This is a genomic window from Arthrobacter sp. NPDC055138, from assembly GCF_053607305.1.
In genome coordinates this window covers 383,680-439,479 of record NZ_JBSGTH010000001.1, presented here as the reverse complement: position 1 = coordinate 439,479, position 55,800 = coordinate 383,680, and the positions used below count along the sequence as shown (strand labels likewise).

Here is a 55,800-nt window from a genome sequence, read left to right as displayed (position 1 = left end):
CGGCGAAGTCTTCAACGGTCCACGGGGTCGCGGGACCCTCTGAGGTGCCGTGACCGCGCAGGTCGTAGCTGATGATGGGGCGGTCGCGCGGCAGCAGGGGAATCACTTGGTTCCAGTTGTCGGCGGTCGTGCTGACGCCGTGGATCAGGACGATCGGGCGGCCGGGCGCGAAAATGTTGCGGACGTGGGTGTTCAGGGTGCTGGTACTGCGGGGGGTGATCATTACTTCTCCTAGTTGGCAAATGCGGGCATCACGTCGCGGGCGAATCGGCGCAGCGATTCGAGCTGCTCCTCGCGCGAAATACGCGGTGGTACCAGGTAGAGGTACACGTCGGTGCCGATCTGTTCGAATTCCTTCAGACGGCCGATCATGTTCTCTGCCGAGTCGTACATCTGGTTCTTGCGGATCAGGTTGGTGTCAGACCAGGCGGCTTCGCCGTACTGGCGGGGGTCCCGGAACTGCACCCAACCGTCGTTCACGTCACCATCAGTGTCGAATAGGTTGTCGAAGTGACCGCGGTGCTCGATGTAAGTCTCGGCCGCCATCAAGATTTCTTCTTCGGTCTCACCCACGTGAGTGCTGCGCAGCGTCATCATGCGCGGCACGAACCCGTCGCCAAACTCTTCTGCCGCCGCCATGCGGCGCTCATTCAATGAGTACAGCTCTTCGATGCCGAGGCCCAGCTGATTTACCATGACGTCGACCTTGTTTTCGACGGCGATGCGGAACGAGTCGGGGTTACGCGCGGCGATCCAGATTGGCAGGTGCCCACCGTTCAGCGGGCGCGGGCACGACGTCGAGTTGCCGAAGCGCCAGTTCTTGCCCTGGTGCTCGTAGTTGCCATCCCACAGTCCGTGCAGTGCGGGCACCATTTCTGCGAGTGCCTCGCGCGCAGCGTCGGGCTCGATGCCGTCGGCCATGCGGCTGAACTCGTAGGGGAAGGCGCCGCGGCCGATGCCGAGTTCGAGGCGGCCGTTCGACATGTGATCAAACAGAGCTGCTTCGCCGGCGAGCTTGATGGGGTGCCAGTAGGGCGCGCACACGACTGCGGGACCGAGGCGAATGGTGCTGGTGCGGTCTGCCAGGTAGGTGAGCAGCGAGAACGGGTTCGGGCCGATCGTGTACTCGTGGCCGTGGTGCTCGCCGACGAACGCCATTTCGAATCCGAGCTCTTCACTGAGCTTGACGATCTCGACGACGTGCGCCAGATTGTCTTCGATCGTCTCGTCTGATGTGAGTCTCGCGAGGTCGGTTGCGATCGCAAATTTCATGGGTGTTCCACCTTCAATTCGATGTGTGCGGGGTCAGAAAGGTTTGGGTTAGAGGCTCTCGACCGACATCAGTCGACCTTCGTCGTGTGAGCCTGAGTAAATGCCGAAGCGCGCTTCGACGCGTTCGCGGCGGTACCGGTTCAGCATTGAGCGCTCGACTTTTTCAGCCATGGGCAGATTCTGCAGGACGTCGAGATCGGCAAGAATGATCGCGTCGGCGAGGCCATCAACCGAGCCCTTGAGCACGCCGCGGTAGACGAGCACGACGTCGCCGTCGAGATCTTCGTAGAGCGAGAACAAGAAGTCGATGGAAGCGCTCGCTCCGATGATGCCGCCAGCCATGCCCGATAGATACTCGTCGCTGAGGCGTGCCGCGCCAGCGCTCGACTTAGGCAGCTCGAGTTCGCCAGTCTGGTTCTTGACGAGGGCGACACGGCCGTCGTCGCCAGAGAGGATCCATGCGACGGTAACGGGGCTGCCTGGGCGCTTGTTGTACTGTGCGAAGTCGCTGTCGAGGTCGAACGACTGAAATTGGCTCTGAAAGAAGCCGAGCGGGCGCGCGTCTTGCGCATCGCACTCGTACACTTCGCCGATGATGATGTAGTGGTCGCCCGCGTCGACGACCTGATGCTTGCGGCAGGCAAGCCACGAGTTCGCGTCGGTGAGCAGGGGAGACCCGGTCTCTGTCTCTTGCACCGACACGTTCGCAAACTTCTCTTCGGGGGTGCCTCGAACAAACTGACGGGCGAGGGACTGCTGGTCAGAGCTCAAAATGTGAACGTTAAAGCCCTCCGACTGCTCGAATGCGTCGCAGTTCGACGACTGCTTGCCGATGCAGAAGAGCACGAGTGGCGGGTCGAGCGAGACCGATGCGAACGAGTTCGCAGTGATGCCGCGGTACTCGCCGTCAGGCCCGACCGTCGTGATCACGGTCACGCCGGTGAGAAACGAGCCGAGCACCTGCCGAAAGGTTTGGGCGTCGATTGTGCTAGTCACCTAAAAGATCTCCTTTGAACTTCGGCCCCGTCTGTGGAGTTCTGGTGCCGATCCGCGACATGCTGACTGCTGTATGACAACATATGACCTATCTCATACGAATACAATGGGTATAGGTGAAGAATTCGTCTCGGGGCTACCCTGAAAGATAAAGATCAAGAGGTTTGTACATGTCGAAATCGACGGCCGAATGGCCCCAGACATTGCCAGGTCGGCCTATTCGACGGGCCCCCGCGCTAGCGCGAGAACAGGTGGCGAGCTACCTGCGCGACGGCATCACCGATCTCGCCCTACCCGCCGGCACCCCGCTGGTCGAGCGTGAAATCGGTGAAGCCACAACGGCGAGCCGCACCACCGTACGCGAAGCACTTCGCCAGCTCGAAGCGGAGGGCCTTGTGCAGGTCGACCCCGGCCGCGGCGCGTTCGTGAAGCAGCTGACCCGCCGAGAGGTGCTCGAAATCTACGCCGTTCGCGCGCAGCTTGAGGGGCTCTTGTGCACCCTGTTTGCCGAGAACGCGTCGGACGAGCAGCTCGTCAGGCTGCGCGAGGCGTTCGAAGCCATGAAGTCTCGACTCGCCGACCCTCGCAACATCATCAATGCGAAAGAGCAGTTCTACGCGGTGCTCTACGAGGGGGCCGACAACATGGAGGCGCAGCGGCTCTTGCAGGGTCTCGGCCGACGCATCAGACTGTGCCAAGCCACGTCGCTCAGCACCGCCGGTCGCCCCCAAAAAATGCTCGAAGAACTTGGGCTCATCGTCGACGCGCTCGAGCGCCGAGACGCCGAAGCCGCGCGAGCGCGCTGCATCGAGCACATTGAATCCGCTGCAACGACGCTCATGGAGTCTCCCGACGCCCGCTTCGTCTAACGCTCGAACCACAATCCGCTGCGCACCCACGCCTCCACAGAACGGAGCGAGGGCGCGCATTCATCACCGAGTATCGACTTCTGGCGAATCTTGCATCCCTTAGGTAGCCCCTATTGACGGGCGGGTTGTAGGCCTACGGTGCAGCGGTAACTTCCCATGAACTACCTGGACACTTGGCTCTCCGACCGGCGTCGATCCAGTGACCTTTCGAGTAAGAGTACGGCTCTTTCAGGGGTTTCTGCGGGTACCAGCAGCTTCGATCGTCGCAGGTCAGACCTGTTTTCCTCTCTCATCCGCTTTCGTCGGCTGTTACCGAATCTGCGGGATAGATGCGGGGTTCGGTGACAGTCGCAGACGCGCACCGCGTCAAAAGTATCGCGTGTCTTGTCCGCGTCCATCTGAAGGCCGTCAGCCATTCATCGCCGGGCCGGTTATTGAGTCCCAGTGCTTGCGGACCAGCCGCACAGAAAATTTGGACACGCTGGGAGCTTCCGCTCTCGCTCTGGCATCCACAATCATGAAAAATGACTTTATGAAGCAAAAGACAGCGCAGACGTTAATCGTTGCGGGTCAGTCCAGAAGTGTTCAAGATTCACTCGGCATCTTGGAGCGATATCCGAGGAAAACTCCGGCGGCTTTTGACCTTATCGGGCCCGGGCAGGTTGGTGAGCTAACCGGTGAAGAAGTCGTTCGCACTCGCAAGATCAGCTCACGCATCTCCAACCGAGAAGTCGCTTTCTTTATCAAGACCGCAGCGACGGCGCCGTGGATCGACGCAGCAGACCTGGCGGATGCGAGCCCTGGCACCGGCCTGACAGATGGGCAACTCTTCACTTCCATGTCAGACCTGTACTGGCACTTCGCCGAGGGAGCACCTAAAGGAGTAAGCTTCGCAAAGATTTCCAAGGTCTTACATCTGAAGATGCCAAGCCTCTTTCCCATCCTCGATCGACATATAGCCCGCTCATACACCCCAGCAGCAAAAGCACTCAAGGTTGACTATCCGCAGTTGGGTTGGCGGCGCCGGACTTGGCTCGCGATCCGCAACGACCTGCTTGATGCCCGAGCCTCCGGCGGCCTGGATGAACTGCGCGCTGCGATCCGCTCATATGAATCAACCGACGCCAGGCAGCAGGATCATGTTCGACGCTTTGATGGGCTCACCGACTTGCGCCTGCTGGATATTTTGGTCTGGTAATCATTGGCAATCGGCATGGCTCCATGTCCCTTGCTCAGACGTCCACCAGGCCCCTTCACCGCGACACTTTCTTGCCCCCAGCGAGGATCCCAAACACATGCTGGCCCCTCGGGACCGGTTAAAGGATTTGAACGCTCGGCTCCAATCCGAACTTGATACTCGGCACCGGCCTGTGTAGTCTTCAGATATCAACACCGGTCCCCTCTAGTACCCAAAGACCTCGCGTCACCGGATACTATGGGCCGGTTTTCATTTAAGCTGTTGCAGTGCCTAAGTATTCGAAGCCTCATAAGACCTACTCGGAACAGCTAGCCATTCTGGCATCCAGAGGCCTTACGAACAGCAATTCGCATGCGGCTGTGAAAGACCTCAGGCGGATCGGTTATTATCGCCTGTCTGCCTACACGTATATTTTTCGAGAGTTTGACCTCCAGAACCTAGACAGCCGCGGGAGGCCGCGCAGGTTGGACACGTATTTCCAAGGTTCGCGGTTTGAGGATGCGGTAGCCTTGTACGATTTCGATACCAACCTGCGATCTGTCTTGGCTGACGGGCTGCAACAGATTGAAATTGGCATGCGTGTCCACATTGGCTACACGTTAGGCAAGCGGAATCCGTTTGGTCATGAACTCTGCCAGGGATTGGACACAACAGCCTGCGCGATGCCCTCGAAGCCATTTGGGCCAACGGTTTATGAAAAGTGGATCAAACGCTACGACGAACTGGCTGAACAAGCTCGTCAAGAAGACTATGTGGCGCACTTCATCCTGAATTACAACGCCGAATATCCGATTTGGGTCGCAACTGAGTTTATGGATTTTGGAGCGCTCACTCGCCTGTACAGCCTCCTACTTCCCGATGACCGAAGGTCCATCAGCAGGAACTTAGGGATCAAAGACAACACGGTGACGCACGCTTGGTTGAAAGCATTGAACGTTCTTCGCAACGACTGTGCACACCTCAACCGCGTGTGGAATCGCGTCACAGCTACAGCGCCTGTTAAACCTCATCAGTCCAAGGTCGACGGAACAGATCTACTGCACCTTCGCGAGGCGAATAACACCCGACTGTACTTCTTGGCGGCCTTATGTCCGGCTCGGTAAGTCCGGGGCCCGGATCGTCTACCGGGTGTCAGACCTCGACCAGTATCTCGCCGAGCGCCTGATCGGTGTTGAGCGATGAGCGCCGGCGGCGAGAACGCCGGCCGGCGACCTCGCGCTGGCCGACAACGCTCAGCCACGACCCGCCTTGAGGTGGGTCACCACTCCATCGACCGAGCGACGCCGCGTGAGCGCGAGGGTGTGTGGATGCTCGACTGGTCCATCCGGCTCCACGATGGGCGCTTGCTTAACAAGCGTTCTCAAGGTGCCACCAAAGGCCTGGTCCGGCAGCGCGCCAAGATTACTGCCAAAGAGCTGCTCGCCACCGGCGGGGGCATCTGGAAGACAACTTCTCCTCTGAGTCAATACATCGAGCAAGTATCCCGGTCGGCCATCGAAAAGGCTCAACTGAGCCCCAACAGTCGTGCGAGGTACTTTCTCGCACTAAGCCAGCTCGTTGGCGACTGCAGCACACACTCTCACTCCGACTCTCTACGCAGGCACTCGATCGCCTCCGGCACACGCTTTCGGGCCCTTGAGGCATGCCTCCAGGAAATCGCCGAGTTGCTCGGCTCGGAGAGCGCCCGGCAGGCCCGATCCGTCCTTTCCAAGTACGTGCTGCAGCAGCTGAACCGCGACGAGGTCATCACGGGCAACCCGTTGTCGGGGATGTCGATAGATCTGAAGAGTTCAAAGCGGGTCAGCAGCAAGAGAGGCGGTCAGTCGCTGACTAAGGATCAGTACCACGCAGTGCTTGACTACCTCCTGGCCCTCGATCCAGCCGAGGGCCAGCGCAAGCCTAAACGAGGACGCTGGTCGTTGGCGGACCGTATCGCAAAACGTCGAAATGCCATTGAGCTCACCCTGCTGCAAGCGACCACGGGCCTACGCGTATCGGAAGCCAATGCGCTTACCTGGAACCACGTCGAGACCGACGACAACGGCACGACCCACGTGGTCGTCACAAAGTCCAAGACCCATCGACCTAGACGTGTGCCCATCTTGGACACTCGAGTGGCTGATCGGCTACTGGCACGTCAGAACGCTGCAGCAAACAATTCGGCGCACGTCATTGGTGCGCCGACGGACCAGATGATTGCCTGGGACCGCGACAACTGCCAGAAGACAACCACGCCGCTCTACATTGAGCTGGGCGAGTCGCTCAATATCGAGCTTCTGGAGACGGCCAGGACTCACGTCTGGCGCGCGACGCTGAACTCGCTGCTGCTCGATCAGGTGCCAGAGGTGGTCCGGGCGGCCTTCTTTGGACACGACACGGCGGTGAACCGGTCCGCGTACACCGACCTCGCCGACACATCCGGCATGGTCAACGCCGCCCGGAGGCTCCGGGCAGTTTAAGTGCCCAGTCCAAGGAAACTCATGGCACTGGTATGGAGCAACTTACACCTGCCCGCAGGTTTTCTACCAGCCGCGACGTTGGTCCTGCTTCTCCCTCGCCCGTGCGGCCTTGAGTTGTCTGCCTAATTCTTCAGCTGCCAGTGCACAGACTTCCTCAAGCTCGGGTTGTCCCTCGCGCAGCTTAGCGAAGAACTCGAGATCGCTAAGAATCGCATTCGACTCGTCCCCGGTCCCACTGCTCCTTTCAAAGGCTTTAGCGACGATGCGTTGTGGCGTAACCTGTGCAGCCAAGAGAGCGGGTGCGAGAGCCACGACGGTGTGATCGCGATAGCCTGACATCGATCTGAGAAGAACCTCTCCATCTACAACGTCAGCGGCCAGCAAATCGCTGGCAAGATTCGCGTCTGTACCGAGCACGTCTCCTGCGTAACCAGTGCGGATCAGCGTCTCAGCGTCAAGGGTCGTGACGATCCGCCGCTTTTGATCCTGCGGGAGGTTCCTCAACACATCGGGGAATGACTTCACTAGTCGGCGCGAACGCGAGGAGAACCCAGATGTCTCCGCGTTAGCGATGAACCAGTCGGCGCAGAGCTCGGGATCGGTGGTGACGGCGTGTTTGAGTATCTCGCCGAGGCGCCATCTTGAGTGCCGTGGCAGCTGGTCGGGTGCTGCCTCGACCAGTGCTGCCCGCCATTCGGGCCTGAGTTCCTCGGGCAACGCCGGTCCATGACCTCGTGCTCCCTCTGCGAAGGTGACGGCAGCGAGGGCTCGTACTGACGTGCGCGCGTGTATGAGCAGTTCACGCAGGATTGGAGTGACTGACTCAAGCATCCACAGGTCGCCGATGAGTAGTACGTCATCGTCGGTAAGACCGTCGATGACAGTGCGCGCCAGATCATCCAGTTCGCCATCTTCGTGCGTGATTGCGCGTAGAACCTCGGGTCGCAGCTCAGGGACCTCGATTGCCGACATAACCAAATCATCGATACCAGCACCATCTGCGCGCGCCTTGGTCATCAACGGCGCAACGAGGGGACGGGCAATTGCCCTAATAGCGGCTTCCAGCCATGCGCCAGAGTGGGTCACATGCTCTGCGAGCGTGCCCGCGAACGAACCACCCTCATGGTTACCATCGAGAACCGCTGCCTCGGCCACAAGCCTTCTGTACTCAGCGACGCCTTCCGCAGCAGTTAGCTTGTCCAAGTCACGGGCCAGGGACGCCCACTGCTCCCGACGCTCGTCCATCCAAACGTCGATGTCGTCGTCGGGTTCTCGCACTCCCACAAAACGAGCCAAGCGATCGTCACCGACCGGGAGCTCCGCCAGCGTTGTAGGCCCACCATTCCACATCGAGACAAGGGCGAGCCGTTTGTTGACCCGAATAGGCACCGCAGTGAAGCGTTCTGCCAGCACCGTCAGGGTCCTTAGCACCAGCTCGGCTCCCTTCGCGCCGACAATACGGTGCGCCGTCGAGGCCTCGCCCCCATGGTTGGTGATGCCTACGGCAATCGCGGACCATGAATCAAAGATTTCGCAGAGTTGTGCAACCGCCCGATGGGTGATGCTCAAAGCTGCCTCCCCCCGAACTCTGGAATCAATCATGTTCCAGAGTCCGAGCAGTGATCCCATTGCCTCGGCCGTCATTACGCCCTGAGACATGGTGATGCTGAGGTGGCTGCTTGGATCACTCCAGTTGCCCTCAACACGGGGGTCGAAGACGTATTGCGTGACCTCTGCGAGCATCTGCCACCGGGCCGCGTTGGGATCTTCGTCGAACCACTCCAGCGTGTATTTCAAGATGAGGTCGCGCAAGGTATCAACGGGCCCTAGATCAGGGTCGAGGTAGTGCGCCATGTCCTGGATAACCCGCATCGGGTGGTCGGGGTGCTGGTGTCGAGGCCGGTCGTCGCTGATTGCGAGGTCGAGCAGTCCGCGAGTGGCTTCGCGAGAGCATGAACGGCGGAAAGCGGTCTGGAGTATCTTCTCTGCAGCCGTGCCGTAGGGGTCGTAGGTGAGATCGCCGTATAGGGTCTGAGGCTCACGAGGCGAGTCAAGGACAGTACGGGCGAGGACGGCGGCGCGGTCAGCCGAAGTCACATCGATGCCACTGTAGACCTCGACCAAGGCAAGTGAGATCTCGTCGATCTCCCTTGTCGATATGTCATCGAACCACGATTCCGCCAGCGCCCGAACGCCCGTGTCAGGAACATCGTTTGCGAGATTGAGGACTGTGTGGTCCAGCCGTTCGTCATGCGGGAACTTCGCAGCAAACGAGGCCCAACTCCTTTGCTTTCTTACCCCGAAGAAGGTCGATGCGCAGATCAGTGAGCGGAGCGGAGCGAGCACAGACCACCTGTCATTTGTCCGCTCCACGAGACCTCCCTGAGCTGTGACCTCGAGCCAGGCGATCAAGTCGGCGTACGGGACACCAGCATGGCTTGCGATAATCTCGATGTCCTCGAGGGACGCTGCGCCAAGTGCGGCGATGCAGGCCAGCGCGTCATTGAGTACGGCGTTGCCTGCAATAGCGGCAGCGAGGCCGGCGACTTGGTCAAGAAGCGATTGACCGGTTGCGAGGTCGTCACCGGCACCGTTGACGACCAAACGAGAAAGGATGGAGGCCCAGCCCGGTCGGCCGTCGGACTGTTCGAGTACCAGTGACCGCGCGCGAACACCGTGGACTCCGAGCGCTTGGATCATTTGATCGAGTGCGGCTCGAGCTAGGCGGTCCACCTCCACCCGCGTCGGCTTGTTCAGCAGAGCCTCTACCGGGCCCTCGGTTCCTGGCCACGTCGCGGCCAATATGGTGAAGCTGAACCGTTCCTTGCTACGAATTCTTACCAGTTGCTCAAGGAGCTCCCGATGAAGGTGGGCATCGTCTAGCACGACGGTCGTTGGATCCATGGCGAACAGGTCGTCGGCAAGATGGTCGCGGGCAAGACGGTCGATGAAGTGCACGCCGCCTTCGAGCTCCGCTAGTAGACGGCTCTTGCCGACACCGGGAACGCCCACTATTGAGACATCGTTCGTCAGCTGTACCGCGGCGCGCAGGTGATCGAGTTCCTCGTCCCGCCCGAACAGGTCAGTGAACGATGACGGCGGCTCAGGTGCTTTCGTCGTCAACGCTTCAAGACGACCCTGGACTCCTGTCAGCTCAACGCGGAGATCCGGGTCGCGGCGTAGGGAATCAACTAGCCACTGCCTTGCATATATGCGCGGCACCGGGAGGTCATTGGTTCTACAGTAGGTCTCGATATTGCGGCGCTTGGTGTCCGAAAGGCTCCTAGACGTAATCATCACAAGCTGGTCTACTCGGAACGTCTCACCCGCATCCCAGAATTTTTTCCAGGTTCTATGGCTGCTCTTGAGATTGCTGAGGGACTCGCCCGTCGTCACTAGAATCCTCCCGCGAGAGTCGGGATCATCAGCAATGGGAGCGATGATGTCTCCGTCACGACCTCCGTCGCTTCCGCCTTCAATACCAACCACATTCTCGTAGTGGTTAGCCATCAGGGCCACGGCGCACCGCTCAAACACGTCAGCGTCAATACCTGCGTCGAGCTTTCCCGTGATGCGTTCGTTCAGATTCATGTACTAAGACTGCCAGTAACGCTTAGTCGGTGGACGCACGCTGAGAGATCCCCCAGAGGACGGCTACACCGCCCTTGAAGCGGCGACCTTGAGCAAGGTGCCCTTTCGCGAGTCCTTGAGGCGGTGCTCGGTGGTGGAAACGCGTGCGTATCCGATGGGCACTGGGGGTCGGCCTCGGGCTTGGAACCACTGTCCTACGGAAGGTCGAGGTAGCCCCGCCTCCGGTCTAGACTCCGTTCTAGCTGCGGGATATTCCGGTGTAACTCCGGGCCACTAAACGCTCTGCTGCGCCGATAACTCGGCCCTGACCGGGGAAAACGTCCTTCGTTACCGGCGTGTTAAGATTGAACAGATCCGAACCCGGAGGTCGTAGGTTCAAATCCTACCCCCGCAACTCCACTGAAGAATCCCGGCCCGGGTCACCGGGTCGGGATTCTTTTTTGTGCGCGCTGCCTGCAGCGGACCGCCGATTGGCCTCGACCGACGGCGACGAGACGACGCCACGCCGCTCGCCCACAGGGCAAAGCCCGCGGGCCTTGAGCAGCACCGAGAGCGCTGATTAAGCAGCGCCGGGTCCCCTCGCTCCGGCATGTCTGGAGCGCCGGCCAAGGTCCGAGTACCGTGCCTCTTACGGGGCGGTGCGTCCGGCCCCGTGATAGAAGGAGATCGTAATGGCCGAGGCCGAAGACGCATCCACACCGGAAAACGAGACCCCAAAGCCGCTGATTGAACGCAGCCGCTTCGGCGCCGTGGAACGACGCAAACCCGTGGACGCCGAGGTTGAGGCCAGGCGTCCGCCGATTTCCAGCACCGAGTTGAGTAAGGGACCCACCGAACTAGCCGAGCATCGCGGCCCGCGGGTCAACTGGCGCGTGTTCATCATTGCCTCTGCGATCGTGCTGGCTTTCTCCGTTTGGGCGATGGCTGCCCCGGACAACGCCGCAGGCATCATGCATACGGCGGTCACCTGGATCGCCACCAACCTTGGCTGGTTCTACGTTGTGACCGTCACGCTGGTCATCCTCTTCGTCCTCTGGGTGGCCTTCTCCAAGGAGGGCAGCGTCCGGCTGGGTCCGGATCATTCACGCCCCCAGTACAACCTGTTCACCTGGGTCGCCATGCTCTTTGCTGCAGGCGTGGGCATCGACATGCTCTTCTACTCCGTGACCGGCCCGATCACGCAATTCATCTCGCCGCCCACCGCTACCCCGGAATCCGCGGAAGCCGCCCAGGACGCGGTGGTCTGGACCATGTTCCACTACGGCGTGGCTGGCTGGTCCGTGTATGCGCTGCTGGGCATGGCGATGGGCTACTTCGCCTACCGGTGGGGAATGCCGCTGTCCATCCGGGCGGCCCTCTACCCGCTGCTGGGCAAGCGGGTGCGCGGGGCAACCGGCGACGTGATCGACATTTTCGCCTTGGTGGGCACGGTCTTCGGCGTGGCCACCTCGATGGGCATCGGCGTCGTCCTGCTCAACGTCGGCTTCAGTTGGCTGTTCGGCCTGCCGGAGGGACTGGCGCTGCAGATCGCCCTGGTGCTGGTCGCCGTCGTGATGACGGTCGCCGCTTGTACCTCCGGCGTGGATAAGGGGATCCGCTGGATTTCCGAACTCAACCTGTGGGCGGCCGGAGCGATGATGCTTTACATCCTCGTCACGGGCAAGACGTCCTTCCTGCTCAATGCAATGGTCGAGAACATCGGCCGCTTCATCTTCACGCTGCCGGAGCGCACGCTGCAGACGCTGGCCTACGAAGAGGACGGATCGTCGTGGATGGCCGGCTGGACGCTCTTCTTCTGGGCCTTCTGGTTGGCGTGGGGCCCGTTCGTCGGACTCTTCCTGGCACGGATCTCGCGCGGCAGGACGCTGCGCGAGTTCGTCATCGCCGCCATCACCGCCCCGGTGCTCTGCGACTTCTTCATCGTCTCGATTTTCGGCAACAGCGCCATGAGCGAGGTGCTCGGCGGGAATACGGACTTCGCACAGCTCGCCGTCGACAGCCCCGAGCATGGGTGGTACGCGTTGCTGGAGATGTTCCCGGGCGCGCCGTTCCTGATTGGATTGGCCACGCTGTCGGGCCTGCTGTTCTATCTCACCAGCGCCAACTCCGGCGCGATGGTGATGTCCAACTTCTCCTCCTCGATCCCCGATCCAGCGATGGACGGGGCCAAGTGGCTGCGCATCTTCTGGGCCTTGGTCACCGCGGTCCTCACGGTGGCCATGCTGGTGGCCGGCGGCGTGACCACGATGGAATATGCCACCTTGATCTTCGCCCTGCCGGTCACGATCATCGCCTACTTGGTGATGGCCTCGTTCTCGAAAGTGCTCCGGATGGAGCGCGCGGAGCGGGAAGGGCAGGTGCGGCGCAGGCGTTCGACTGCCGCACACGGTGGACAGGTCCCGGAGAAGACCTGGCGGCAACGCCTCGCCCGCGTGCGCTCCTACCCGTCTAAGAAGACTGTGGCGCAATTCGCCGAACGAACCGTGCAGCCTGCCCTGCAGGACGTGGCCAAGGAGTTCACCAGCCTCGGCTATGAGGCAGAGTTGACGACCACCCCGAACCCGGAAGTCGGCATCGACGAGCACACGCTCGTGGTGAACATGGATGGCCACCGCGACTTCCACTACCAGGTGGCCGCGGTTGAGGCGCCGGTGCCAACATTTGGCGGCCGCAGCATGCCACGGGAGATTGACACCTACTACCGGTTGGAGGTGTTCACCCAAACCGGGACCGAGGGCTACGACCTGATGGGACTGACCCAGCAACAGGTCATCAATGATGTGCTTGACCGATACGAAGCGCATCTGGGCTTCCTCAACTACTCCAGTGAACACGACTATGCATCGGTGCTCACGCCCCGGGTGCCGCCGACAACCGAATCGATCCCGCTGGTCCCCCAGAAGGCCGACGACGTCGAGCAGATCGACGAGTAGCCCCGCGGCGGCCCGCGGCGGATGCGTTCGATCCCGGGCATGGGCTGCGGGCGGGAACGTCGGCTAGTGTCGTTTCCATGGAGAACGGCGACATCACGTTCCACACCCGCAAGTGGGTGCGGCCCGAAGACCTCAATGCCAACGGCACCTTGTTCGGCGGCAGCCTGCTGCGCTGGATCGATGAAGAGGCGGCCATCTACGCCATCGTCCAGTTGGGTAACGGGATGGCGGTGACCAAGTACATGTCCGAGATCAACTTCGTCAGCTCCGCGCAGCAGGGCGACCTGATCGAAATGGGGCTGACGGCGACGCACTTCGGCCGGACTTCGCTGACGATGCGGGCCGAGGTGCGGAACATGTTCACCCGCCAGTCCATCCTGACGATCGAGAAGATCGTCTTCGTGAACCTGGGCGAGGACGGCAAGCCGGCGCCGCACGGCTACACCGAGATCACCTACTCCCGGGACCGTGTGCCGAGCCAGCATCTGGACGCTGTCCGCCGCGCTGCCGAGTGACCGTGTTCCGTTTCCGTTTCCGGTAGCCGGTAGCCGGTAGCCGGTAGCCGGTAGCCGGTAGCCGGTAGCCGGTAGCCGATGGCAGAATGGCGGCCATGACCGGCCGTTAGCCCGCGGTCGCGGGGAACGCACACCGGGTCGGCTACTCGACCTTCGAGTTTGATCCTCGCCGCGTATTCGTTGAAGGGACACGCATGTTCGAAGAGTTTAATGCCCTCAGTTTCGACTGCTATGGCACCTTGATTGATTGGGAAGCAGGGATCGCCGCGGTCCTTGGACCGTGGGGACGGGCCGCGCGGCCCGAACTGACGGACGAAGAGTTGCTGCTCGCCTACGCGGACGAAGAAGCCCGCGTTGAGAGGGAGAATCCGACCACCCTGTATCCGCAGGTACTCGAAGAGGCCTTTCGTGCCACCGGTGCGAAGCTCGGACTTCCCGTTTCCGAAGCCGACGCCAAGCGTCTCGGCGCCTCCGTGCCCGACTGGCCCGCCTTCCCCGACTCCGCCGCGGCCCTTCAGCGGCTGAGCACGCGATTCAAGCTGATCATTCTGTCCAACGTCGACAAGAAGAGCTTTGCCGGCAGCAACGCACGCCTGGGCATTGAGTTCGATCGCATCATCACTGCCGAGGAGGTCGGCAGCTACAAGCCGGCAGCCCAGAACTTCGACGCCCTCAAAAAGTACGCTGACGGCGCGGACCTGAAGGTCCTCCACGTGGCACAAAGCCTGTTCCATGACCACGTCCCCGCGGCCCAATCCGGGCTAAAGGGAGTCTGGATCAACCGTCGCCATCATCGCGCCGGATGGGGAGCAACGCCGGATCCCGGCGTCGACGTCAAACCCGACTGGACGTTCAACTCCATGGCCGAATTCGCTGAGACGGCAGTCCCGCAGGGATCCGACTGAAGCTCAGGAGTGGCCGCAGGGGCTCGTTTGGCCAGGCCACGGCGGGCTGGTCTCCACGCGCTCGCTGGCGCTCGCTTGGTCGACCACCGGGGATGGGCGGGAGCGGGTGCTGGTCTCCACGCGCTCGCTGGCGCTCGCTTGGTCGACCACCGGGGTTGGCAGGTAGGCGGGGGCTATTCTGCTGCGGCAAGCTGGCCGCAGGCGCCGTCGATCTCCTTGCCGCGGGTGTCGCGCAGCGTGGTGGGGATGCCGGCGTCGTTCAACCGGTTGACGAACTCGCGGGTGACGCCCGGATCGGACGAGGTCCAGATCGAGCCGGGCGTCGGGTTCAGCGGGATCGGGTTGACGTGCACCCAGCCGCGGCCGCGCTGGTTCAGCTTCTTGGCCAGCAGATCGGCCCGCCAAGCGTGGTCGTTCATGTCCTTAATCAGCGCGTATTCGATGGACACGCGGCGCCCGGTCGCCCGGAAGTAGCCGTACGCGGCGTCGAGGGCCTCGTCCACCTTCCAGCGGGAGTTCACCGGGATCAGCTCGTCGCGCAGTTCGTCGTCGGGGGCATGCAGGCTGAGCGCGAAGGTGAAGGGCAGGTTCTCGCCGGCCAGCTTGTTGATCGCCGGCACCAGGCCGACGGTGGAGACGGTGATGCCGCGGGCGCTCATGCCCAGGCCCTCGGGTGCCTCGTCCACCATGCGGTGCACGGCGTTCATCACGCGCTTGTAGTTGGCCAGCGGCTCGCCCATGCCCATGAAGACAATGTTGGTGACGCGTTCGGCGTCGTGCCCGGCGTCCTTGCGCTTTCCACCCAGGCCGCCCTCGGCGATCACCCGGTTGGCCTGCACAATCTGGTCCAGGATCTCCGCGGTGGACATGTTGCGGGTCAGGCCGGCCTGACCCGTGGCGCAGAACGGGCAGTTCATGCCGCAGCCGCACTGGCTGGAAACGCAGAGCGTGATCCGGCCGGGGTAGCGCATCAGCACGGACTCGACCAGCGAGCCGTCGAAGAGCCGCCAGAGGAACTTGATCGTGTCGCCGTTGTCCGTCTTCAGCCGCTTGACCTCGGTCAACAGGGTGGGGAAGAACGTCTCCGCCAACTCCGCACGGCGCTCCTTGGGCAGGTCGCTCATCCGCTCGGGATCGGTGGTGTAGTGCTGGAAGTAGTGCGTGGAGAGCTGCTTGGCGCGGAACGCCGGCAGCCCCAGCTCCTTCATCTTGTCCTGCCGCTCGGCCAGCGTCATATCCGCCAGATGCACCGGCGGCTGCTTGACCCGCGGGGACTTGAACTGCAGCAGCGGCCGACCCTCGGTGGTGACGGCTTGATCCCAGCCCTCGGCGGCTGGGCGCACCTGGGGCCGGTCGGAAATATTCTGGGGGGAAGAAATCTGCGAAGACATTGCCATCCATTGTCGCACAGACAGGATATAGTTCTCCCTCCGCCATCAAAGTGGCACTGAGCTGCGAGAACGCGGCGGCCGTCCCGGAGGCCGGGGTGTGCCTATTCTGGATCAATGCGTATCTGGAGCCTGCACCCCCGGTTGCTCGACGGCAAAGGCCTGGTGGCGTGCTGGCGGGAGACCCTGCTGGCCCAGAAGGTGCTCGCCGGCGAGACCAAGGGCTACCGGAACCACCCGCAGCTGCAGCGCTTCCGTGCCACCGCGGATCCTATGGCCGCCATCGGCGCCTACCTCTGCGGCATGGAAGCGGAGGCACTCAGCCGCGGCTACGCGTTCAATGCCGGCCTGATCCGGGTGACGCCCGAGCTGGTGCCCGGATGTGCACCCGGCACGCTGGCCCCTCCCCTACCGGTCACCACCGGACAGCTCCGCTACGAGTTCGAGCACCTGATGGCCAAGGTGGCCATCAGGGACCCGGCACACGCGCTGGTCTTGACCGGCGGAACACCATTGCCGCGCATCACCTCGGATCCGGCGTACGTCCCGGAGGCCCACCCGTTATTCACCGTGATCGACGGGCCGGTGGAGGACTGGGAGCGGCCCGCCTGACCCTCCGGAGGTCAGTGCCCTCGGGGGCACCGCCTTCCGGAGGTCAGCCCTGCGGCGCACGGTTCGCCTGGAAGCGGATGATCCGTTCCACGGCTGCGGCCACTGCTTCGGCGCCGGCTGCGAAGGACAGCCGGACGGAGCGAGTGCCGTTGACGGCGTCGAAATCGGCGCCGGGCACCAGTGCCACGCCCTCTTCCTCCAGCAGCGCCCGGCAGTAGTCGGCCGAATCCGCGAAGCCGCTGAGCTGGTCCCCGAGCTCGGCGTACAGATAGAACGCGCCGTCGGCCGGTGCCGCCGTTCCCCACTGCAGCCGGTCCAGGTTCCGCAGCAGCACGGCCCTCACCTCGGCGAAGGCGGCCACCGCGGCGTCGGCCTGCTCGTAGGATTCCTCGCTGAACGCCGCCAGCGCCGCCAGTTGGGCCGGCGCCGGCGGGCACAGCGCCACGTTCCCGGCGAGCGCCTCGATGGCGGGGGCGAGGTCGGCGGGCATCAGCGCCCATCCCAGCCGCCATCCCGTCATCCCCCAGTACTTGGAAAAAGAGGAAATAACGACGCCGGTGCGGTCCAGTTCCCAGGCGCAGGTTCCGCGGGCGTCGGGTGCCGAGGGGTCGGCCGGGTAGGTGATGCCGTGGTAGATCTCGTCGCTGACCAGCCGGACGCCGTGCTCGGCGCACCAGGCGGTCAGGGCGGCCAGTTCACTGCGCGACACCATGGTGCCGGTGGGGTTGGCGGGCGAGGCCAGCACCAGCCCCGACAGCGGGCCGTGGGCGGCAGCCGCGGCGTCCAGCAGTTCCGGCGTGGGCTGGTAGCGGACCTCCGGCCCGCAGTCGATCTCCACCACCTCGCAGCCGAGCGCGCGCAGGATGTTCCGGTAGGCCGGGTATCCGGGCCGCGCCAACGCCACCCGGTCCCCCGCGTTGAACGCGGAAAGGAACGCCAGCAGGAACCCGCCCGATGACCCGGTGGTCACGGCCACTTCCTCCGGTGCCACGTCCAGCCCGTACCAGTGACGGTAGTGCCCGGCGATCGCCGTCCGCAGTTCGCGGATGCCCAACGCGCTGGTGTAGGTCAGCGCCTGTCCGGAGGCGTGGATCTGTGCGGCCTGCGCCGAGACGGCTTGCGGTGCGCCGCCCGAGGGCTCGCCGGCGCACAGCGAAATGACGTCCCGGCCCGCGGCGCGCATCTGCGCCACCCGGTCCAGGATGTTCATCACCTGGAACGGCGGAACCTGCGCCCGGCCGGATACCTGCAGCTCGCTCACGTCCCGGCGCCCGCTAGGCGGTCTTGGCGATGTACACGTCGCAGGCCGCCTTGTGCGTCACCGAGCTGGCCACGCTGCCGAGCACCCGACCCAGCCCCTGCATCCCGACGTTGCCCACCACAATCAAGCGGGCGTTGACCCGTTCGGCCTCGGCCACCAGCGCGTCCTGGGGCTTGCCGAGCACCGCGGTGAAACTGGTCCGCAGCCCTTCCGCGCCCAGCTCCGTCGCCACATCGCGGGCAACCTTCTCGGCCTTCTCGGACTCGTGGATGAACCACTTGTCGTTGCCGATCTCCACAACTTCCGTCGTATCGGATTCATGGGCGGTAACCACCCGGAGCTCGGCGCCCATGGACGCGGCAAGTTTCGCCGCCGTGCGCGCCGCCTTCATGGCGGTTTCGCTGCCGTCTACTCCTACGATGATGATTCCGGCCATTGGGCCACCCCTTCGAGCGCGTCGTCTAGCGGCCATGTGGGCCGTTTCACACCAACTTACCCGCACCGGCGCCGATCCGCCGTCAGCCGCGGACCGCCGTCGTCGTTATCAGTCCACGAACTCCGATTGGGTCTCAATGAACTCCCAGTCCTCTTCCGGCAGCGTGGCCTCCTTCAGGTCCGGCCCGCCGGCCTCGTAGACCGCTGCGGCCGCATCCGGATCCACCACGTCGGCGCGCAGGTTCTCCCGGAACCACTGCTTGTGCCCCGTCGGCAGTTTCAGCCACCACTGTTCAATTCGCAATTCCGCCATCTCACGCATCCTCTGCTCGCCGGTACTTCAACCGTAGGTCGGCCGGTCGCGGCGGACAAGGGACGTGTGGCCCGCGCCGCCGGCGGAACAGGACGTGGCGCCGGCGGTGCCGCGGCCAACTACCTCCGCCGATAGGCGTTGGCGGGAACGCACCGGAGTGCCAAGGTGGACTTCGTCCGCAATCACCCGCCCGCCAACGCCAACGGCGGCCGTCTTCTGAAAAGGACCACACATGGACCGCATGGTTTTCATCAACCTCCCCGTCAGCGACCTGAAGAAGTCCACCGACTTCTACAAGGGCCTGGGCTTCACGCAGAATCCGGACTTCTCCTCCCCGGATGCCTCTTACATGACCATTTCCGACACCATCGCGGTGATGCTGTTGACCGAGGAGTACTTCGGCAAGTTCCTGCGCAACGGCACCCCGCATCTGGGCTCGGATGCCAAGGAAGTACTGGTGGCCCTCAGCGCCGAATCGAACGAGGAAGTGGACCGCTTGCTGGCCAACGCGCAGTCCGGCGGCGGCACCGCCTACCGGCCGGCGGAAGAGGAGATGCCAGGGATGTACGGGGGCGCTATGGCGGATCCGGACGGCCACGTCTGGGAGATCATGTACATGTCGCCGGAGGCGCTGCAAGGTGCAGCGGGGGAAAACACCGCCGCCACGGACACCGGCGCCGGCATCTAGTTCCACCGGCGCAGGCCGGCGAGTTGGCGGGCGCCTCCGCTATCGCCGCGCCAGAGGCCAGTGGCCAGAGGCCAGTGGCTAGTGGCTAGTGGCTAGCGGCCGGTCAGTTCCTGCTGCAGGCCGCGCACCTTGGCGGCGATCTGGTCGCGGACCAGGCGCATCCGCTCCTCGCCGTGGATCCCGCGCAGGCTCGGTTCCTCGATCTCCCAGCGCTCGTACTTGGTGCCGGGGAGTTCCTCCAGCTGCGCATTGCTGCCCAAGATGACCACGACGTCGGCGCGTCGCTGCGCTTCCTCGGTCACCGCCGTCGGGACCTGGCCGGAGATGTCGATGCCCAGTTCCGCCAAGGCCGCGGCGGATTCCGGGTTGACGGACTCACCCGGCTTGGTGCCGCAGGAGTGCACATCAACCGTGCCGGCCGCGGCGGCTTCCATCAGCCCCGCGGCCATCGGCGATTTCCCGCTGTTGCTGGAGCAGACGAACAGGACGCTGGGCTTCTCGGCTTTGTACCTCATGCCTGCCATTATCTCCGGCGCACCCTATGGGTCTGCCCGAACTTCTGGCACAGTGAAGGAAAGCAGCCGGCGCCGGCAGCGGTGGCCGGGAGCCGATCGACGCGAGGGGCCGCCATGACTGCCGAACCAACGGGCGCCGTCCGCCCCACCGTCCTGTTCGTGGCCGTGCGCGACGCCGGACGCTCGCAAATGGCCGCCGCCTACCTGACCCAGCTGGCCGACGGCGCCCTCAACGCGCGCTCGGCCGGCATCCGGCCGGCTGCCAGGCTGGACTCCGCCGTGGTTGATGCCATGGCGGAAGACGGGATCGATCTGTCCTCGGCGCAGCCGGCAGAAGTGACCGTGGAGTCCATCAACAACGCCCAGATGGTGGTGACCTTGGGCTCCGGCGGCGACTGCCCGGTGATTCCGGGCCGGCGCTACGAAGACTGGGACGTGGACGATCCCGCCGGCCAGCAGCCGGATGGTGTCCGCGCGGTCCGGGACGACATCAAGCACCGCGTGCAGCAATTGATGTCCGAGCTGCAGCCGGCCCTGCATCCGGACGCCCAGTAAACCCTGTCCACGCTCTGGAGGAGCTCAGGATGAACAGCGAGAAGCTCATCATTGTCGGTTCCGGCCCGGCCGGTTACACCGCGGCCATCTACGCCGCCCGGGCCGGCCTGGCGCCGCGGGTCCTGGCCGGCTCGGTCACCGCCGGCGGCGCGCTGATGAACACCACGGAGGTGGAGAACTTCCCGGGCTTCCCGGACGGCGTGCAGGGGCCGGAGCTGATGGAGCTGCTCCAGAAGCAGGCGGAGAAGTTCGGCGCAGCTGTGGAGTACGACGACGTTGCCTCCGTTGAGCTCTCGGGCCACCTTAAGAGCGTGACCACTTTGGGCGGCGACGAATATCAGGCGCCGGCGGTCATCCTGGCCACCGGCTCGGCCTACAAGGAACTCGGGCTGCCGGACGAGAAACGGCTTTCCGGCCACGGGGTGTCATGGTGCGCCACCTGCGACGGCTTCTTCTTCCGCGACCAGGACATCATTGTGGCCGGCGGCGGCGATTCGGCGATGGAGGAAGCGCTTTTCCTGACCCGCTTCGGGAAGTCGGTCACCGTCGTCGTCCGCCGGGACACGCTGCGCGCCTCCAAGATCATGGCCCAGCGGGCCAAGGACAACCCCAAGATCAGGTTCGAGTGGAACAGCACCATCACCGCGATCCACGGCGACAGCAAGGTCACCGGCGTGACGCTGGCCGACACCGTATCCGGTGCCACCCGCGAGCTGCCGGCGGCCGGGCTGTTCGTGGCGATCGGGCATCTGCCGCGCACCGAACTGGTCAAGGGCCAGGTGGAACTGGACGACGCCGGCTACATCAAGGTGGATTCGCCCACCACCGTCACGAATATCCACGGCGTTTTTGCCTGCGGAGATGCGGTGGACCACCGCTACCGGCAGGCCATCACCGCCGCGGGAACCGGCTGCTCCGCCGCGCTGGACGCCGAACGCTACCTGGCTGCGCTGGAAGATTCGGACAGCATCGCCACGGCCATCGTGGAAGACGAGACGCACGGCTGAACCGGGGTCCCCGGCGCGGGCTCGGAAACCCGCAACCCGTACACCACCAACCCGACACAGCCGGCGGCCTCATGATCTATGCATTCTCCGGCATATCTGTCGTCGAACGCGCATACGACGCCGAGACGCGGCGGTAGACCGGGGTCAGGAAGGCCAGCAGTGCGGCCACGATCATGATGATCCCCGCCGCCAAGAACACCAGGGCGATGCCGCGCGATGTGCCCTCGCCCAGCAGCGGGGCCAGCTGGGCGGCGCCTTCCTCCGAGCGGGCGTACGGGATGATCCAGACCTGCGCGATCGGCGCGATCAGGAACGCGGTGATCGGCGCTGCCGCAGACTCAAAGGCCATGGCGAAACCGAACACCCGTCCCTGCCGCTGCAGCGGCACCACCTGCTGGATGATCGACTGCTCGGCGGCCTCCACGAACGGCACCAGGACCAGATACAGCCAGATCCCGGCGATGTAAAGCCAGGCCCACTCGCGCAGAGTGAACACCGCGCCGAGGACGCCCATCACGATGACTGCGATGAGCATGGTGCGCAGCGGGTTGCGCCCCAGCCCGAACTTGCTGATCAGCCACCCGCCCACAATGAACCCGGTGGCGCCGAGCGCGAAGAAGGTCCCCCACAGCTCCACGGGGAACAGTTCCAGGCCGTAGGGATCCATCAGCGCCATGTAAACACCGCCGATGAAATTGTTGAACGTGGAGAACAGGATCAGCGCGAACAGGCCGGTGATGGCCAGCACGGCGGCAATCGAGCCGCGCAGGTCGAATCCGCCGTGCGCGTCCGTGGCGGCCGCGCGCACCTCCTCGGGCATGCGCAGCGTGAGTATGTGTGCGAAGGCCAGCGCCGTGAGGACCAGCGCCACGACGATGGTCCCGCCCATGCCGAGCAGCCCCACCGAGAGGCCGGAGAGCACCGATGTGACAATGAACATCAGCCCCTGCACCATCCCCACCAAACCGTTGGCGTTGGCGCGCCGGTCCGGCTCGATCAGGATAGTGACCGTGGTGGACAAGGCGATGTTGCGCATGTTCTCCACCACCGCGCCGGTCAGGATGATCAGGGAGAAGATCCAGAACCACGGCTGGGTCAGGTCCACCAGCGAGGCCTCCGACGTCAACAGGAACATGACCCCGGACAAGAGGAACATCGCCAGGGTGAATCCGGCCGCGAAGCGCATCACCGCCAGCTTGCGGTAGCGGTCCACGAAGGTGCCGAAGCTGATGCTGGACAGCGCTATCAACAGCATGTACGCCCCGCCGATCACGCCGGTGGCGATCACGTTGCGCGTCTGCAGGTAGACCCAGAACGTCAGGGCGAACCACAGGTAGCTGGTGGTGATGTTGGCCAGGGCCGTGTTCACCAGGATCCCCATGAACGTGCGGTATCGCTGCGCAGGGCTGCGCAAGGTGGTATCGACTGCTTCCGGATCGGCCAGGCTCGAGCCCTGACCATCCCCTCCCGGTGCGGAAACGACAGCCGCGTCCGCGTGAAGACCCGCCCCGCCGCCGTCAACCGCAGCAGTTTCGGACCCGTCCGGTTCCTGCTCGGTCATGGGTTCCAGTCTACTGAGAACCCACCGGCGGGGACACTGTTGCCTGGCCGAAAGTAGCCAGCAGGCGGCGCCGGTTCTGCCGCAGCTGCCTATCCTGCCTGTCCTTGCCGGGGCCGCCGCCGCGTCAGCCCACGCCTGCCGCTTACAGGTCCGCGATCAGTGCGTGCAGTGCTTCCAGATGCGTACGCAGTGCCTCGCGTCCCGCATGGGTCAGGCTGAGCCAGGTGCGGGGCCGTTTTCCGACATAGCCTTTCCTGACGCTGAGGTACCCGGCCTGTTCGAGAATTGCGGCCTGTTTGCTCAGCACCGCGTCGCTGGATTCAATAGCCTCGCGCACTGCCGCGAACTCCGCATCATCCACGCGTGCGAGGGCTGCCACAATGCTCAGCCGGACCGGGAGGCTCAGGTATTCGTCCAGCCGGAGCCGCGGATGGGGTGGCGTGCCGCTGTCAGTTGGATGCGCCGCGTCGGGCGCCGGCTGGCCCCCGGCACTCCTGGTCACAGTGTTTTCCCCCCGCTCATAGCTCGGGGGCCCCAGTGCAGCCGATCCGAGACTCCCGCCAAAATCGGCAGCCCTGTCGCTCCGGCATAGGGGATCCACAGCCATGCGTCGCGGACGTCCGTCAGCTCCAGCAGCACCACCCCTAGGCCAAAGAGCAGGGCACTCAGCACGAAGCCGGTCGAGTACCGCTTACTCCAACCCAAGCCCGATGCCTTTCGAAGGCGGGAGTAGCTGACACAAGTGCCGACCATACCAACCGAGAAGGCCGCAGTGGCGGCGATGTCCAGCCAGAGAATGTTCTGCGGATATACGTAGACGACGACCAAGAGGTAGAGCCCTATCAAGGTGGCCATCACCGCGGCGTAGCGGCGCCCAGCCACGTCGGCCGAGCGTGCGAGCCGCGCGCCGCCGATTCCGCCTGTCTGCGCTGCCCGTAACTGCTCTTCCAAATCGGGGCGGGATTCCTGAGAGTGGTTCGTTGACATGCGGGTCTCCTTTGACTCGTGCGCGTCCGTCCGGATGGACTATCCATAACGTACAGCAACTACATTCCATTTGGAAAGCACTTATCGCAATGTCCTTTGGTCCCCACGATCGGACTTGACGGACACCCGGCCTTAGTGTGGTGGGGAGCAACAACTCGAACACCGCAAGCGGAGGAACCCGGATTGTCGATACCTCCCCGACCCAGGGAGAACCATGCACGAACCGCCTGAGCGGATCCTTCTCGTCGGTTGCGGGAAGCTCGGCACCCGGCTGGGTGAGCACCTCTTGACCACTGGAGCGGAGGTATTCGCGCTCCGCCGCAACACGGCTGCCCTCCCCGCCGCATTCTCCGCCGTGCCCGTCGACCTCGGGAAACCACTTCAGCTTGAATTGCCGAGAGTGGATGCAATGGTTGTCACCCTCACCCCCGACATCCAAGCGACCGCGGACCAGTCGGATGGGTACCTCACCGCACTCAGAAACCTCGCCGCGGCGCTGCCGAGCAGGCCGCGACGAACAGTGTTCGTCTCCTCCACCCGAGTCTTCGAAGGGAGAACAGACCACCGGGCGCTCACGGAAACGGATGCACCAGCCCCGACGACTGAACGGGGCAGGACACTCCGTGACGGAGAGCTTCTCGCGTCCGAGCTCTTCGACGCGCATATCCTTAGGCCCGCAGGGATCTACGGGCCTGGCCGGGAGATGCTCCTGCGGAAAGTCATCGAGGGAACCCCGGTCCAGTATGCGAAGCGCACGAACCGGATCCACGAGACCGATCTGGTCCGCACACTGCAGGCACTGCTGTCAGCGGAGCACCCGCCATCTCTCCTACACGCCGTCGACCAGGCTCCCGCAGCCCTGGGCGAGGTCGTCACGTACATCGCGCACCGGCTGGGACTCCAACCGCCCCCGCGGATCCAGCCTGACGTGGCCAGCGGGACCGTCCTGAGCGGCACGCGGCTCCTCACAGTACTGGGGACCTTGCAGTACCCCACGTTTGAAGCTGGGTACGACCACGTCATTGCGGCCCGCAATGAGAAGACCTCCAAGCCCGACGGCACGCACGGCAACTCGTAAAGTCCTGCTCTGTGGAGGGTGGCCGGGCGAGCGGAGTCCGAGGCGTTGCCCGTCATGAAGCCAAGAGCCGGTGCGTCCCCGGGAAGGGGTCGCACCGGCTCCTGGCTAAGCGGCCGGAAAGGTCAGCTGCAGGTGTAGGTGACGCCGTCTTCGAAGTGGGTGCCCGGGCCGAGTTCGCCACAGACCTCCACCATGTAGGCGATGCCCGCAATGGTGATGATGGTGAACAGGATCAGCAGCACGGTCCCCACCGCACCGATGATGATGCCGGCCAGCGCGAAGCCGTTCTTGGCATTGGCGCGCTTGGACTGCACCATGCCGATGATGCTGACGATCAGGCCGGCCACGGTCAGCGGACCGAGCAGCGAGAGGACAAAGCCGACGATTCCCATGGTCTTGCCGGGAACCGGCTGTCCGGGAACGGGATGACCCGGGTAGCCGTACGGGGCGGCCTGCTGCGGGTACGCCTGCTGGCCTGGGCCCTGCTGTGGGTAGGACGGGTAGGCGCTCTGCGGTGCCTGCGGCAGCCCGGAGGTGCTGGATTCGGGGTGTTCCCCGGGACCGTTAGGGGTAGACATGGGTTCCTCTCAATCGTGCGGTGCGGTGCGTGATTATACGATTCATCATTTCGCACCGGACCAGCTAAGCCCAAACGGGGCGGATCAGCCCCGCCCCACCAACGCATCAACCTGTTGCAGCAGGGCTTCCATCTCGCCGTCGGCCATCTGGTTCTGCTGCGCATCCGGCGAAAAGAACGTCGCGCTGAAGTACAGGCCGTCACCGATCAGCTTCACGGCTTGTGCCACCGGCCGGCTGCCCAGGGCAAGCTCCAACGTTTCCAACCAGAGTTCCTGGATCTGCGCGAACGTGTTGGCCGCGGCGGGGTGGCCCTGCTGGACCAACCGGGCCAGGGCAACAATGGCGCGGTCCAAGGGCGAGTCGACGTAGTTGGAGGTGCGCACGTAGTAGCGGGCCGCCCCCTCCGGCGCACTGCTGATCCGCTCCGCATCCTCGGCCGACAGTTCCGCTAGCCGGTAGCAGAGCCCCTCGACCATCGCCTCCTTGGAGGGAAAGTGGTAGAGCAGCCCGCCCTTGGACACTCCGGCTGCCGCTGCAACGGCATCCATGGTGGCGGCTCGTTCGCCTTCTTTGATCAGGATGTCCTCGAAGTTGTCGAGGATCCGGTCTTTCGCACTGGCCATCCAACCATCCTAGGACGCGGTCCTTCTGCTGCGCGGGCATTCCGCTGCCGCCTTGCAACTATACCGTCCAGACGGTATAGTTGAAGGATCACCTAAACACCTGCCTCCGAAAGATGCACCATGCTTACCGTCACCCAGCGCGCCGGCCGCAAGGAATGGACCGCCCTGGCCGTATTGATGCTGCCAGTCCTGCTGGTCGCCGTCGACAACACCGTGCTGAGCTTTGCCGTGCCGGCCATCTCGCTGGCTTTCAGCACCAGCGGCACCACGCTCCTATGGATCATCGACATCTACCCGCTGGTGCTCGCCGGCCTGCTAGTGGCGATGGGCAGCCTGGGCGACCGCTTCGGCCGGCGCAGGATGCTGATGATCGGCGCCGCCGGCTTCGCCGCGCTCTCCGCACTCGCCGCGTTCTCACCGAGCGCTGAGCTGCTGGTGGCTGCCCGCGCCGGCCTCGGCATCTTCGGGGCCATGCTGATGCCGGCCACCCTGTCCCTGCTTCGGAACATCTTCATCGACCGGACGCAGCGGCGCCTGGCCGTTGCCATTTGGGCCGCAGGCTTCTCCGCCGGCGCCGCGCTCGGCCCGCTGCTGGGCGGCGTGCTACTGGAGCATTTCTGGTGGGGCTCGGTGTTCCTGCTGGCGGTTCCCATGCTGCTGCCGATGCTGGTGCTGACTCCGGCGTTCGTGCCGGAGTCGCGCGACCCCGAGCCGGGACCCGTGGACGTGCCCAGCATCCTGCTGTCGGTCGCCGCGCTGCTCCCGGTGGTCTTCGCCATCAAACAGGTGGCCGCCGGCGGGGACTTGACTGCCATCGCTGCGTCCGCCGCCGTCGGGATCCTTGCCGGCTGGCTGTTTGTCCGGCGCCAACTGCACCGCTCGAATCCCATGCTGGACGTGCGGCTGTTCCGTTACCGCCCGTTCACCGGCGCCGTGCTGGTGAACCTCCTGGCCGTGTTCTCGCTGGTGGGCTTCCTGTACTTCGTCTCCCAGCATCTCCAGCTTGTCCTCGGACTGAGCCCGCTGCGGGCCGGCCTAGTGCTGCTGCCCGGCCTATTGGTGACGATCGCCGCCGGACTCTTGGCGGTGCCGCTGGTGCGCCGAATTGCCCCGCATCTGGTGGTGGCCGGGGCCCTGTTGTTGTCCGCGTCGGCATACTGGCTGGCGGCCTCCACCCCGGATGCGTCGGCCCTGACCCTGATGGCCGCGTTCGCGCTGCTCGGTGCGGGCGTCGGCGCTTCCGAAACGCTCTCGAACGACCTCATCCTCTCCAGCGTCCCGGCGGCCAAGGCGGGAGCGGCCTCCGCCGTGTCCGAGACTGCCTACGAAGTCGGCTCCGTCTTAGGCACCGCCGTGCTCGGCAGCATCCTGGTCGGCGCCTACCGGCAGAACATCGTGCTGCCGTCCGGCCTGACCGCCGAACAGCAGCACGCCGCCGGCGAGACCCTGGGCGGCGCCATCACGGTGGCGGATCAGCTGCCGGAACGCTCCGGTGCCGCGCTGCTCGACTCTGCTGTCCACGCCTTCGACAGCGGCGTCACCGTCACCGCCGGACTGGCCGGAACCCTGATGGTCGCGTCCGCATGGCTGGCCTACCGGACGCTGCGCACGCCGCAACAGCAGTAAGCCCGCAGCCGCCCGGCCCACCCGCCGGGCGGTTCGGCGCGCCTGCCAGGAAGCAGCCCCGCCGCCGTCGTCGTGCACCACCGTCGCCCATGCCCATGGTTTCCGTCACAGATCCTTGCGTCATACCCCTAGGGGGTATATCTTGATCGTGTAGCCCCCAGAATGAGGAAGCCATGAACCACACCTCCCACCCCAGCGTCACCGGCCCTGCCGCCGTCGACGAGCACATCGGCCACGCCTATACCTCGGACAAGGACGCCTACCTGCGCCGCCTGAAGCGCGTCGAAGGCCAGGTCCGCGGCATCGCCCGCATGGTGGAAGAGGACAAGTACTGCATTGACATCCTCACGCAGGTGGCCGCAGTCAACAAGGCCCTGCATGCGGTGAGCGTCGGCCTGCTCGAAGACCACATCGGACATTGCGTGGTCGGCGCAGCCAAGGAATCCGAGCTCAACGACGATCCGCGGATCGTCCAGGACAAGGTCAAGGAAGCCTCGGACGCCATCGGCCGGCTCCTGCGCTGACGCCGGCTCCCCGACCATCTACCCCAGGAGATTTTTATGAGCACCACCACCATCAGCATCGACGGCATGACCTGCAGCCACTGCGTGGACGCCGTGACCGAAGAGCTCAAGGCCCTCGACGGAGTCCGTGACGTCAGCATCCGGCTGAACAAGGGCGGCATTTCCACCGCCACGGTCAGCTCCGAGGCCCAGCTGGACCCGGCGCAAGTCGGCGAAGCGGTCGCCGAAGCCGGGTACACCGTCGTCGCAAACATCGCTTAACCCGTACGACGGCGGTGCCTCCCGCCGCCGCCCGTCACCTTATTTTGCCCAGCACCTGATGCGCCGCAACCACCCGCGGCAAACCCAGAATCGAGATGACCGTCTGATGGCCTCCCATCCCGCTGCCCAGGACCCCGTAGTCGGCCCGGCTCCGGCCCGGACCGTAGAACTGGCGATCGAAGGCATGACCTGCGCCTCCTGTGTGAACCGCGTGGAGCGCAAACTCGGCAGGATCGAAGGCGTAGAGGCGAGCGTGAACCTGCCGCTGGAATCCGCCGTGGTCGACGTCCCGCACGGTGTCACGGACCAGCAACTGCTGGATACGGTGAACGCCACCGGCTACAAGGCTCGGGTGAAGCGGCAGCCGCATGCCAGCCACGCATCGGGACACGGGCCTGCGGAAACGGGCCGCGCCGGGGACACGGAGGCCGACCTCCACGACGACGCCGCGGAGCACAGCGACCACGCGGACCACGCCGACCATGCGGACCACGAAGACCATATGGCGCACGGCGGCACCGCCGACGAGCTGAGGCCGCGCCTGTGGACCGCCGCCATCCTGACCATCCCGGTCTTCATCATCTCGATGATTCCCGGCGCGCAGTTCCCGCACTGGGGCTGGGTGGCCTTTGCACTGAGCATCCCGGTGGTGTTCTGGGCGGCCTGGCCGTTCCACCGCGCGGCGGCGGTCAACGCCCGGCATCTCGCCTCCACCATGGACACGCTGGTGTCGCTTGGTGTGCTGGCTGCCTTCTTCTTCTCCGCCTGGCAGCTGTTCATGGATCCGATGCTGACCGAACACGTAAACGGCAACATGGCCGCGCACGCACTGTACTTCGAGGTGGCCGTCGTCGTAGTCACCTTCCTGCTGCTGGGCCGGTATCTGGAAGCCAATGCCAAGCAGAGGGCCGGCGACGCGCTGAAGTCCCTGCTGAATCTGGGCGCAAAGGGCGCCACCGTGCTGCGGGACGGCACCGAGGTGAAGGTAGCGGCCGCCGATCTGGTCCCGGGCGACATGATGGTGGTCCGGCCGGGCGAGAAAATCCCCACCGACGGCTATGTGGTGGACGGCCATTCCGCCGTCGATACCTCCCTGCTCACCGGTGAATCCGTGCCGGTGGAAGTGGATGTGGACGACACCGTCACCGGCGCCACCATCAACACGTCGGGCCGGCTGCTGGTCCGCGCCACCCGGGTCGGTTCGGACACCACGCTGGCGCAAATGGGCCGGCTGGTCAGCCAGGCGCAGGCCGGCAAGGCCCCGATCGCCAGGCTGGCGGACCGGATCAGCTCGGTCTTCGTCCCGATCGTGCTGGTCATCGCCATCATCACTTTCATCCTGTGGATGGTCTTCACCGGCGATCTCCAAGCTGCGTTCACCGCCGCCGTGACGGTGCTGGTCATTGCCTGCCCGTGCGCGCTGGGGCTAGCCACGCCTACCGCCCTACTCACCGGAACCGGCCGGGCGTCGCAGCTGGGCATCCTCATCAAGGGCCCGCAGATCCTCGAGGACACCCGGCACGTGGACACCATCGTGCTGGACAAGACCGGCACCGTGACCACCGGGCAGCAGGCGGTCGAGAGCGTGGTGGCACTGGCGGACCGCAGCGAAGACGACGTGCTGCTGCTGGCCGGCGCCGTCGAGGCTGGCTCCGAGCACCCGATCGCCCTGGCCATTGTGACGGCTGCCCGGGACGTGGCGGCGCGCACCGCAACACCGGTCGACGGCGGCGGCTTCCCCTCGGGCGGCAAGGCCGACGCCGCACTGCCGGCCCTCGCCGACTTCCACAGCACCGCTGGCGGCGGCGTCCGCGGCAGCATCACCGAACGCGACGGCCGCACCAGCACCGTGGTGGTGGGCCGCAACAACTGGATGGACGAAAACGGCATCGTCGTCTCGGACGAGCACCGCCGCATCCTGCTGGAACAGCAGCAGGCCGGCTCAACCGCGGTGTGGGTCGCCGTCGGCGGGGCGGTCGCCGGCATCGTCAACCTCCAGGACACCGTCAAAGAGCACTCCGCGCCCGCCATCGCCCGGTTCAAGGAACTGGGGCTGCACCCCATCCTGCTCACCGGCGACAACGCCGCGGTCGCAGCCGAGGTGGCGGCCGAGGTCGGCATCGCGCCGCAGGACGTCTTCGCCGACGTGCTCCCGGAGGAGAAGGTGGCCGCGATCAAACGGCTGCAGGAGCAGGGCAAGACCGTGGCCATGGTGGGCGACGGCGTGAACGACGCCGCCGCACTGGCCCAGGCCGACCTCGGCATCGCCATGGGCGCCGGGACCGATGTAGCCATCGAGGCCGCTGACCTGACCGTAATGGGCAGCGACCTGGTCCAGGTGGTGCAGTCCATCGAGCTGAGCCGCAAGACGCTCTCCACTATCAAGTCCAACCTGTTTTGGGCTTTCGCCTACAACACACTCGGCATCCCGGTGGCGGCCTTCGGCCTGCTCAACCCGATGATCGCCGGCGCCGCGATGGCCGCCAGCTCGGTGCTGGTGGTGGCCAACTCGCTGCGGCTGCGCCGCTTCGGGCGGTAGGCGCCGGGGCGCCTGCCACCCCCGACACCGCGCCCTTACCCCGCTGACCTGCGGAAACACCCGCTACGCAGCGTGGCACCGCCCCCGAGGGTACTTGCCACGAAGCGTAGCGCTGTGCGGAGGCGATGATGAGGCTGTCCGGCCTGACCGCTGGCTACTGTTGAGAAAACACCACTGGTCCAACCGCAACGGAGACATCGATGACGCTCGGAGAAAAACTCAAGGCCGCCCGGAAGAAGGCCGGGCTCTCCCAGGATGAACTCGCGCAGAAGGTCTGTGTCTCCCGCCAGGCGATCACCAAGTGGGAGAACAACAAGGGCGTTCCGGACATCGCGAATCTCAAGGCGCTCGCCACCCTGTTCGATGTCAGCGTCGACTACCTGCTGAGCGATGCCCCCGGGTTCTCCGCGCAGATCATCCGCGAACCGATCGACAGTGGCCAGTACAAGAAGTCGGGCAAGGAAAGGGGCAAGTTCGATGCCGCTGTGCGCGCCAAATACCCGAACGCCGACGTCATCTACCCGCTGACCCGGCGCAGGAAACTCACCACCTGGGAATCGATCGTCGACTTTATTGTCCAGCCGGGCACGCTCAACGCGGCAGACTCGCTGCGCGACCTCTCCGGCTACTACGTGGTGGATCTGGGCGACCGGCACCTCTTGGTCAACGTCAGCAGGGAATTCGTTGAAAGCCGTGAACTCACCGCCAAGTTCGACAAGCGCAGGCAGGTCATTGGAGACAACGTCTTCACCAAGGCCCCTTACACACTCTAAAGTCCGGGCTAGACGGCCGTCCCATAGCGCACGGCCGCGCGGGCGCGGGCCTTGGCCGCTTCTTCCTCGCGGTTCTTCGGCGGTGCCGCCGTCACCAGGTCGTCGAGCAGGTGCGCGGTGATGTGCGCGATTTCGTGCACCGCCTGGTTGAACGCTTCCTCGTTGGCCTTCGACGGCTTGTTGCTGCCGCTGACCTTGCGGACGTATTGCAGGGCGGCGGCCTCGATTTCGGCGTTCGACGCCGCGGGTTCGAAATTGTGGAGCTGGCGGATATTCCGGCACATGGCGGGCCTCCGGTGTAGGTCGTGGATGCTGGCTGGTTCTAGTCTGCTCCCCCGCCGCGGCGTCGCACCACCCCAACCCAGTACGACGGCGGGGTCCGACACCTTACCGGGCCTCGCCGTCGTACTGGGTTGACATCAAAGCCGCTGCCGGTCCGTGCCGCTTTATCCCGGCAGGAGGAGTTTCGCGCCGCGAAGGGCAAACCGGAGGCTGACACTCAGCTGATTAGTGTTCACGGGTTCGCTGCGCTTAGTTGTACCGGCGTCCGCCCAGCCAGCTGACCATGGCGGGGTCGCGGTGGTCGAAGAAGAGGCTGGTACCGGTGTCCAGGGCCGCGATCTGGGTCATCTCTTCCTCGGTGAGTGTGAAGCCGAAGACGTCGAGGTTTTGGGCCATGCGTTCGGGCCGGACCGATTTGGGAATGACGACGACGTCGCGCTGGATGAGCCAGCGCAGTACGACCTGCGCGACGGACTTGCCCTGGGCGTCGGCGATGGTGCTGAGGACCGGATCGGTGAAGAGGTTGTTCTTGCCTTCGGCGAACGGTCCCCAGGACTCGATCTGGACGCCGTGTTCGAGCATCAGTTCCTGGTCGGCGGCGCGCTGGTGGAACGGGTGGGTCTCGATCTGGTTCACCGCCGGGACGATTTCGTTATGGTCGATGAGGTCCACCAGCCGGTCGGGGTGAAAGTTGGAGACGCCAATGGCCCGGACCAAGCCTCCTTTGTTGAGGTCCTGCATGGCGCGCCACTCACTGTAGTAGTCCCCCAGCGGCTGATGGATCAGGTAAAGGTCCAGGTAGTCCAGGCCAAGCCGGTTCAGGGAATTCTGGAACGAACGCTTGGTGTCGTCGTAGACGCTGCCCGTGGGTGCATGCTGGATCCAGAGTTTGGTGGTGACGAAGAGTTCCTCGCGGGTGATCCCGCTGGCCTTGACGGCCGCACCTACGGCCTCTTCGTTGCCGTAGGACGCTGCCGTGTCCAGATGCCGGTATCCGGCGGCCAGTGCTGCTTCGACCGCGGCCTGGGTTTCCTCTCCTGGGATTTGGAATACGCCGAAGCCGAGGATGGGCATTTCGACGCCGTTGTTGAGCGTTACGTTCTTCACGATTGTTCCTTAGCGTTGTTCGTTGCGGTTTGGGGCTGGGGGTTGGAGAGCGGCCTTCGGCGCTGACTAACGGGTCCGAGCCGCGTGACGGAGTGTCCGTCGTCGGCGCTTTTCATCGTTCTCAGGCTGGGATGGCCGGGCTAAGGCACGGCTTGATGCCGGCGCTGCAATGCCAAGGAGGCCGCCACCAGGATGACGAGCACTACCGCGGCGGCACCGAGGCTGGCTCGCAGCCCGGTGATGAATTTCCCGCTGGCAAGTACGGCACCGAAGATGGCTACCCCGAGGGAGCCACCGACCTGGCGGGCGGTGTTGACCACTCCGCCGGCCGTGCCCGCCAGTTCCGCCGGGACGTTGTCCAGCACCTCGGCAATGATCGGCGGGACGGTGAAGGATCCTCCCACACCGACCGGGACCATGAGCGCCGCGGCGAGTAGGACCGGCGCATCCGCCGGCAGCAGACATAGCCCGGCGAGGCCGGCAGCCATGACCAGCTGCCCTGCGGCGATCATGGGCATGTGCCCGTACCGGTGCATGAGACGAGCCACCCAGGGGTTCAGGATGGCGACAAGGGCCGTCATCGGTAGGAACAGCAGCCCGGTTTCCAGGGCGGAAGCGCCGCGTTCCTGCTGAAAATAGAGGCTCTGAACGAACACGATGCCGTAGAACGCCGCCATCGTGACGACGGCAATGATCAGCACGGTCGATACGGCGCGTGAGCGGAACAGGTCAAGCGGAATCATCGGGTGCAGGCCTCTGGCCTGCGCGGTGATGAAAACCGCGACCGACCCGATGCAGACGGCGAACATGAGCAGAATTGCCGGGCTTCCGTAACCGGCTTCCGCGCCCTCGATGATGCCATAAGTCAGGCTTGCCAACGCGACAACGGCGCTGATCTGTCCGACCCAATCGAACGGTGCCGGGCGCCGTGGCGAGGGCACGACGCGGGAAAGCACGGCAAGCGCCGCAGCACCGACGGGCAGATTGACGAAGAAGATCAGCCGCCAGTCGAACTGGGTGAGAAGGCCGCCCAGTACAGGCCCTGCAGCAGCGGCGACTGAACCGCCCAATCCCCAGTAAACAATGGCGCGGCCGCGGGCAGCGGCGTCTTGATAAGCCTCCCGGATCAGAGCCAGGGAAGACGGAGTGATCAACGCCGCTCCGATGCCCTGCAGGAAGCGTGCGCCGATGAGTGCCAGGAGGGTCGGACTGAACGCGCAGGCAGCGGAGGCCACAACGAAGAGTGCCATGCCCAGCCCGTAGGCACGCCGGGCGCCGGCGCGATCGGAAAACGTGCCGGCGAACAGTTGGAGGGCGGAAAACATCAGCGTGTAGCCTGTCACCACCCATTGCAGCCCGGACAGTCCGCCGCCGAGGTCGCTGCGGATTGCCGGTAGGGCCACGTTCACGATCTGGGCATCCAATGCAACCACGAAGAACCCCAACATGGCCACTGCCAAGGATACCCTTGGCCGGGCTGCCACAGCCGTGCGGCTGGTGCGAGACACAGACATGGTGTCCTTTCAAACAGGGAAGCGGTCTAAATCAAGGGAACCAGCCCTCTTACTGGTGTGGGAGTGCCTGTTGTGCGGTGTACTGACAGTTCCTGTTAGACCGACCCGTGCCGTCGTAGCGTAGAGGCCATGGACAACACGAACGACGTCCGCGAGTTCCTCATGAGCCGCCGGGCGCGCATCACCCCGGCGCAGGCCGGGCTGCCCGCCTACGGCGGAACCAGAAGGGTGGCCGGGCTCAAGCGCGAGGAAGTGGCCATGCTCACCGGCGTCAGCACCGAGTACTACGCCCGCCTCGAACGTGGAAACCTGCGAGGAGTCTCCGACTCCGTCCTCGACTCCCTCGCCCGGGCCCTGCAGCTCGACGAGGCAGAACGTGCCCACCTCTATGATCTGGCTAAAGCCTCCGCACCTACGCCGGCATCCGGCGGACGGAGGGCACGGGCTCAAGTGCGTCCGAGCATCGAAAGAGTCTTGGCCGGGATGACCGGAACGCCCGCCTACGTCCGAAACGCCCGCATGGACGTAGTGGCCGCCAACAACCTGTGCTTCGCCCTCTACACGGACATCCTCAGCCCGACAGTACTGCCGCTGAACCTTGCCCGGTTCATGTTCCTGGATCCGCGTTCCCGCGACTTCTTCGTGGACTGGGAAACTCTCGCAGACGACTTCGCGGCGGCAATGCGCACCGAGTCCGGCCGCAGCCCGCGGGACCGGGCGCTGAACAGTCTCATCGGTGACCTCGCCGCCGGCAGCACCGAGTTCTCCGCACGGTGGGCGCGCCACAATGTCCGCTTTCACCGCACAGCCCGCAAAACAATGCGCAATCCGCTCGTCGGCGAGATCGAACTCACCGGCGACGCCCTCCAGCTTCCCGATGAAGGACTAACCCTGATCGCTTACTCCGCGGAACCGGGCAGCCATGCCCAGGATCAACTGGACTTCCTCGCCAGCTGGAGTGCCAGCAACAGCCACTTGGTTGAACATGCCTCAGTCAAACCGCCCACCCCTGATCAGCAACGGAGAAATGAGACCGCCTGAAACGGTTCTCCCTTCCAGGTTTTTGACGCCCTCTTGACGCCGTCTCAGTGCTTGCCGACGACCTCCACGAGGACGAACGAGAGGCCGAAACCGATGGCGATTGCAATGCCGGTGGCCGCGCCCGCGTCCCGGAGCGCTTCCGGCACCATGCGGACCGTCACGTTGGTCAGGACGCCGCCGCCGGCAAAGGAGAGCACGAAGGCAACCACCTCGGGCGGAACAAGCCCCAGCACCAGCACAAAGCCGGCTACGGACACGCCGCACAGGATCGTCATGGCCAGCCAGGAAGTCATGACGTGGCGGGTGGTCAGGCCGGCTTTACGCAGCGGACCGGTGTCGGCCATGGCCTCGGGAACGCCGCAGAGGAAGACCGCGGCCAGCATGGCGATGCTGATGCCGTAGGCGCTGACCAGTCCACCGGCAATGACGATGGACTCGGCGACCACTGAGAGCGCAATCACCAGGAACCGGGGCTCGTGCAGCGGGGGTGCGGACAGCCGCGTGCCCCGACTGGCGCCGGTCACCACCCACGACGTCGCAACCGCGCCGCCGAGCAACCCGGCTCCGACGAATCCGCTCCCTCCGGCCAGTCGGCCGGCTTCGTCGATCAGCTTGTAAGCGACAGCGGACAACAGGGCCCCGGCGCCGATGCCAGTCAGGACACCTAGCAGCACGCTGTTGACGGCGCGCCACCGCAGGGCAAGCAATCCACCCAGAAAGTAGGAGGAGCCAGCAAGCAGGCCCCAGCCAAATGCTGGCAGCATCGGCGTCCCTTTCGGCTTAGGTGCTAAAGCACGCGCCTAGGCATCATCCCGGAACTGACAAGGGGATGGCAAGGGTTGAGCGGCGTCGCCAACATGCATGCCGGTTACGGAATATAGAGGGGCCGCGTCATTGGGGGCAAACCCCGGGTTGGTGGGAAAGCCTCCCAGGGCGCGGCTGCGGCTCAAGAAGTGGCGGCACGACGGCGGGGCTCGGCACCGTGCCGAGCCCCGCCGTCGTTGTGGGGTGCTTGAGGGGACTGCCGGTGGCTAGAGCTTGCCGGCCGGCTCCTGCTCGCGGGCCGCCTCGGCCTTCGGTGCGACCGATGCCAGCACCGGCTTGCCCAGCATCGAGATCACCACGGCGCCGATCAGCATCGGGATGATGAACAGGAAGTACAGGTCGGTGGGCTGCCAGCCGCCGTCCATCAGCGCGCCGGCGATGATCGGCGAGGCGATCGCGCCGACGCGGCCCATGCCGATGACCAGGCCCAGTGCAGTGCCCCGCACCTCGGAGGTGTAGTAGGTGGGGCTGATGGCCAGCATGCCGGCGATCGGGGCGTTGGAGCCGAAGCCAACGAGCGCGGCGGCGAACAGTGCGCCGGCCAGCGATCCGGTGGAGAGCGAGAACGCGCCGAAGGTCAGGCCGCCGATCACAAAGAACACGGCGAGGACCTTGCGCATCGGGAAGCGGGCACCGAAGGCGCCCAGCACGACGGCGCCGATGATCGCGCCGACGCTGAAGAGCACGCCGGCGGTGATGCCATCCTGCTGGCTGAAGCCGCTTGCGGTGACCAGCTTGGGAGTCCAGGAGTTGGCGAAGTAGAAGCTGGCCATCAGGATGAAGTACGCCAGCGAGATCAGGATGGTGCGGCGGGCGTTGACGCCGGTCAGCACGTCCGCAAAGCGGGACTTCTTCTTGGCCGGGGCTTCGGGCAGCGCGGGCAGCTCGGCGACCACTGGCTGGTCAATCCGGCGCAGCACCTTGTTGATGCGCTGCAGGGCATGCTCCGGGCGGCGCACCAGCAGGAAGTCGACCGACTCGGGGACGGCCTTCCAGATGAACGGGATCATGACCACGGTGATGGCAGCACCGAAGAGGAAAGCGGAGCGCCAGCCGAACGCGGTGATCAGGACGCCGGTGGCCATGCCGCCGAGCACACCGCCGATCGGCTGGCCGATGCTGACCAGCGCCAGTGCAGTAGAGCGCCGCTTGGCGTTGGAGAACTCGGACGCCAGGACGTTGGCGGTAGCCTGCAGGGTGCCAACGGCCAGGCCGGTGATGAAGCGCAGCACCACCAGCACGCCGTAGCCGGGCGCGAAGGCGGAAACCAGCATGCCCACCGCGACGATGGACGCGCCGATCACCAGCGTCTTCTGCCGGCCAATCACGTCCGCCACACTGGACACGAAGATGGATCCGATCGCCATGCCGACCAGCGCGGAACTCAGCAGCACGCCCAGCTGGCTGGCGCTCAGGCCCCAGTCCTCCATCACGGCGTTGGCGCTGAACGCCATCACCAGGACGTCGAAACCGTCGATCATGTAGAGCGCCATGCAGATGGCGATGACGCCAACCTGCGTGCGCTTCATGGGAGCCGCCTCGATGCGGGCCTTGATATCCATAGCGGGGCCTAACTTGTTGCCGGCGCGGCCGCTGCGAGCGGTGCACCTTTGTAACTGAACGTCCGGTAGGTTCGTTGAGCCATCAACTATATGACCTGCGCCGCCCTGCCCTGTGCCACACGCCATAGATATGTGAGCAAGGTCTCGTGGCGGGAATGCCGGGATGCGCCCACGGCCCGAGCGAGTAAAACTCCGCGACTTCCCGGTCCGCGCTGGCCCGTGTCCCGTGGGAGGAGCACAGTTGGTGAAGGGGGCGCTTCGATCGGGAAGTCGGAACTTAACAGGAGATCATCATGAAAGCAGCAGTCTTCGGAACCGGCAGGGTGGGCCAGACCATCGCAGCGCGCCTGGCCGAGCTCGGCCACACCGTCACCATCGGAACCCGCGATCCTGAAACTACACTGTCCCGAACCGCGGCTGACGCCATGGGCACCCCGCCGTTGGCCGTCTGGGCCGCCGACAACCCCGGCATCGAGGTGGCCCGTTTTGCCGACGCCGCAGCCGGCGCCGAGCTGATCGTCAACGCAACCAACGGCGGTGCCTCCTTGGACGCCTTGGCCCAGGCCAGGGCCGAAAACCTCGACGGCAAAGTCATCCTCGACATCGCCAACCCCTTGGACTTCAGCAACGGAATGCCTCCGACACTCTTCGTCAAGGACACTGATTCCCTCGGCGAGCAGATCCAGCGGGCTTTCCCCGCCGCTCGCGTGGTGAAGGCTCTCAACACGCTCACCGCCGAACTCCAGGCCTATCCGGCCCGGCTCCCCGAGCCCGGCACGGTCTTCGTTTCCGGCAACGACCCCGCTGCCAAGACGACCGTCGCCGAGCTCCTCAAGGACTTCGGCCACCAGGACGTCATCGACCTCGGCGACATCACCACCGCCCGCGGAACCGAAATGCTCATGCCCGTATGGCTCCGTCTCTACAGTGCACTCGGCACGCCGGCGTTCAACTTCAAAATCGTCCGTTGACGCCGTCACGCCGGAGTGCCGAAGCGGGCGGCCCCCCGGTAGCACCAACGACGACGGCGGGGCACACCTCTTCGGTGCGCCCCGCCGTCGGTGATTTGCGGCGCGGTTTAGTCCAGGATGACCTGATCCAGATCGACCGGCTTCTCGACGACTTTGTACTTGACCATGAGTTCGCTGATCTTCTCCAGCGAGTCGCGGTCGATCTCGCCGGAATGCGACTCGAGGAGCAGCCCGTCGGCGAGTTCCGGATCCATCTTGAGGAAGGTCGGCAGTAGGGCGCGGATTTCGTCCTGATGGGATTCTGCGTAGTCGGCAACCTCGGCGAGCGCTGCCTTGAAGTCGGTCACCAGTTCAGGGTTCTCCTCGGCCCACTTGCCGCTCGCGAACGCGACGAGGGTGGGCTGGCCCGGGATGGTCTCCTGGTAGTTGTAGGTAACCAGATGGTGTCCCGCCTCAAGGGCCTGGGTCAGGAACGGCTGGGCCAGCCAGACGGCGTCGGCGTTCCCCTTCTCCAGTTGCGCCGGCGCATCGGGGAAGGCGATCTCGGTGAACTCCACCGAGGCGGGGTCCGCACCGGCCGTGGCCATGGCTTCCATAATGGTGATGTCGCCCTGGCCTGCAACGGTATTGACCGAAACCTTCTTGCCTTCGAGATCTGCGACCGTCTCGATGCCGGAATCCTTGAGCGCCACGACGCCGGTTATGTCGTCCCCGGTGGCCAACGAATGGGAGTACCCGGAAATGATCTTCAGGTCCAGCCCCTTCGACTGGGCCAGCATCGTGGAGACAGGGTTGCCGATGGCCACGTTCATGGTTCCCGTCGAGACGGCCGGCAGCATGGACGCCCCGCCCTGACCGGACTGCATCTCAATCTCGATGCCGTGCTTGGCAAACAACCCCTTGTCAATGCCCAACTGCAGGGCGGCCGACGGCGCAATCGGAATGGCGCCGACCGAAACCTTCCGCAGATCGGTATCGGCACCGGCGGGCGTCTCAGAAGCTCCTGAGACGCTGCCGCCTCCACATCCCGCGAGCAGGGCCACAGCCAGGCCGGATGCGGCCATTGTTCCGAGCAGTTCTTTCACAACACCCTCTTGATCATCAATGGTGAGCTGTCTCACACGACTGGAACGACTGCAGTCAGAGCCGGCCACGCCACAAACGGTTTGGCCAGACATTCCTGTAGGCGGAATGGACAGGCGGCGTGCAGGCACAGCGAATTGCCGTTCACTGGCACATCCGGAACCCCAATTCCTCTTGACGGAATGTTGGGCCAGGCCGTGGCCAGCCCTGCCCCGGGTGATTAGAGTCACAGGACGGGCTTCCGTGCCCTCATTAGTTCCAGTCACGTAAGGACATTCCATGCCCCCCGTTGAACAAGGCTCCCTGCTGCTGCCGGCCCCCGGCAAGGAGCAGTGGCCGTCCTCCCAGATGGGACGCTTCGTGCTGGGTATCGAGCAGAAGTACGGGCGCACGTTTGCCGACTACGAGGAAGCCTGGCAGTGGTCGGTCGACCATCTGGAAGATTTCTGGGGCGAGGTCTGGGACCACTTCGACGTCATCTCCCACTCCCCCTACACCGCCGTCCTCGCCGAGCGCACCATGCCGGGAGCCCGCTGGTTCCCCGGAGCCACCCTGAACTACACCGAGCACATCGTCCGGTCGCTCCGCCGGCGCGCGGACCACATCATGGTCAAGTCCCGAAGCCAGACCAACGGCAGCATTGACTGGACCGGAGGCCGGCTACTGGAGGAAATCGGCAGGATCCAGCGGGGCCTCCTCCGCCACGGGATCAAACCCGGCGACCGGGTGGCCGGCTACCTGCCCAACATCCCGCAGACCTTGGCCGCCTATTTGGCGACGACGGCGCTGGGAGCCACCTGGTGCTCGGTGCCGCCGGAAATGGGTCCGAAGTCAGTACTGGACCGGATCACCCAACTGGAGCCCGCGCTGATCCTGGCCGTCGACGGCTACCGCTGGGGCAAGCGGGAACTCTCCCGCGCGGATGACCTGGCCAGGATCCGCGAATTTTTGCCCGGCACAGCAACGGTCCTGCTGCCCTACCTGAATGACGACGCCGAGGCACCTGCCGGCGCCGAACTCTACGCCGACTTCACCCGCGACGCCGGTGAGGTCCACTGTGAGCCGGTCCCGTTCGACCACCCGCTCACTGTGCTGTTCTCCTCCGGCACCACGGGCAAGCCCAAAGCCATTGTTCATTCCCACGGCGGCCTGCTCCTGGAGCACTACAAGGCGATGGGGCTGCACTTTGACATGAGCGAGGCCGACACTGCCTTCTGGTTCACGACGACCGGCTGGATGGTCTGGACGTTGAGTGTTTCCACCCTCCTGATGGGAGCCGCCTTGGTGCTGGAGGACGGAGACCCCAACTGGCCCGGGCTAGACGGCGATTGGTCGCAGTGGGCCATCCTCGCCCACACCGAGGCCACATATCTGGGCACCGGGGCCGCCTATCTGGCCGCCTGCGCACACGCCGGCCTTGAGCCGGCCAAGAAATGGGACCTCAGCAGGCTCAGGGAGATCCAGTGCTCCGGCTCTCCGCTGGCCGCCGATGTGGCGGGCTGGGTTTACACGTCGGTCAATCCGAACCTGCTGCTGGCTCCGACCTCCGGGGGGACCGACATCTGCGCTGCCTTCATCGGCGCCAGCCCGCTCACGGCCGTGTACGCAGGTGAAATGTCCTGCCGGCCGCTCGGGGTGTCAGTGGAGTCGTGGGATCCCGAGGGCCGGCCGATCCGCGGCGCCGCCGGGGAACTGGTGGCCACCCAGCCAATGCCCTCCATGCCCGTGTTCTTCTGGGGCGACGAGAATTTTGAACGCTACCGCAACAGCTACTTCGGAGCCTACGAAGGGGTCTGGCGGCACGGCGACTGGCTGATCCAGACCGAACGCAACAGCTGGATCATCACCGGACGCTCCGATGCCACGCTCAACCGCGGCGGAGTGCGTCTGGGCACGGCCGAGTTCTACGCCGTGCTCGACGGGCTGCCGAACCTGGCGGACAGCATGGTCCTGCATTTCGAAGACGGCGGCGGCATGGGCAAGCTGGTGCTGCTGGTGGAGGCGGCCGCGAACGCCGACCATGCTCAGCTGGAGGCGACCATCCGCAACACGCTGCGGGCCGAGCTCTCGCCCCGGCACGTCCCGGACTACATCGTGTTCGTGCCCAGCATTCCGCGCAATCCAACCGGCAAGCGGCTGGAGATCCCGCTGAAGCGAATCATCCAGGGCGCCGTGCTGGGAGAGGTCATTGATCTGGGCGTGGTGGTGCGGCCGGAGGACATCGACGACACGGTGCGGCGGGTCCATCGGGTGCTGGAGCACAGCTGACCACTTCCGCTTCCGGCGGCCGTGCAAAGACTCCCTGCAGCCTCGACGTCGCCCCTAGTCAAAGGTCCTGCACCGCCTGTTGAATCTTGCCGGGGCTGGCCTTAGAGTCGCAGGAACAATCTCCGCCCGTCCGGTGATGGGGGCAATGATGGATAGCGCTGAGCAGCCGGCACCACCTCCAGGGGGCGTCGTCGTCGATCTGGCCCACGCGGATGCGGGCATGTTGCCGGATGTCGGGGGCAAGGCTGCCAACCTCGGTGTGCTCCTGGCGGCTGGATTCCCCGTCCCGGACGGCTTCTGTGTCAGCACGGCGGCCTACCGGCAGGCAGCGGCCGCCGCAGGGCTGGACCCGGTGCTCTACGCCCTGCGGGCATCTTCGGCCGGGCCGGGCGCGGGCGCCGGACCGACCGCGGCCGCGGAGGAAGAACTGGATCTGGCCGGGCTCGCGGAGCGGATGCGCACCAGCCTCGAAGCCACCCCCCTGCCCGACGGCATCGCCGAAGCCGTCCTCGCCGCCTACGCCCAGCTGGGCGAGGACACTCCGGTTGCTGTGCGGTCCTCCTCCACAGCAGAGGACCTCCCCGAAGCCAGCTTCGCCGGCCAGCTGGACACGTTTCTCAATGTCATCGGCCCGGATGCGCTCCTGACCGCCGTGCGCCGGTGCTGGGCTTCCTTGTGGACGGAACGGGCCGTGTCCTACCGCACGGACCACGGGATTGCCCAGCACGCTGTGGGCATCGCCGTCGTTGTGCAGAAAATGGTCGATGCCGCCGTGTCCGGGGTGTTGTTCACGGCCAACCCGCTGACCGGCCGGCGGCAGGAGACCGTGGTCAACGCTGCGCCCGGCCTCGGCGAGGCACTGGTCAGCGGGGCCGTGAACCCGGACCAGTTCAGGGTCGATGCCGCTACCGGTGACATCCTCGAGCGCAGGCTGGGGGACAAACGCATCGAAATCCGGGCCACTCCCGGCGGCGGCACCCGGCGTCTGCAGCTGCCGGACCGCCTGCGGCAGGCCTCCCTGACCGACGAGCAAGTCCACGCTCTGGCCAGGCTCGGCGCCCGCGCGGAGAAACTCTATGGCGAGCCGCAGGATCTGGAGTGGGCCATTGAAGCGGACGGCGAGATCTGGGTGGTGCAATCCCGCCCGATCACCACGCTGTATCCGCTGCCCGAGCCCTACGGCCGCGACGACGGTGCCCGCGCCTACCTGTGCGCCAGCCTGCTGCAAGGCCTGACCCGGCCAGTGACGCCGATGGGGATGGCGTCTGTCGATCTCATGGCGGGCAGCAACAGGGCCGCGTCGACAAGCGACGGCGAGGCTGTCTACCGGTTTGCCCAGATCGGGATGCGCATTTATCTCGACGTCACCCCGCTCTTGCGCAGCAAGGGCGGCCGCAGCGGCATAGTGCGCCTGATGAAAGCGGCTGATGCCAGGTCCGTGGACGTGTTGCGGCACGTGGCGGCCGACCCCCGGTTCTCACTCATCAAGGAGTCCCGGCTGGCGTCGCTGAAGACAACCTTCCGCGCCTTTCCCCAACTGCGCATGCTTCCGCACGTCCTGCGTGCGATGGCCAATCCCACCGCAGCGCTGGAACGGGGCGGGGCGTCGCGCCGCGAATTCGAACGGATGCTGGAGCTGCCGGAGCCAGCCTCCAGTGCCCGGCGCCTGGACTTCGTGGAGCGCGTCCTGGCCAAGGACATCACCTCCGTCCTGATCCGCGAATTGCCGCCGCCCGCGGCCGGATACATCTGGCTGGGTCTGGCCCGTTTGGCGCTGGGCCGGCTGGCGCAGCCCGGCGACCTGCAGACGGTCCTGCGCGGCCTGCCGCACAATGTCACCACGGAGATGGATCTGGACCTCTGGCGCACCGCCAGAGTGATCCGCGACGACCCTCAGTCGGTGCGCACGCTCACGGAGGAAGACCCCCAGTTATTGGCCCGTCGCTACCTGGAGGGCGCGCTGCCCGCCGTCTGCCAGCGAGAGCTGCGCGCGTTCCTCGCCACTTATGGTCACCGCTCCGTGGCCGAGATCGACCTCGGCGTCCCCCGATGGTCCGAGGACCCGGCCCACATCATCAACGCCCTGGCCAACTATTTGAAACTCACAGACCCGGAGCTCGCGCCGGACCGCGTCTTCAAGCGGGCCGCGGAAACGGCCGAAGCCAAGGCAGCCGAGCTGGCCGCACGGGCCCGCGGCACGTCCAGGCTGCGCGGAAGAATCGTGGCCCAGGGCCTGCGACGCGCACGAGCAACCGCTGGCATGCGCGAGTCCCCCAAGTTTCGACTCATCGCCACTTTCGCTGCCCTCCGCCGGCAGCTTCGACTGGTGGGCGAGGAACTAGCCGACGCCAGCCGCATCACGGCACCCGACGATATCTTCTTCCTCGACTTCGCCGAAGCCCGCGTGGGCCTGCGCGGCGCGGACCTGCGCGGACCGGTCGCCGAACGGCGCCGAAACTATCAGCGTGAAATGCGGCGCAGGCACATCCCCCGGCTGCTGCTGTCCGACGGCACCGACGCCGAAGCCGCGATGGCTGCGCAAACCCGCGCGGCATCGCCGGCGGACGGGCAGTTGCGCCCCGGTACCCTGGCAGGGGCGCCGGCCTCCGCCGGCACCGTGACAGGCAAAGCCAGAGTCGTCCTGGACCCGGCCAGCGCTCAGCTGGAACCCGGCGAGATCCTCGTTGCCCCGTCGACCGACCCGGGATGGACACCCCTGTTCATGACCGCCGGGGCACTGGTGATGGAAATGGGCGGACCCATATCCCACGGAGCCGTCGTCGCCCGCGAATACGGCATACCCGCAGTCGTGGGAGTCCCCGATGCGACCACCCGAATCAAGACCGGTGACATCCTCTCCGTGGACGGCGCCGCGGGGACCATCGTGATGGAAGCATCGGCTGAGAGGTCGGCAACCTAGCTTCTTAGACCGCCGGCGGAGCCTTGATCGACCAGCCCTCGGTGCAGCCAACCACGCCACGGCCGAAGTTGCGCAGGACGGAATCCCTCTTCAAGCCATTGCGCCAAACAGCATCGCGCCTAGGCTGGAAAGTGATCCACCACACATCACGGGACGCTCAAATCCCGCGAGCAAGGACAAAGGACACACGGGATTCATGGACGTTGACCTGGAAGAACTCGCTGCGATCATCGAGCAGCTCGACAAAACCGAATTCACGGAATTCCTCTACGAGCAGGGCAGCCTGCGCGTCCATGTGCGGCGCGGCGGATACTTTCCGGAGCCCGCGGGCCAGGTAAACGGCCAGGCAGCGGCGGCCATCAGCCCGGCACCTGCAGCCCCCGCGGCAGCCGCAGCTCCGGCTCCGGCCCCGGCTCCGGCGTCGGCCGCACCCGCACCGGCTCCGGCCGCCGGATCAAACGGCCAGCGCCACGGGATCAGCCCGGACAACCTGCCGGCCGGCCACACCCTGGTCACGGCACCCATGCTCGGCACGTTCTACGGTGCCCCCAAGCCCGGCGAACCCGCCTTCGTCAAGGTCGGTGACACTGTCGCGGCGGATTCGGTGCTGTGCATCGTGGAGGTCATGAAGCTGATGAACTCGGTGGCCGCTGGCGCAGAAGGCGAAATCGCCGCGGTGTTCGTCCAAGACGGCGAGCTGGTCGAGTTCGAGCAGCCGCTGTTCGCCATCCGCGCCGCGTCATGAACCACCGCGTCTTCGTCGCCAACCGAGGCGAAATCGCGGTTCGCATCATTGAAGCCTGCGACCGACTCGGCTTTGAGACCGTGCTCGGCATTTCCACCGCGGACAAGGACACGCTGGCGGCCAAGCGGGCCGGACGCGTGCTGGTGCTGGGCGGACCTCGTCCCGGCGACAGCTACCTGAACATGGCCGCCGTGGTGCAGGCCGCGGCGTCCACCGGCTGCACCGCGGTCCATCCGGGCTACGGCTTCCTGTCCGAACGGCCGGCCTTCGCCGAGCTGTGCGCCGAAAACGAGCTGGTCTTTGTGGGACCGTCGCCGGAGGCACTGCGCGCTCTCGGCGACAAACTGACCGCCCGGCATCTGGCCGAATCCGTAGGCGTTCCCGTCTCGGCCGGCGGCACCGCGCAGTCGGCGGAACAGGTCCAGGAACTCGCCGAAAGCATCGGCTATCCGGTGCTGATCAAGGCGGCGCACGGCGGCGGCGGACGCGGGATGAAGCTTGTCACGTCCGCTGCCGAGCTGGCCGAGGCCTGGCAGGTTGCCTCCGCGGAGGCGGAGTCGTCCTTCGGCGACGGCACCGTCTTCCTGGAGCGCTTTGTCACCGACGCCAAGCATGTGGAGGTCCAGATCATCGGCGACCGCCACGGGCACCGGGTGCACCTGGGCGAGCGCGAATGTTCGGTGCAGTACCGCTACCAAAAGGTGGTGGAGGAGGCGCCCTGCGCGGCGTTGCCCGACTCCACCCGGGCGCTGCTGCACGCCAGCGCCCTGAAGATCGCGGAGGCGCTGGACTACGTGGGCCTGGGCACGGTGGAGTTCCTCTACGACGTCGACCGGGACGAGTTGGCGTTCCTGGAAGTGAATCCCCGCCTGCAGGTGGAGCACCCCGTCACCGAAGCCGTCACCGGCGTGGATCTGGTGCGTGAGCAGCTGCTGGTCACGCTCGGCGAGCCGCTGTCCTTCACGCAGGCGGACATCTCGCTGACCGGGCACGCCATCGAATGCCGGATCACCGCCCAGGACCCGGAGCAGGACCTGCGCCCTTCGCCGGGAACAGTGACCCGCTGGCGACCCTCGGCGGCCGGCGGCCTGCGGCTGGATACCCACATCTACGAGGGTTACCGCTTTCCGCCGTTCTACGACGCGCTGATGGGCAAGCAGATCGCCTGGGCCCCTGACCGCACGGCAGCCATCAAGCGGATGGAAGGCGCGCTGGCGGCTTTCGAGGTCGCCGGCGTGACCACGTCGCTGCCGCTACTGCGGCGCATCCTGGCCCACGCGGACTACCAAACCAACTCGGTCACCACACACTGGCTGAACGGCTTCCTCGACAATCTCATGGCACAGGAAGTGCACTGATGGCGGACATCAACCTGGTGGACGTATCCCTGCGGGACGGTAACCAGAGCATCTGGGGCGCCACCGGCGTCACCACCCGCATGGTCGAAGGCGTCACGCCGGATCTGGACCAGGTGGGCTACCGCGCGCTGGAGCTGGTGTCCAGCACCCTGATGGCCACCGCCGTGCGCTACCACCGCGAGGATCCGTGGCAGCGGCTGCGCGCCGCCCGGGACCGGACGCCCAACACGCGGCTGGGTTTTTTGACCACCGGCAAGCGCTTCATCACCTTCCACCGCACGCCCGACGCCGTGTTCGAACTGGCCTTCGGCCTGTTGGCCCGCAATGGCGTCAGCAGGCTCTGGGTCATCGACCCGATGCATGACATGGAAGGGGCCAAGCGCACCGCCGAAATGGCCAAGCGGGTGGGCTTCGAGGAAGTCATCGGCGGCATCTGCTACACCACCAGCCCCGTGCATACCGACGACTACTTCGCGGCCAAGGCCGCCGAGTTGGAAGACTGCCCGGCCATCGACGGCCTGTACCTGAAGGATCCCGCCGGCCTGCTGACCCCGGACCGGGTCAAGTCGCTGGTGCCGCTGATGCAGTCCAGCCTGCGGCAGAAGAAGTTCGACGAGATCCACTCGCATTCCACCACCGGCCTTTCACCGCTGACCGTGCTGGATGCGGCCGACCTGGGCATCCACACCATCCACTGCGCCCTGCCGCCGCTGGCCAACGGGGCGTCGCACCCCGAAGCCCAGCAGCTGGTGCGCAACCTCCGCGCCCGCGGCCACACCGTTGACGTTGACCTGGAGGCGATGGCACGTGCCTCGGCTTACCTGCAGCGGCAGGCGAAAATCAAGAAGCTGCCGGTCGGCACGCCCAACGAATACGACGAGGCCTACTACCGGCACACCATCCCCGGCGGCGTGCAGTCCACCACCCGGCGCCAGCTGACGGAGATCCGCCGCCCGGAGCTGTTCGACGCGGTGATCGAAGAGTCGGTGCAGGTCCGCGAGGACCTGGGCTGGCCGATCGTGATGACGCCGTTCGCGCAGTACATCGTGGCGCAGGCCACCCTGAACGTGATCTCCGGCGAGCGCTACAAGCAGATCTCGGACGAGGTGATCGACCTGCTGCGCGGCGACTTTGGCCCGCTCCCCGGCCCGGTGGACCCGGAGCTGATGGACCGCGCCATGGCCACCAAGCGCGGCCAACAACCAGTGAACGACGGCGGCGACGTCACCATCAAGGATCTGCGCCAGCGATTCGGCACCACCATCAGCGACGAGGAACTGCTGCTGCGCGCGGTGATGCCGGCCGAACAGGTCGATGGCATGTACGCCGCGAAGGCCTCCTCGCCGGTCTCCTCCCTGAAGAAACTGCTCTCGCTGGCAGAGGATCGGCCGACACTGCATTCGGTGTCGGTCAGCGACGGCACCACCAAATTTTCCCTCGAACGCCCAACCGCCCAGGAGGCCGCCCGGTGAGCACTGGCAACGCGATGAACGACGTCATACAGAATTCCCGTGGCTGGGTGCTGGACGTGGACGGCTGCCTGATGCGCACCAAACGCGCTGGCGGCGCGGGCGGCGAGGCCATGCCGCATGCCGCTGACCTGCTGGCAGCGCTGCACGCCGCGGGCCACGCCGTCGTCGTCTGCACCAATGCCTCGGAGAAAACGCCCGCCGAGTATGCGGCCCACCTGCGGGCCCAGGGCATCGGCGTTCGGGATGAAGAGTTTGCGACCGCCGGGAGCGCCGCTGCGGAGTACATCGCGCACCACCACCCCGGTGCTCGGGTGCTGGCACTCGGCGCGGCAGGCCTGACGGATCCGCTGAGCCGCCTCGGGGTGGAACTGGCCGAGCCGGGCGATCCGGAACCGGCCGACGTCGTGGTGGTGGGCGCGATGGACAGCTACAGCACCGCGCAGATCAATGCCGCCAGCCTGGCCGTGGACGCCGGCGCCCCGCTGTACACCACCGTGGATGTGCCGTGGTTCCACGGCGGAATCGGCAAGTCCGTGTGCAGCTCGGCCGCGGTCGCCAATGCCATCGGCTGGGCCGCCGGGGCCACCCCGCAGGTGCTCGGCAAACCCTCCGTGGCGCTGGGCGAGACTTTGCTGCGCCGGCTGGACGTGCCCGCGGCCGCGGTCACGGTGGTGGGCGACGCCACGGTGGAAATCCAGTTGGCTCGGCAGATGGGCGCCAACAGTGCCCTGGTGCTCTCCGGAGCCACCTCGGCCGAAAAGCTCGACACCCTGACCGGCGAGGCACGGCCGGATCTGGCCGTCGCCGACGTCGCCGAACTGTACCAACTGCTTGTTCCCTCCCTTTCACTGACGCAAGGAGCCCGACCATGAGCACTGACAGCACCCGTTTCCCGTTCTTCCACGAGGCCCAGGCACCCGAGGGCGCCGAGGGCTGGGAGTCCATGTACCCGTACTATCTGGTCCCCTCCCAGGAGACCCAGGCGCACGAGGATGCCCAGTTCTGGTTCGCCGACACCATGCACTGGTCCCGCGGCTGCCACCCCTTCGACAGCATCGGCGCCGAGGCGGTCTACCTGGGCGTGGGCACGTTCAGCACCCGCATCTTCGCCCTGCCGGTCTCGCTGGGCCTGGACGTGCGCGTAAAGAACGGCTACGTCTATATCTCCCCGCTGGGCGTCACCGACCCCGAGCGGATCCAGGAGCGGGCCGCCGTGTTCCAGAAGCGCGCCGGCTACTACTACGCCAACTGGGACGAGCTGTACGGGAAGTGGAAGACCAAGATGGAGGGCGCCATCGCGTCCCTGCAGTCCATCTCCTTCCAGAAACTGGCCGAATACGACCCGGACCACGTGGTCGATGAGGCCCGCGGCCGCTCCGACGCGATGGCCCTGACCGAGAACTACCACCGGCTGATCGACGAGTTCTTTGCCATCTGGCAGTACCACTTCGAGTTCCTCAACCTCGGCTACGGCGGGTACATCACCTTCTTCCAGTTCTGCAAGCAGGTCTTCCCGCTGATCACCGACCAGAGCATCTCCCGCATGGTCGCCGGCGTGGACGTGCTGGCCTTCCGTCCCGACGACGAGTGCCGGCGCCTGGCCCAGCTCGCCAACGACCTGGACCTGGTCGAAACAGTCACCGCCGAAGGCACGACGGCGGATCTGCGGTCCGCGCTCGAGGCCACCGCGAACGGGCGGACCTGGCTCGCCTCCTTCGACGAGACCCGCGACCCCTGGTTCAACTACTTCTCCGAGTACGGCTTCACGCACGACCAGGAAACCTGGAACTCCAATCCCGCCATCCCGCTGGGCAACATCGCCAGCTATGCCCGGAAGATCGCCGCCGGCGAGGACATCTCCCGCCCCATCGAGCGGCTGCAGGCCGAACGCGACGAGATCGTCGACGAGTACCGCGCCCTGCTCACCGCAGACGAGGCGAAACAGTTCGACGAGCTGCTGGGCCTGGCCCGCACCGTGTTCCCCTACATCGAAGAGCACAACATCTACGTGGAGCACTGGTCGCACAACGTGTTCTGGCAGAAGTGCCATGAGCTGGCCGACGTGCTGGTGGACGCCGGCTTCCTGGCCACTGCGGACGACATGTTCTACCTCAACCGCTTCGAGCTGGACACGGTCCTCTCCGACGTCGTGCAGTCGTGGGCGATCGGTGTTCCGGCCCGCGGCAAGGACCGCTGGCAGGCCGAGATCGAGCGGCGCAAGCCCATCGTGGCGGCCCTGCAGACCGCCTCTGCCCCGCCGGCCTACGGCGTCCCGCCGCAGGAAGTCACGGACCCGTTCGCGGTGATGAACTACGGCGTGACCACCGAACGCGTCAACGACTGGCTCGGCGCCTCCGACGGCGAGTCCAAAACGCTCAACGGCATCCCGGGGTCGCTGGGGATCGTCGAAGGTCCGGTGCGCGTGCTGCGCTCGGAAAAGGACCTGCCCGACCTGCAGCCGGGCGAGATCCTCGTCGCGCCGATTACGGCACCGTCCTGGGCCGCCGCGTTTGCCGTGGCCACCGGAGTCATCACGGACATCGGCGGCATGATGTGCCACGCCGCCATCGTCTGCCGCGAATACGGCATCCCGGCCGTGGTCGGCACCGGCTTCGCCACCGCGCGGCTGACGACCGGACAAAGGGTGCGCATCGATGGAAAGGCGGGCACCGTCGTCGTGCTCGACGACGACCCCACCGGCACCACCACGGATGCGGGCGCCCAGGACCTCGGCGTTCACGCGGCCGGCTGAATACCCCCACTGCAAGGAGCAAGGCCCATGTTTACCCTCGAATTCACCCACCCCGAATGCCGCGACGTCCGGCAGGTTGGCGGCAAGGCCGCGAGCCTGGCCGAAATGACCGTCCAAGGGCTACCCGTTGCGCCGGGCTTTGCCGTCACGGCGGCCGCCTACCGCAGGTACCTGGCCGAAGCCGGACTCAAGGAGTTCGCCACTACGGTGCTGGACGCGCTCCGGCCCGATTCCGGCCAGGCCGATTTCGACGAGGTTGAGCGGGTGATTGCGGAACGGCTGGCCGGGATTCCGCTGCCGGAAGAGCTGGCGGCACCGGTCCGCGAGGCGTACGCCAAGCTCTGCGCCGACTGCGGAGTGGATGACGTGGCTGTGGCGGTGCGCTCCAGCGCCACGGCGGAGGACTCGGTGGGTGCGAGCTTCGCCGGGGAATTCGAGACCTGGGTGGACATCACCGGAGCCGAGGAGGTGCTGGCCCACATCCACAGGTGCTATGTCAGCGTGTTTGCCGGCCGCGTGCTGTCCTATCTGGCGGAAAAGGAGATCGATCCGCACGCGATCGAAATGGCCGTGGTGGTGCAGAAGGTGGTGCGTGCCCGGGCCGCCGGCGTGATGTTCACGCTGAGCCCGACCAGCGGGGACCGCTCCAAGATCGTGCTGGAAGCGAGCTGGGGCCTGGGACTGTCGGTAGTGGGCGGCGAAGTCACGCCGGACCGGTTTCTGGTGGAGAAAATCGGGCTGGACATCGCCGACCGCACGCCCGGGTACAAACACATCGAGTACCGCCGCGGCGACGCTCCTCAGGACGTACCGGAGGAGCGCCGTTCGGTGCTCTGCCTGGCCGATGAGGAAGTCACGGCGCTGGCGGCGTTCGGCAAGCAGCTGGAGAAGATCCATCGGGCACCGCAGGACATCGAGTTCGCCATCGATGAAGAGCTGCCGGAGGGCAAGAACCTGATCCTGCTCCAGTGCCGGCCGGAAACCGTCTGGTCCAACGCGGAGCGCCAGCCGGCCTTCGACAACTCGGCCGGCATGATGTCCTGGATCACCGGCAGCATCTCCGGGCGGTCCGCCCCGCCGGCGTCCGGTGCCGCACACCAGCACTAGTACGCACAGGCGTCGTTCAGTCCGTCCCGTCCTTTCCGGCCGGGGCGGACTGACGTGCTTACTGCGGCGCCTTTTGCAGCCGCTCTTCAACGGCGGCCGCGGCCGCGCGCAGCGCCGAGACATAGTCGGGCATTTCGTCCCGCTTGAAGCGGATGCTGGGAGTGGCCGTGGTCAGCGCGGCAATGGGCTTACCCGCCGCGTCATTGATGCTCACGCCCAGGCCAATCACGCCCTGCTCCGTTTCCTCGAAGTTGGTGCCGAATTCCGCGCGGCGGATTTTGGTCATGTTCCGTTTCAGCGTGGCCAGCGAGTCGATCCGACCCGTGGGCCAGGACGGCAGCCCGCCCCGGTAGAGCTCCTCCAGCTCCACGTTGCTCAGCTGCGCCAGCATCGCTTTTCCGCCGGCCGAGACAAAGGCGGGCATCTGGTCGCCCACCCGCATGCCCACCCGCAGCGTGGCCTGGGACTCGACGCCGTCCACGAACACGATGTTGCCGCCGCGCAGCACCATCAGTTGCACGGTCTCGCCCACGGCCTGATGCAGCGCCAGCAGGGCGGGCCGGGCATTTTCGCGCAGCATCTGGACCGAGAAGGTCTCCGCCGAACGCTCGGACAGCACCGGCCCCGCCCGGTACCGCCGTTCCCGGTCCTGGACGGCGAATCCGCGGAATGCCAGCGCCGAGAGCAGCCGGTGAGCGGTGGAAGGAGCAACGTTCAGATGCTCCGCCGCGGCCTTGACGGACACCGGCCCAGCCGAGCGCATCAGCAGCACCAGCAAGAGGGCACGGTCAACGGACTCGACGGGAGAGGCCTCGGCATTGCGCATGAGGGAATTATCACACGGCGCTTCTTCTGGGCGGAACCCTGCGCCGGGCCTGACGGAGGCGTTGGGGCAGACTCAGCTGGCCGGGTTGGCCGGCGCTGCTCGCTTGCGGCGGTGCCGTCTGGCGAGCCTGGGGCCGCGCAGCTCGTCGGAGCGGACCAGGACCACGCCGGCCACGATCAGGAAGCCGCCGATCAGTTGGATGACGGCGGGAAGCTCGCCCAGCAGCAGCCAGGCCCAGATGACGGCGAACAGCACCTCGGTCAGCGAGACGAAGGATGCCACCTTGGAGCCGAGGGCCCGGGCGGCCATGATGCCGGTGACATAGGACAGCACCGTGGAGAGCAGCACCAGCCCGGCCAGCGGAACCCACCACGGGGTATTCCAGCTGGCCAGCTGCACATCGTCGGTGCTGAAGGCCATCGGCAGGATCTGCGCCGCACCCATGACCACGATGGCGGCCCCGCCCACCAGCAGGCCACCGGCGGCCAGCACCAGCGGGGGCAGCGAGTCGTTCTGCTTGGCGGTGATGAAGAAGTAGACCACCAGGCACACCGCCGCGCCGAGTCCCCAGAGGACACCGGCCGGATCCAGCTTCACCGGCCCGAAGACATCCAGGACCAGCATCAGCCCGGCCACGGCCAGGACAGTGCCGGCGATGGTTGCCGGGCGGGGCATCCGGCGGCTGGTCAGCCAGAGCCAGAGCACAATCAGCACCGGGGCCAGGAACTCCAGCAGCAGCGCGACGCCGACGGACAGGGTGGCCACTGCGTTGAAGTAGAACAGCTGGCAGCCGGCCACACCGATCAACCCGAAGAGCACAATGGTCTTCCAGTTCTGCCGCAACTGGTGCCAGCGGCCGCGCAGCATCAAAGCCGCGGGCAGGGACAGCACCAGGGCCGCGGCCACCATGCGCACTGCCACCGCGGAACCGGGAGTCCAGCCGGCTTCCAGCAAGCCCTTGGCAAAAGATCCCGAGAGCCCAAACACCGCCGAGGACGCCAGAGCAATGCCGACGCCGGCCACGGCGGAACCGGGGCGATGCAGGGCGGTCTGGGTGCGCTGCTCGGCGGCGGTGGTGGAAGCCATGAGTGGTCCTTCAGGGATGTGCGGTTCGCTCCGGGCGCAGCGTGCGCCTGTAAGGAGTCATAAGAGGTATACTCCTGACAATAATACCGCCAACGTTCAGGAGTCAAGATGGTTTTTGCTCATGACACGCAGCATTCACTGGTGGACGCGGCGCGGCTGGTCAACACTGCCGAGGTCGAGCCGGACGGCCTGGCCAGCGTGGCGGAGCTGGACGCGCTGGTGGCCGAGTTCGGCCTGACCGGCTCGCGCACGCACTCCGACGAAGAACTTCAGGCGGTCCGCTCCCTGCGTCTGGTGCTCAAGGAGGCCTGGTCAGCTCCGGAGGGCCGCGCCGTCGTCATGGTGAACAAGATCCTGGCCGACGCCGGTGCCATCCCGCAACTGATCAAGCACGACGAGTGGGACTACCACCTGCACGCCACCAGCCCCGATGCGCCGCTGGACGTGCGGATTGCGGTGGAGGTTGCGATGGCACTGGTGGACGTGATCCGCGAGAAGCAGCTGGACCGGCTGCGCACCTGCGCCGCCGACGATTGCTCGGCCGTACTGGTGGACCTGTCGAAGAACAGATCGAAGCTTTTCTGCGATACCGGCAACTGCGCCAACCGCACGCACGTGGCCGCCTACCGGGCGCGGAAGTCGGCCGCCGCCGGCTGACCGCCCTACGGACTGGACCACCCGGGGCTGCGGACCAAGCGCCCGCTCCCCCAAGGGCCTACCGGTTGCCGGCCGAGTAGGGCGTGCCCGGGTCCAGATCGATCACCGTGCGCAGCGGCGGCAGCAGCGAATCCTCCCAGATGGCGGTGAACTTCATCCCC

Annotated in this window: 51 protein-coding genes (2 of these 51 cut by a window edge); 28 read left to right on the top strand and 23 right to left on the bottom strand. The window is 65.5% G+C overall.

Annotated features, from left to right (window positions below; genetic code table 11):
* The 3 genes in view from ACWF5H_RS02080 to ACWF5H_RS02070 are tightly spaced (at most 48 nt apart) and all read right to left on the bottom strand, a layout consistent with a single transcriptional unit that may run on beyond the window.
* On the bottom strand, positions 1-223 hold the 5' end (the start) of the coding sequence (locus ACWF5H_RS02080; protein WP_452034515.1) for an alpha/beta fold hydrolase. The gene continues 578 nt to the left of window position 1, outside the view; only the first 223 of its 801 coding nucleotides appear in the window; its start codon is at positions 221-223; its stop codon lies beyond the left edge, outside the window.
* A gap of 8 nt (positions 224-231) precedes the next feature.
* Positions 232-1,272 carry an LLM class flavin-dependent oxidoreductase gene (locus tag ACWF5H_RS02075; protein WP_452034513.1) on the bottom strand — a complete coding sequence of 347 codons (1,041 nt, stop codon included), beginning with the start codon at positions 1,270-1,272 and terminating at the stop codon, positions 232-234.
* Between the two features lie 48 nt (positions 1,273-1,320).
* The gene (locus tag ACWF5H_RS02070; protein ID WP_452034512.1) at positions 1,321-2,268 is read right to left on the bottom strand and encodes a flavin reductase family protein; all 948 of its coding nucleotides are present in this window, start codon (positions 2,266-2,268) and stop codon (positions 1,321-1,323) included.
* Between the two features lie 251 nt (positions 2,269-2,519).
* Between ACWF5H_RS02070 and ACWF5H_RS02065 the strand changes: the two genes are divergently transcribed.
* The 4 genes from ACWF5H_RS02065 to ACWF5H_RS02050 all read left to right on the top strand — a co-directional run bounded on the left by ACWF5H_RS02065 (position 2,520) and on the right by ACWF5H_RS02050 (position 6,794).
* On the top strand, positions 2,520-3,137 hold the full coding sequence (locus ACWF5H_RS02065; RefSeq protein ID WP_452034510.1) for a GntR family transcriptional regulator: 618 nt from the start codon (positions 2,520-2,522) through the stop codon (positions 3,135-3,137).
* Positions 3,138-3,669: 532 nt separating this feature from the next.
* Positions 3,670-4,335 (top strand): DUF6308 family protein, encoded by a 666-nt coding sequence (locus tag ACWF5H_RS02060; protein WP_452034508.1) that lies wholly within the window; start codon positions 3,670-3,672, stop codon positions 4,333-4,335.
* Between the two features lie 266 nt (positions 4,336-4,601).
* Positions 4,602-5,438 (top strand): Abi family protein, encoded by an 837-nt coding sequence (locus ACWF5H_RS02055; protein ID WP_452034507.1) that lies wholly within the window; start codon positions 4,602-4,604, stop codon positions 5,436-5,438.
* Between the two features lie 204 nt (positions 5,439-5,642).
* Entirely contained in the window at positions 5,643-6,794 is a 1,152-nt protein-coding gene (locus ACWF5H_RS02050; RefSeq protein ID WP_452034505.1) for a tyrosine-type recombinase/integrase, read from the top strand.
* Positions 6,795-6,857: 63 nt separating this feature from the next.
* Here ACWF5H_RS02050 and ACWF5H_RS02045 read toward each other — a convergent pair whose 3' ends face one another.
* Positions 6,858-10,385 (bottom strand): ATP-binding protein, encoded by a 3,528-nt coding sequence (locus tag ACWF5H_RS02045; protein WP_452034504.1) that lies wholly within the window; start codon positions 10,383-10,385, stop codon positions 6,858-6,860.
* Positions 10,386-11,056: 671 nt separating this feature from the next.
* On the opposite strand from ACWF5H_RS02045, the gene betT reads away from it, so the two are divergent.
* The 3 genes from betT to ACWF5H_RS02030 all read left to right on the top strand — a co-directional run bounded on the left by betT (position 11,057) and on the right by ACWF5H_RS02030 (position 14,738).
* Complete coding sequence (gene betT, locus ACWF5H_RS02040; protein ID WP_452034503.1) at positions 11,057-13,318, top strand: choline BCCT transporter BetT; 2,262 nt, start codon at positions 11,057-11,059, stop codon at positions 13,316-13,318.
* A gap of 77 nt (positions 13,319-13,395) precedes the next feature.
* Positions 13,396-13,833, top strand: a complete 438-nt coding sequence (locus tag ACWF5H_RS02035; protein WP_353917612.1) for an acyl-CoA thioesterase — start codon at positions 13,396-13,398, stop codon at positions 13,831-13,833.
* A gap of 194 nt (positions 13,834-14,027) precedes the next feature.
* Positions 14,028-14,738, top strand: a complete 711-nt coding sequence (locus ACWF5H_RS02030; RefSeq protein WP_452034502.1) for a haloacid dehalogenase type II — start codon at positions 14,028-14,030, stop codon at positions 14,736-14,738.
* A 173-nt stretch (positions 14,739-14,911) separates the two neighbouring features.
* On the opposite strand, the gene rlmN is transcribed toward ACWF5H_RS02030, so the two are convergent.
* On the bottom strand, positions 14,912-16,129 hold the full coding sequence (gene rlmN, locus ACWF5H_RS02025; RefSeq protein ID WP_452034500.1) for a 23S rRNA (adenine(2503)-C(2))-methyltransferase RlmN: 1,218 nt from the start codon (positions 16,127-16,129) through the stop codon (positions 14,912-14,914).
* A 114-nt stretch (positions 16,130-16,243) separates the two neighbouring features.
* Here rlmN and ACWF5H_RS02020 point away from each other — a divergent pair, with 114 nt between their 5' ends.
* Positions 16,244-16,738 (top strand): pyrimidine dimer DNA glycosylase/endonuclease V, encoded by a 495-nt coding sequence (locus ACWF5H_RS02020; protein ID WP_452034499.1) that lies wholly within the window; start codon positions 16,244-16,246, stop codon positions 16,736-16,738.
* 43 nt (positions 16,739-16,781) lie between these two features.
* On the opposite strand, the gene ACWF5H_RS02015 is transcribed toward ACWF5H_RS02020, so the two are convergent.
* From ACWF5H_RS02015 to ACWF5H_RS02005, 3 genes are all read right to left on the bottom strand, one after another.
* A complete protein-coding gene (locus ACWF5H_RS02015) occupies positions 16,782-17,948 on the bottom strand; it encodes an aminotransferase class I/II-fold pyridoxal phosphate-dependent enzyme (RefSeq protein WP_452035325.1) in 1,167 nt (388 codons plus the stop codon).
* A 64-nt stretch (positions 17,949-18,012) separates the two neighbouring features.
* Positions 18,013-18,435, bottom strand: a complete 423-nt coding sequence (locus ACWF5H_RS02010) for a universal stress protein (RefSeq protein WP_364649219.1) — start codon at positions 18,433-18,435, stop codon at positions 18,013-18,015.
* Between the two features lie 108 nt (positions 18,436-18,543).
* The gene (locus ACWF5H_RS02005; RefSeq protein WP_364649216.1) at positions 18,544-18,747 is read right to left on the bottom strand and encodes a hypothetical protein; all 204 of its coding nucleotides are present in this window, start codon (positions 18,745-18,747) and stop codon (positions 18,544-18,546) included.
* A 232-nt stretch (positions 18,748-18,979) separates the two neighbouring features.
* On the opposite strand from ACWF5H_RS02005, the gene ACWF5H_RS02000 reads away from it, so the two are divergent.
* Positions 18,980-19,435 (top strand): VOC family protein, encoded by a 456-nt coding sequence (locus ACWF5H_RS02000; protein ID WP_452034496.1) that lies wholly within the window; start codon positions 18,980-18,982, stop codon positions 19,433-19,435.
* A gap of 92 nt (positions 19,436-19,527) precedes the next feature.
* Here the strand turns inward: ACWF5H_RS02000 and ACWF5H_RS01995 are convergent, their stop codons facing one another.
* Complete coding sequence (locus ACWF5H_RS01995; RefSeq protein WP_452034494.1) at positions 19,528-19,950, bottom strand: arsenate-mycothiol transferase ArsC; 423 nt, start codon at positions 19,948-19,950, stop codon at positions 19,528-19,530.
* A gap of 114 nt (positions 19,951-20,064) precedes the next feature.
* Here ACWF5H_RS01995 and ACWF5H_RS01990 point away from each other — a divergent pair, with 114 nt between their 5' ends.
* Positions 20,065-20,505, top strand: coding sequence for an arsenate-mycothiol transferase ArsC (locus tag ACWF5H_RS01990; protein WP_452034493.1), 441 nt, complete (start codon positions 20,065-20,067; stop codon positions 20,503-20,505).
* A gap of 29 nt (positions 20,506-20,534) precedes the next feature.
* Positions 20,535-21,512 carry a thioredoxin-disulfide reductase gene (gene trxB / locus ACWF5H_RS01985; RefSeq protein ID WP_452034492.1) on the top strand — a complete coding sequence of 326 codons (978 nt, stop codon included), beginning with the start codon at positions 20,535-20,537 and terminating at the stop codon, positions 21,510-21,512.
* A 76-nt stretch (positions 21,513-21,588) separates the two neighbouring features.
* Here trxB and ACWF5H_RS01980 read toward each other — a convergent pair whose 3' ends face one another.
* The 3 genes from ACWF5H_RS01980 to ACWF5H_RS01970 all read right to left on the bottom strand — a co-directional run bounded on the left by ACWF5H_RS01980 (position 21,589) and on the right by ACWF5H_RS01970 (position 24,060).
* Positions 21,589-22,893, bottom strand: a complete 1,305-nt coding sequence (locus tag ACWF5H_RS01980; protein WP_452035323.1) for an MFS transporter — start codon at positions 22,891-22,893, stop codon at positions 21,589-21,591.
* 322 nt (positions 22,894-23,215) lie between these two features.
* Complete coding sequence (locus tag ACWF5H_RS01975; RefSeq protein ID WP_452034490.1) at positions 23,216-23,575, bottom strand: winged helix-turn-helix domain-containing protein; 360 nt, start codon at positions 23,573-23,575, stop codon at positions 23,216-23,218.
* Positions 23,572-24,060 (bottom strand): hypothetical protein, encoded by a 489-nt coding sequence (locus ACWF5H_RS01970; protein WP_452034488.1) that lies wholly within the window; start codon positions 24,058-24,060, stop codon positions 23,572-23,574. The genes ACWF5H_RS01975 and ACWF5H_RS01970 overlap by 4 nt, the downstream gene beginning before the upstream one ends.
* A 214-nt stretch (positions 24,061-24,274) precedes the next feature.
* Here ACWF5H_RS01970 and ACWF5H_RS01965 point away from each other — a divergent pair, with 214 nt between their 5' ends.
* Entirely contained in the window at positions 24,275-25,138 is an 864-nt protein-coding gene (locus ACWF5H_RS01965; RefSeq protein ID WP_452034486.1) for a sugar nucleotide-binding protein, read from the top strand.
* A 122-nt stretch (positions 25,139-25,260) separates the two neighbouring features.
* On the opposite strand, the gene ACWF5H_RS01960 is transcribed toward ACWF5H_RS01965, so the two are convergent.
* Positions 25,261-25,716 carry a hypothetical protein gene (locus tag ACWF5H_RS01960; RefSeq protein WP_452034484.1) on the bottom strand — a complete coding sequence of 152 codons (456 nt, stop codon included), beginning with the start codon at positions 25,714-25,716 and terminating at the stop codon, positions 25,261-25,263.
* An 84-nt stretch (positions 25,717-25,800) separates the two neighbouring features.
* Positions 25,801-26,340, bottom strand: coding sequence for a TetR/AcrR family transcriptional regulator (locus ACWF5H_RS01955; protein WP_452034483.1), 540 nt, complete (start codon positions 26,338-26,340; stop codon positions 25,801-25,803).
* 120 nt (positions 26,341-26,460) lie between these two features.
* On the opposite strand from ACWF5H_RS01955, the gene ACWF5H_RS01950 reads away from it, so the two are divergent.
* From ACWF5H_RS01950 to ACWF5H_RS01930, 5 genes are all read left to right on the top strand, one after another.
* Positions 26,461-27,966: an MFS transporter gene (locus ACWF5H_RS01950; protein ID WP_452034482.1), complete on the top strand. Its 1,506-nt coding sequence runs from the start codon at positions 26,461-26,463 to the stop codon at positions 27,964-27,966.
* Between the two features lie 173 nt (positions 27,967-28,139).
* On the top strand, positions 28,140-28,490 hold the full coding sequence (locus ACWF5H_RS01945) for a metal-sensitive transcriptional regulator (RefSeq protein WP_364649187.1): 351 nt from the start codon (positions 28,140-28,142) through the stop codon (positions 28,488-28,490).
* 36 nt (positions 28,491-28,526) lie between these two features.
* Positions 28,527-28,751 (top strand): heavy-metal-associated domain-containing protein, encoded by a 225-nt coding sequence (locus ACWF5H_RS01940; protein WP_452034480.1) that lies wholly within the window; start codon positions 28,527-28,529, stop codon positions 28,749-28,751.
* Between the two features lie 106 nt (positions 28,752-28,857).
* Positions 28,858-31,290 carry a heavy metal translocating P-type ATPase gene (locus ACWF5H_RS01935; RefSeq protein ID WP_452034479.1) on the top strand — a complete coding sequence of 811 codons (2,433 nt, stop codon included), beginning with the start codon at positions 28,858-28,860 and terminating at the stop codon, positions 31,288-31,290.
* Between the two features lie 200 nt (positions 31,291-31,490).
* Positions 31,491-32,063 carry a helix-turn-helix domain-containing protein gene (locus ACWF5H_RS01930; protein WP_452034478.1) on the top strand — a complete coding sequence of 191 codons (573 nt, stop codon included), beginning with the start codon at positions 31,491-31,493 and terminating at the stop codon, positions 32,061-32,063.
* A gap of 8 nt (positions 32,064-32,071) precedes the next feature.
* On the opposite strand, the gene ACWF5H_RS01925 is transcribed toward ACWF5H_RS01930, so the two are convergent.
* The 3 genes from ACWF5H_RS01925 to ACWF5H_RS01915 form a co-directional block, all read right to left on the bottom strand.
* Positions 32,072-32,347, bottom strand: coding sequence for a DUF2277 domain-containing protein (locus tag ACWF5H_RS01925; RefSeq protein ID WP_364649174.1), 276 nt, complete (start codon positions 32,345-32,347; stop codon positions 32,072-32,074).
* A gap of 247 nt (positions 32,348-32,594) precedes the next feature.
* Positions 32,595-33,452: an aldo/keto reductase gene (locus tag ACWF5H_RS01920; RefSeq protein ID WP_452034476.1), complete on the bottom strand. Its 858-nt coding sequence runs from the start codon at positions 33,450-33,452 to the stop codon at positions 32,595-32,597.
* Between the two features lie 140 nt (positions 33,453-33,592).
* Positions 33,593-34,906 carry an MFS transporter gene (locus tag ACWF5H_RS01915; protein ID WP_452035321.1) on the bottom strand — a complete coding sequence of 438 codons (1,314 nt, stop codon included), beginning with the start codon at positions 34,904-34,906 and terminating at the stop codon, positions 33,593-33,595.
* 189 nt (positions 34,907-35,095) lie between these two features.
* Here ACWF5H_RS01915 and ACWF5H_RS01910 point away from each other — a divergent pair, with 189 nt between their 5' ends.
* Positions 35,096-36,007 carry a helix-turn-helix transcriptional regulator gene (locus tag ACWF5H_RS01910; RefSeq protein ID WP_452034474.1) on the top strand — a complete coding sequence of 304 codons (912 nt, stop codon included), beginning with the start codon at positions 35,096-35,098 and terminating at the stop codon, positions 36,005-36,007.
* 44 nt (positions 36,008-36,051) lie between these two features.
* On the opposite strand, the gene ACWF5H_RS01905 is transcribed toward ACWF5H_RS01910, so the two are convergent.
* Positions 36,052-36,771, bottom strand: coding sequence for a ZIP family metal transporter (locus ACWF5H_RS01905; RefSeq protein WP_452034472.1), 720 nt, complete (start codon positions 36,769-36,771; stop codon positions 36,052-36,054).
* A 267-nt stretch (positions 36,772-37,038) separates the two neighbouring features.
* Positions 37,039-38,394, bottom strand: a complete 1,356-nt coding sequence (locus tag ACWF5H_RS01900; RefSeq protein ID WP_452034471.1) for an MFS transporter — start codon at positions 38,392-38,394, stop codon at positions 37,039-37,041.
* Positions 38,395-38,687: 293 nt separating this feature from the next.
* Between ACWF5H_RS01900 and ACWF5H_RS01895 the strand changes: the two genes are divergently transcribed.
* Positions 38,688-39,365 (top strand): NADPH-dependent F420 reductase, encoded by a 678-nt coding sequence (locus ACWF5H_RS01895; RefSeq protein WP_452034469.1) that lies wholly within the window; start codon positions 38,688-38,690, stop codon positions 39,363-39,365.
* Between the two features lie 107 nt (positions 39,366-39,472).
* Here ACWF5H_RS01895 and ACWF5H_RS01890 read toward each other — a convergent pair whose 3' ends face one another.
* Entirely contained in the window at positions 39,473-40,450 is a 978-nt protein-coding gene (locus ACWF5H_RS01890) for an ABC transporter substrate-binding protein (RefSeq protein ID WP_452034468.1), read from the bottom strand.
* Positions 40,451-40,727: 277 nt separating this feature from the next.
* Here ACWF5H_RS01890 and ACWF5H_RS01885 point away from each other — a divergent pair, with 277 nt between their 5' ends.
* The 8 genes from ACWF5H_RS01885 (at position 40,728) to ACWF5H_RS01850 (ending at position 53,070) form a co-directional block, all read left to right on the top strand.
* Positions 40,728-42,716 carry an acetoacetate--CoA ligase gene (locus ACWF5H_RS01885; protein WP_452034467.1) on the top strand — a complete coding sequence of 663 codons (1,989 nt, stop codon included), beginning with the start codon at positions 40,728-40,730 and terminating at the stop codon, positions 42,714-42,716.
* Between the two features lie 145 nt (positions 42,717-42,861).
* Positions 42,862-45,636, top strand: a complete 2,775-nt coding sequence (locus ACWF5H_RS01880; protein WP_452034466.1) for a PEP/pyruvate-binding domain-containing protein — start codon at positions 42,862-42,864, stop codon at positions 45,634-45,636.
* A gap of 196 nt (positions 45,637-45,832) precedes the next feature.
* Complete coding sequence (gene accB, locus ACWF5H_RS01875; RefSeq protein ID WP_452034465.1) at positions 45,833-46,381, top strand: acetyl-CoA carboxylase biotin carboxyl carrier protein; 549 nt, start codon at positions 45,833-45,835, stop codon at positions 46,379-46,381.
* Entirely contained in the window at positions 46,378-47,739 is a 1,362-nt protein-coding gene (locus tag ACWF5H_RS01870; RefSeq protein WP_452034464.1) for an acetyl-CoA carboxylase biotin carboxylase subunit, read from the top strand. Before accB ends, ACWF5H_RS01870 begins: the two co-directional genes overlap by 4 nt.
* Complete coding sequence (locus tag ACWF5H_RS01865; protein WP_452034463.1) at positions 47,739-49,211, top strand: pyruvate/oxaloacetate carboxyltransferase; 1,473 nt, start codon at positions 47,739-47,741, stop codon at positions 49,209-49,211. The genes ACWF5H_RS01870 and ACWF5H_RS01865 overlap by 1 nt, the downstream gene beginning before the upstream one ends.
* Positions 49,208-50,083, top strand: a complete 876-nt coding sequence (locus tag ACWF5H_RS01860; protein ID WP_452034462.1) for an HAD-IIA family hydrolase — start codon at positions 49,208-49,210, stop codon at positions 50,081-50,083. Before ACWF5H_RS01865 ends, ACWF5H_RS01860 begins: the two co-directional genes overlap by 4 nt.
* Positions 50,080-51,963: a PEP-utilizing enzyme gene (locus ACWF5H_RS01855; protein ID WP_452034461.1), complete on the top strand. Its 1,884-nt coding sequence runs from the start codon at positions 50,080-50,082 to the stop codon at positions 51,961-51,963. Before ACWF5H_RS01860 ends, ACWF5H_RS01855 begins: the two co-directional genes overlap by 4 nt.
* 27 nt (positions 51,964-51,990) lie before the next feature.
* On the top strand, positions 51,991-53,070 hold the full coding sequence (locus ACWF5H_RS01850) for a PEP/pyruvate-binding domain-containing protein (RefSeq protein ID WP_452034460.1): 1,080 nt from the start codon (positions 51,991-51,993) through the stop codon (positions 53,068-53,070).
* Between the two features lie 58 nt (positions 53,071-53,128).
* On the opposite strand, the gene ACWF5H_RS01845 is transcribed toward ACWF5H_RS01850, so the two are convergent.
* The gene (locus tag ACWF5H_RS01845) at positions 53,129-53,896 is read right to left on the bottom strand and encodes an IclR family transcriptional regulator (RefSeq protein ID WP_452034459.1); all 768 of its coding nucleotides are present in this window, start codon (positions 53,894-53,896) and stop codon (positions 53,129-53,131) included.
* Positions 53,897-53,968: 72 nt separating this feature from the next.
* A complete protein-coding gene (locus ACWF5H_RS01840; RefSeq protein WP_452034457.1) occupies positions 53,969-54,982 on the bottom strand; it encodes an EamA family transporter in 1,014 nt (337 codons plus the stop codon).
* A gap of 108 nt (positions 54,983-55,090) precedes the next feature.
* Here ACWF5H_RS01840 and ACWF5H_RS01835 point away from each other — a divergent pair, with 108 nt between their 5' ends.
* Positions 55,091-55,639: a CGNR zinc finger domain-containing protein gene (locus ACWF5H_RS01835; protein WP_452034455.1), complete on the top strand. Its 549-nt coding sequence runs from the start codon at positions 55,091-55,093 to the stop codon at positions 55,637-55,639.
* A gap of 58 nt (positions 55,640-55,697) precedes the next feature.
* Here ACWF5H_RS01835 and ACWF5H_RS01830 read toward each other — a convergent pair whose 3' ends face one another.
* Positions 55,698-55,800, bottom strand: partial view of a DUF4261 domain-containing protein gene (locus ACWF5H_RS01830; RefSeq protein ID WP_452034454.1) — the end only. Its footprint extends 782 nt past the window's final position; only the last 103 of its 885 coding nucleotides appear in the window; its start codon lies beyond the right edge, outside the window; its stop codon occupies positions 55,698-55,700.

What these genes read in the sequence shown, in the direction of transcription:
- ACWF5H_RS02075 (WP_452034513.1), bottom strand. Translation starts at nt 1,272, where the DNA reads ATGAAATTTGCGATCGCAACCGACCTCGCGAGACTCACATCAGACGAG.
- ACWF5H_RS02060 (WP_452034508.1), top strand. Translation starts at nt 3,670, where the DNA reads ATGAAGCAAAAGACAGCGCAGACGTTAATCGTTGCGGGTCAGTCCAGA.
- ACWF5H_RS02050 (WP_452034505.1), top strand. Translation starts at nt 5,643, where the DNA reads ATGCTCGACTGGTCCATCCGGCTCCACGATGGGCGCTTGCTTAACAAG.
- ACWF5H_RS02045 (WP_452034504.1), bottom strand. Translation starts at nt 10,385, where the DNA reads ATGAATCTGAACGAACGCATCACGGGAAAGCTCGACGCAGGTATTGAC.
- betT (WP_452034503.1), top strand. Translation starts at nt 11,057, where the DNA reads ATGGCCGAGGCCGAAGACGCATCCACACCGGAAAACGAGACCCCAAAG.
- ACWF5H_RS02035 (WP_353917612.1), top strand. Translation starts at nt 13,396, where the DNA reads ATGGAGAACGGCGACATCACGTTCCACACCCGCAAGTGGGTGCGGCCC.
- ACWF5H_RS02030 (WP_452034502.1), top strand. Translation starts at nt 14,028, where the DNA reads ATGTTCGAAGAGTTTAATGCCCTCAGTTTCGACTGCTATGGCACCTTG.
- rlmN (WP_452034500.1), bottom strand. Translation starts at nt 16,129, where the DNA reads ATGTCTTCGCAGATTTCTTCCCCCCAGAATATTTCCGACCGGCCCCAG.
- ACWF5H_RS02020 (WP_452034499.1), top strand. Translation starts at nt 16,244, where the DNA reads ATGCGTATCTGGAGCCTGCACCCCCGGTTGCTCGACGGCAAAGGCCTG.
- ACWF5H_RS02015 (WP_452035325.1), bottom strand. Translation starts at nt 17,948, where the DNA reads ATGAACATCCTGGACCGGGTGGCGCAGATGCGCGCCGCGGGCCGGGAC.
- ACWF5H_RS02010 (WP_364649219.1), bottom strand. Translation starts at nt 18,435, where the DNA reads ATGGCCGGAATCATCATCGTAGGAGTAGACGGCAGCGAAACCGCCATG.
- ACWF5H_RS02005 (WP_364649216.1), bottom strand. Translation starts at nt 18,747, where the DNA reads ATGGCGGAATTGCGAATTGAACAGTGGTGGCTGAAACTGCCGACGGGG.
- ACWF5H_RS02000 (WP_452034496.1), top strand. Translation starts at nt 18,980, where the DNA reads ATGGACCGCATGGTTTTCATCAACCTCCCCGTCAGCGACCTGAAGAAG.
- ACWF5H_RS01995 (WP_452034494.1), bottom strand. Translation starts at nt 19,950, where the DNA reads ATGAGGTACAAAGCCGAGAAGCCCAGCGTCCTGTTCGTCTGCTCCAGC.
- ACWF5H_RS01990 (WP_452034493.1), top strand. Translation starts at nt 20,065, where the DNA reads ATGACTGCCGAACCAACGGGCGCCGTCCGCCCCACCGTCCTGTTCGTG.
- trxB (WP_452034492.1), top strand. Translation starts at nt 20,535, where the DNA reads ATGAACAGCGAGAAGCTCATCATTGTCGGTTCCGGCCCGGCCGGTTAC.
- ACWF5H_RS01980 (WP_452035323.1), bottom strand. Translation starts at nt 22,893, where the DNA reads ATGGGGATCCTGGTGAACACGGCCCTGGCCAACATCACCACCAGCTAC.
- ACWF5H_RS01970 (WP_452034488.1), bottom strand. Translation starts at nt 24,060, where the DNA reads ATGTCAACGAACCACTCTCAGGAATCCCGCCCCGATTTGGAAGAGCAG.
- ACWF5H_RS01965 (WP_452034486.1), top strand. Translation starts at nt 24,275, where the DNA reads ATGCACGAACCGCCTGAGCGGATCCTTCTCGTCGGTTGCGGGAAGCTC.
- ACWF5H_RS01960 (WP_452034484.1), bottom strand. Translation starts at nt 25,716, where the DNA reads ATGTCTACCCCTAACGGTCCCGGGGAACACCCCGAATCCAGCACCTCC.
- ACWF5H_RS01955 (WP_452034483.1), bottom strand. Translation starts at nt 26,340, where the DNA reads ATGGCCAGTGCGAAAGACCGGATCCTCGACAACTTCGAGGACATCCTG.
- ACWF5H_RS01950 (WP_452034482.1), top strand. Translation starts at nt 26,461, where the DNA reads ATGCTTACCGTCACCCAGCGCGCCGGCCGCAAGGAATGGACCGCCCTG.
- ACWF5H_RS01945 (WP_364649187.1), top strand. Translation starts at nt 28,140, where the DNA reads ATGAACCACACCTCCCACCCCAGCGTCACCGGCCCTGCCGCCGTCGAC.
- ACWF5H_RS01940 (WP_452034480.1), top strand. Translation starts at nt 28,527, where the DNA reads ATGAGCACCACCACCATCAGCATCGACGGCATGACCTGCAGCCACTGC.
- ACWF5H_RS01935 (WP_452034479.1), top strand. Translation starts at nt 28,858, where the DNA reads ATGGCCTCCCATCCCGCTGCCCAGGACCCCGTAGTCGGCCCGGCTCCG.
- ACWF5H_RS01930 (WP_452034478.1), top strand. Translation starts at nt 31,491, where the DNA reads ATGACGCTCGGAGAAAAACTCAAGGCCGCCCGGAAGAAGGCCGGGCTC.
- ACWF5H_RS01925 (WP_364649174.1), bottom strand. Translation starts at nt 32,347, where the DNA reads ATGTGCCGGAATATCCGCCAGCTCCACAATTTCGAACCCGCGGCGTCG.
- ACWF5H_RS01910 (WP_452034474.1), top strand. Translation starts at nt 35,096, where the DNA reads ATGGACAACACGAACGACGTCCGCGAGTTCCTCATGAGCCGCCGGGCG.
- ACWF5H_RS01905 (WP_452034472.1), bottom strand. Translation starts at nt 36,771, where the DNA reads ATGCTGCCAGCATTTGGCTGGGGCCTGCTTGCTGGCTCCTCCTACTTT.
- ACWF5H_RS01900 (WP_452034471.1), bottom strand. Translation starts at nt 38,394, where the DNA reads ATGGATATCAAGGCCCGCATCGAGGCGGCTCCCATGAAGCGCACGCAG.
- ACWF5H_RS01895 (WP_452034469.1), top strand. Translation starts at nt 38,688, where the DNA reads ATGAAAGCAGCAGTCTTCGGAACCGGCAGGGTGGGCCAGACCATCGCA.
- ACWF5H_RS01885 (WP_452034467.1), top strand. Translation starts at nt 40,728, where the DNA reads ATGCCCCCCGTTGAACAAGGCTCCCTGCTGCTGCCGGCCCCCGGCAAG.
- ACWF5H_RS01880 (WP_452034466.1), top strand. Translation starts at nt 42,862, where the DNA reads ATGATGGATAGCGCTGAGCAGCCGGCACCACCTCCAGGGGGCGTCGTC.
- accB (WP_452034465.1), top strand. Translation starts at nt 45,833, where the DNA reads ATGGACGTTGACCTGGAAGAACTCGCTGCGATCATCGAGCAGCTCGAC.
- ACWF5H_RS01870 (WP_452034464.1), top strand. Translation starts at nt 46,378, where the DNA reads ATGAACCACCGCGTCTTCGTCGCCAACCGAGGCGAAATCGCGGTTCGC.
- ACWF5H_RS01865 (WP_452034463.1), top strand. Translation starts at nt 47,739, where the DNA reads ATGGCGGACATCAACCTGGTGGACGTATCCCTGCGGGACGGTAACCAG.
- ACWF5H_RS01855 (WP_452034461.1), top strand. Translation starts at nt 50,080, where the DNA reads ATGAGCACTGACAGCACCCGTTTCCCGTTCTTCCACGAGGCCCAGGCA.
- ACWF5H_RS01850 (WP_452034460.1), top strand. Translation starts at nt 51,991, where the DNA reads ATGTTTACCCTCGAATTCACCCACCCCGAATGCCGCGACGTCCGGCAG.
- ACWF5H_RS01845 (WP_452034459.1), bottom strand. Translation starts at nt 53,896, where the DNA reads ATGCGCAATGCCGAGGCCTCTCCCGTCGAGTCCGTTGACCGTGCCCTC.
- ACWF5H_RS01840 (WP_452034457.1), bottom strand. Translation starts at nt 54,982, where the DNA reads ATGGCTTCCACCACCGCCGCCGAGCAGCGCACCCAGACCGCCCTGCAT.
- ACWF5H_RS01835 (WP_452034455.1), top strand. Translation starts at nt 55,091, where the DNA reads ATGGTTTTTGCTCATGACACGCAGCATTCACTGGTGGACGCGGCGCGG.